The following is a 56,885-nucleotide window of genomic DNA, read 5'->3' as shown; positions in this document are numbered from 1 at the left end:
CAGGGTCACCTTGCGACGGGTATCCACATGCCGCGTCATCGCATAAATGGGAATGCCGGAACTGATCCGCGACATCCACAGGGGAGTGGAACCCGATTCCGTCAGAGAGGCGATGGCCTTCACGTTCAGGTGATTGGCCGTATACATCGAGGCCATGGCAATGGCTTCATCGATATGGGTGAATTCACTGTGAATGCGGTGCGCGGAGGTGGTGGCCTCACGCTGTTTTTCGGCTTCGCGACAAACCCGATCCATGGCGGCGATCGCCTTGTCCGGATACTTGCCCGCCGCCGTTTCGGCCGAAAGCATGACCGCATCGGTACCATCCAGTACCGAGTTCGCCACATCGAAAACCTCGGCCCGCGTGGGGATCTGGTTTTCGATCATCGACTCCATCATCTGAGTCGCAGTGATCACCACACGATTCATATCGCGGGCCCGGGTGATAAGCCGCTTCTGCACCGGCGGCAAGGCTGCATCGCCGATCTCCACCCCCAAATCACCACGGGCAATCATGATGGCATCGGAGGCAGCGATGATTTCGTCCACCACGTCCAACGCCTCGGCGCGTTCAATCTTGGCAACCAGACCACCACGCCCGCCGGCGGCATACAGCAACGCCCGGGCCTGATCGATGTCGTCGGCGGTGCGCGGAAACGAGACCGCCAGATAATCCGCCTGCATGCGCGCTGCAAGCTTGATATCGTGTCGATCCTTTTCGGTCAGCGCCGGCGCAGAAAGGCCGCCGCCCTGGCGGTTGATCCCTTTTCGATCCTTCAGGTCTCCACCTACCACGACCCGGCAAATGATTTGCTGGCCCTCGACCTGGTCCACCCAGAGTACTATCCGCCCATCGTCGAGCAGCAGCGTATCGCCCCGGCTGAGGTCTTCGGGCAACTGCTTGTAGGTAATACCGACGCGTTCCTGGTCGCCATCGTTCGGACCGCAGGCGGCATCGAGAATGAAGGTATCGCCTTCAGTAAGCGAAACCTGGCTATTTTTAAACTGGTCAATGCGGATTTTCGGTCCCTGCAGATCAGCCAGGACACCGACCTGCCGGCCATGAGCACGGGCACGGTTACGGAGCCGCTCGGCCCGTTCCAGATGCTCTTCCGGGGTACCGTGTGAAAAGTTGATTCGGACCACGTCGACGCCCGCCTCGATAATCTTGTCGAGGATCTTGGGGTCGTCCGTCGCCGGACCCAGGGTCGCAACGATCTTGGTACGTCTTTGCATAAATTTTTTGTCTTCGAGCGGCACTGCTCACTGGTCCGGGTGCGCCTGGGCCCGATGCTTTCGCAACCGGGTCTCCTACGCCTGCCTACCCTGGCCTGGTCAGGGCACCACCGCCACTGTTCGCCAATTTTCCATTCCTGTCGACGTTGCGCCGAAGCGCACGTCATGACGGGCCGCACCCGCCACGGCTCTTGGGCCGCTTCCAGGGCCTGTCAGACCCGGCATGCCACGAACTGGCCGCATGCTATGCACCGCTCGCCCCGGCATTCAGAATCTCACGGGTCCTAGTGTACTTGATGGAGCGCGGGCACACCCGCCAGATGCGCCCCATCGTGTCCTTTAATCTACTCGCTCGCCCGCGCCTCGAGCATCGCCACGGCCGGCAGAGCCTTGCCTTCGAGATATTCGAGAAACGCGCCACCGGCAGTTGATATGTAGGACACCTGATCATAAATTCCGTATTTCTGGATGGCCGCGATGGTATCGCCGCCGCCGGCGATGGAAAAGGCATCGGATTCGGCAATGGCCGTGCCCAGTGCCTTGGTTCCCCCACCGAACTGGTCGAACTCGAAAACACCGACCGGGCCGTTCCAGATGACGGTTCCGGCTTGCTTCATCATCTCCGCGTATTGTCTGGCAGTTTCCGGCCCGATATCGAAGATCATGTCGTCGTCGGCAACCTCATCCACCTTCTTGGTGATCGCCTCGGCAGTTTCGGAGAACTCTTTTCCGACCACCACATCCACCGGAACCGGGATCTCGCTACCTTTCGCCTTGGCCGCCTCCATCAGGCGCTTCGCCTCGGCCACCAGGTCTTTCTCGTAGAGAGATTTTCCAACGTTGTGCCCGGCCGCGGCGATAAAGGTATTGGCAATCCCTCCGCCGACGATCAACTGATCGACGATTTTGGAGAGGGACTCGAGAACCGTCAGCTTGGTGGAGACCTTGGAGCCACCCACAATCGCCGACATCGGCCGCTTCGGCTCCTTCAGTGCCTTGCCCAGCGCTTCCAACTCCTTGCTCAGGAGCAGGCCGGCACAGGCAGTCGGGGCGAACTTGCCAACCCCGTGGGTGGAGGCCTGCGCGCGATGTGCGGTACCAAAGGCATCCATCACATAGACATCGCACAGCGCGGCATATTTTTTCGCCAGCGCTTCGTCGTCTTTTTTCTCGCCCCGGTTAAAGCGCACGTTCTCGAGCAGCACGACCGTGCCGTCGGCGATTTCAGGTGCGTTTTCCAGATAATCCTTGATCAGCGCCACCGGCTTGCCGAGCTTCTCCGACAGGTCGTCGGCAATCGGCTGCATGGAGTTCTCCACATCCACCACACCCTCTTCGGGACGGCCGCGGTGAGACATCACCATCACCTTGGCACCGGCGTTGATGCAGTGCTCGATAGTAGGCATGGAGGCGGAAATGCGGGCATCGGAGGTCACCTTACCATTCTTCACCGGGACATTGAGGTCCGCGCGAATCAGCACCCGCTTGCCGGCCAGGTCCAAATCGGTCAGCTTGATAAAAGCCATTATTAGTGCTCCCTGAGGTATTACGGAAAAATCATCGGCCAAGGGGCGCCTTGGTGGATGACTCTCTGTTCAGTTGCTAGTTGCGAGTGACGAGTTGCCAGGAAAGGAGTGCCGGCGGCGATGCCGCCGGCACATCCTCGCTACTAGCCACTAGCCACTAGCTACTAGCCACTCAGCTAGCTGCAACGTGCCTGGCGAAGCGCAGCATGTTGCAGGTGTAGCCGTACTCGTTGTCGTACCACGCGACGACTTTGACGAAGGTGCCGTCGAGGGCGATGCCGGCGCCGGAATCGAATACGGAGGGAGCGCTCATGCCGCGGAAGTCGGTGGAGACGACCTTCTCGTCGGTGTAGCCGAGCACGCCTTTCATTTCGCCTTCGGAGGCGGCCTTCATGGCAGCACAGATGTCGTTATAGTCGGCGTCGCTGTTCAACTCAACCGTCAGATCGACCACGGAGACATCGGAGGTCGGGACGCGGAAGGCCATCCCGGTGAGTTTGCCGTTCAACTCGGGCAGCACCTTGCCGACAGCCTTGGCGGCGCCGGTGGAGGAGGGGATGATATTTTCCAGGATACCGCGGCCGCCGCGCCAATCCTTCATGGAGGGACCGTCGACGGTCTTCTGGGTCGCGGTGGCAGCGTGAACGGTGGTCATCAGGCCGCGCTTGATGCCCCACTTGTCGTTCAGGATCTTGGCGACCGGGGCGAGGCAGTTGGTGGTGCAGGAGGCGGCGGAGACGATTGCCTGACCGGCATACTCCTTGTGATTGACGCCGTAGACGAACATCGGGGTGGCGTCCTTGGAGGGCGCGCTCTGGACCACCTTCTTGGCACCCGCCTGGATGTGTTTCTGGCAGGTTTCTTCGGTCAGGAACAGACCGGTGGACTCGATTACCAGCTCGGCGCCGATTTCATTCCACTTCAGGCTGGCCGGGTCTTTTTCTGCCGTCAGGCGGATTTTTTTGCCATTGACCACGAGGTTGTTGCCATCGACGGCCACATCGCCCTCGAAGCGACCATGCACCGAGTCATACTTGAGCATGTAGGCCAGGTACTCCGGGTCGAGCAGGTCATTGATGCCGACGATCTCGAGGTCGTCACTGAATTCTTTCGCCACAGCGCGGAAAACCATGCGCCCGATACGGCCAAAACCATTGATACCGACTTTAACAGCCATTGTTGTTCTCCCTAAGTACGTTTAAAACAAGACGAGCCACGGGGAGGTGACCTCCCCGAACCGAAAACAGCTTTAGAGCACGTTTTCGACGGCCTTAACCACGTTCTCCGCCGTTACACCGAACTCCTTGAAGAGTTGGTCGGCCGGTGCGGACTCGCCGAAGCGATCGACGCCGATGACATCACCATTCAGGCCCACATACTTGCGCCAGAAGTCGGTGACGCCGGCCTCGACGGCCACGCGGGCGGTGACGGCAGCGGGCAGTACCGACTCGCGATAGGCCGGGTCCTGGGAATCGAAGAGGTTGGTGGAGGGCATGGAGACCACACGCACCTTCTTGCCTTTGCCGGACAACTCGTCAAAGGCCTGCACCGCCAGTTCGACTTCGGAACCGGTCGCGATAATGATGGCCTCCGGTGTCCCTTCGCAATCGCGCAGGACATAGCCGCCCTTGGCGACATCGGCGATTTGCGCGCTGGAGCGTTCCATGTGCGGAAGACCCTGGCGCGAGAAGATCAGGCAGGAGGGGCCATCCATCCGCTCGACCGCCGACTGCCAGGCGATAGCGGTTTCAACCTGATCGCAGGGACGCCACAGGGTCATGTTGGGGATGAGGCGCAGGGTCGCAATCTGCTCCACCGGCTGGTGGGTGGGACCGTCTTCGCCCAGACCGATGGAGTCGTGGGTATAGACAAAGATCGAACGCTGCTTCATCAGCGCCGCCATGCGCAGGGCGTTGCGGGCGTATTCCGAGAACATCAGGAAGGTGCCGCCGAACGCTACAAAGCCGCCGTGCAGGGCGACGCCGTTGAGGATGGCGGACATGCCGAACTCACGCACGCCGTAGGAGATGTAGTTGCCGTCGGCCACGGTGCGGGTAATCGCAGTGGCTTCCGGCCAGGAGGTATTGTTGGACGGCGTCAGGTCGGCGGAGCCGCCGAGCAGTTCCGGCAGTGCCTTGGCGAAGGCGGCAATGGTGTTGCCTGAGGCCTTGCGGGAGGCGACCTTCTCGGCCTTTTCGTTGGCGGTCTGGATCCAGCCGTTGACGGTCTCTTTCCAGTTCGCCGGAAGTTCGCCCTTCATGCGGCGCTCGAATTCGTCCGCCAGCTCAGGGAACTCTTTCTTGTAGGCGTCGAACTTCTCCTGCCAATGAGACTCGGCGGAGGCGCCTTTCTGCTTTGCATCCCAACCGGCGTAGACGTCATCCGGCACCTCGAAAGGCCCGTATTTCCAGCCGAGGTTTTCGCGGGTGGCCTGAATTTCATCATCACCCAATGGGGCGCCGTGACAGTCATGGCTGCCGCAGAGGTTCGGCGCACCGTACCCGATGACGGTCTTGCAGCAGATCAGCGTCGGCTTGTCATTGACCGACTTGGCTTCGTGAATCGCCTTGTCGATGGCAGCGGTATCATGGCCGTCAACGTCACGAACCACATGCCAGCCGTAGGCTTCAAACCGCTTGGGCGTGTCATCGGTAAACCAGTTTTCAACGTGGCCGTCGATGGAGATGCCGTTGTCATCCCAGAACGCTATCAGCTTGCCCAGCCCCCAGGTGCCGGCGAGGGCGCAGGACTCGTGGGAGATCCCCTCCATCATGCAGCCGTCACCCATGAAGGTGTAGGTATAATGGTCGACGATCTTGTGAGTGCCGCGATTGAACTGGGCACCGAGGGTACGTTCGGCCAGCGCCATGCCGACGGCGTTGGTGACGCCCTGCCCCAACGGTCCGGTGGTGGTCTCGATGCCGGGCGCGTAGCCGTACTCGGGATGACCCGGGGTCTTGGAGTGCAGCTGACGGAAGTTTTTCAGATCCTCCATCGACAGGTCATAACCGGTCAGGTGCAGGAGCGAATAGATCAGCATGGAGCCGTGGCCATTAGAGAGAACAAAACGGTCACGGTCGTGCCACTCGGGATTGGTGGGGTTGTGCTTGAGATGGCCGTTCCAGAGGACCTCGGCGATATCCGCCATCCCCATGGGGGCGCCCGGGTGACCGGATTTGGCCTTCTGTACAGCATCCATACTCAATGCACGGATAGCATTCGCTAAGTCTTTGCGGCTTGGCATGTGCGTACTCCTAAAACGTATTGCGAAGCTGAAGTAATCGCGGCACGCCCGGCGCACCACGGATGTTCTTGTTCGTTCGGCAGTTTATCCCGCCTGCGGCAGGCGGTTGCCTTCATTCTTGGCCCGCTGTAGCCGGCGCCTGGAGGGGATAGAAAGCCAAACAGATTCGCGCGGCCCGGACAAGGATGTAAACCGGACCGGCGATTGTCACCGATTCACAGCCCCGGGGCAATAGGCGAGAGAACAAAAGCCTCACACAATGCTTTTAAATCAGTTACTTATATATCCACAAAGGATATTTATGGCACAACAGCGATTTCCCGGCTCCATCGGGAACCTAACCAAACTAACTAAAGAATAGCCAAGGGACCGGAAATGAAAAGCCCTTTCTTGATCGATCGGCGACCGGCAAATACACTCAATCGGAATACCGTTTCGATAAGCCCCGCCGAAGCGGCCCCGGCCATCAGGCGTTTCAGACAACGATAAAAAGGTGGGGAAAACAAATGGGATATTCATCGACCCCCAGGATTGCGGGTGCCGATCCAAGCTTTCGGGCACTGACATTCCTGGCGCTGTTCACAATAGGTCTGCCGGCAAGCGCTGCCAAACTCACCTTTGCGGTACACCCGGTGCTCCCGGCCGAACAGACCCGAACGGCCTATCAGCCGCTCTTGAATTACCTCGAGAGAACCACCGGACGTGACCTGGAACTGGTGGTTAACCGCAATTTCCTCTCCTATTGGCAGATGCTCAAACGCGGGGAGTACGATATTATCCTCGATGGCCCACATTTCACGGATTACCGCGTCCAGAAAATGGGATACCGCATACTGGCCAAGTTTCCGGCTGCGGTAAGCTATACGCTGGTGGCCAACCCGGATTCCTTCATCCTGGAACCTGCCGATTTGGTGGGTAAGCGTATTGCCACCACACCGTCGCCGGCCCTGGGTGCCTTACGCCTGTCCCAACTTTACCCCCATCCCCTTCGTCAACCCCGGATTGTCGAGACAGAAGACTCGTTGACCGCTGCCCGCATGACGGTCGAGGGAAAGACCGCAGGTGCCATTATCCCCGCGGGAATGGTGGGAAGCTTCCCCTCACTGAACACCGTGACCACGACCACCCAGGTGCCCTCACCCGCCGTCTCGGTCGGTCCGGATGTGGATAATGCACTGGCCAATGCACTTCGTCAGGCACTGCTCAGTGCCGGCGACAGTGAAGACGGTCGTGACGCGCTGGAGTCTTTGAATATCGACACCTTCGAACCCGCCGACCCTGCGGATTACCAGGGACAGGCTGAACTCCTCAAAGACACGTGGGGCTACTGACGACGAAAACTTTTGCCGGTTCATTGTCATGCCGGTGATGGGCATTTGCGTTGATGGTCGTGTAAGATCCGCGCATCCATCTGAACTCACCTAATTAGAGCATTGAGGAAAGCCCATGTCGAACCGGCATCTGTTTACCTCCGAATCGGTATCCGAGGGACATCCGGACAAGATTGCGGACCAGATTTCTGACGCCGTACTTGACGCCATCCTGGCGCAAGATCGCCAGGCACGTGTCGCTTGCGAAACATTGGTAAAGACCGGGATGGTGCTTGTGGCCGGTGAGATCACCACCCATGCGGTGGTGGATTTCGAACAAGTGGCACGTAATACGGTTCGGGAAGTGGGCTACAACAGCTCCGAGATGGGTTTCGACTGGGAATCCAGTGCCGTCCTGAATGCGGTAGGCAAACAGTCGCCGGACATCGCCATGGGCGTGGACGAGACTGAGGCTCGTGAACAGGGCGCTGGCGACCAGGGACTGATGTTCGGTTATGCAACCAACGAGACCGACGTACTGATGCCGGCACCCATCACCTTCGCGCACCGGCTGGTCAAACGCCAGTCGGAGATCCGCAAGAACGGCACCCTGCCGTGGCTGCGCCCCGATGCCAAGAGCCAGGTCACCTTCCGCTACGAGGACGGCAAGCCGGTGGGTATCGATGCGGTGGTCCTGTCAACGCAGCACAGCGCGGACATCGCCGAGAAAACCGTCCACGAAGCAGTGATGGACGAAATCATCCTGCCCACGCTCCCAAAGGAGTGGCTCGACAAGAATACCCGCTTCTATATCAACCCCACCGGCCGTTTTGTGGTCGGCGGCCCAATGGGGGACTGCGGCCTCACCGGACGCAAGATCATCGTCGACACCTACGGTGGTATGGCCCGCCATGGCGGCGGTGCCTTTTCGGGCAAGGATCCGTCGAAGGTGGACCGTTCCGCCGCTTATGCCTGCCGCTATGTCGCCAAGAACATGGTAGCCGCCGGTCTGGCCGACCGCTGCGAGGTCCAGGTCTCTTACGCCATCGGCGTGGCGGAGCCCACCTCGATTTCCGTAGAGACCTTCGGCACCGGAAAGGTCACCCATGAACGCCTGGTCAACCTGGTGCGCGAGTTCTTCGATCTGCGTCCACGCGGCATGGTGGCAATGCTCGATCTGCTGCGCCCCATTTACGCCAAGACGGCCGCTTACGGCCACTTCGGCCGTGAAGAAGAGGAGTTCACCTGGGAACGGACCGACAAGGCCGACGCCCTCCGCGAAGCAGCCGGATTCTAAATCAGTAGCTAGTAGCTAGTAGCTAGTGGCTAGTGGCTAGTGGCGAGGCGGCGACTGCCACCTGGGCGTGGAACTGCCTCTCCTGGCTAGCAGCTAGCCACTCGCAACTCGCAACTCGCAACTATTCACCGTAACCCTGAGGAGCGCTGCAGCGGTTTCCCGTCAGGCTCAGGGTTTCGCGGTTTTCCTGGAACAACGGCGCTCAGCGAATCGATGGAGCTTGCTTCATGAACGCTGTTCCTTCCGAGTTCTCGGATTATAGAGTTGCCGATATCTCCCTGGCCGATTGGGGCCGCAAGGAGATCGCCATTGCCGAGACCGAGATGCCGGGTCTGATGGCGCTGCGCGAGGAGTACGGTGCCGCCAAGCCGCTCAAGGGCGCACGCGTCACCGGATCCCTGCACATGACCATCCAGACGGCGGTGCTCATCGAGACCCTGGTGGAGTTGGGAGCCGAGGTCCGCTGGGCCTCCTGCAACATTTTCTCTACCCAGGATCACGCCGCTGCCGCTATCGCTGCCGAGGGCATCCCTGTCTACGCCTGGAAAGGTGAAACCATCGAGGAGTACTGGTGGTGCACGGAACAGGCGCTTGCCTGGCCCGACGGCAAAGGACCCAACATGATCCTCGATGACGGCGGCGATGCCACCCTGCTGCTGCACAAGGGCGTCGAGTTCGAAAAGGCGGGCGCGGTGCCCGAGCCCCAGGCCGGTGACAACGAGGAGTACACCGCCGTTCTGGGCGTCCTCAAGCGCCACTTTGCCAACAGCACCAACAAATGGACCGAGATGGCCGCCGGCATTCGCGGCGTCACCGAGGAGACCACCACCGGAGTGCACCGGCTCTATCACATGGAAAAGGACGGCAGCCTGCTGTTCCCGGCCATGAACGTCAACGACTCGGTCACCAAATCCAAGTTCGACAACCTTTACGGCTGCCGCGAGTCGGTGATGGACGGCATCAAGCGCGCCACCGACGTCATGATCGCCGGCAAGACCTGCGTGGTGCTCGGTTACGGCGATGTCGGCAAGGGCTGTGCGCAGGCCTTCCGGGGGCTGGGGGCCACGGTTTGGGTCACGGAGATCGATCCCATCTGTGCGCTGCAGGCGGCGATGGAAGGTTTTCGGGTGATGACCATGGATGAAGCGGCGCCACACGGCGACATCTTCGTGACCGCCACCGGCAACGAGGCCGTGATCACCCACGATCACATGGCGGCCATGAAAAACGAGGCCATCGTCTGCAACATCGGCCATTTCGATTCGGAAATCGACATTGCCGGAGTGCGCAAGTACGAGTGGGAGAACATCAAGCCGCAGGTCGACCACATCATCTTCCCCCCTACCGCGGACGAGCCGGACGGCAAGAAGGTCACCATCCTGGCTGAAGGACGTCTGGTGAATCTCGGCTGCGCCACGGGTCACCCGAGCTTCGTCATGTCCGCCTCCTTTACCAATCAGGTGCTGGCGCAAATGGAGCTGTTTGGCCGGGGCGACCACTACGAGAAAAAGGTCTACGTGCTACCGAAGATCCTGGATGAAAAGGTGGCTCGCCTGCACCTGAACCGGATCGGCGTACACCTGACCGAACTCAGTAAGGTACAGGCGGACTACATCGGCGTGCCGACCGAAGGTCCCTACAAACCGGATCACTACCGGTATTGAAGTGGCGAGTAGCAAGTAGCGAGTAGCGAGTGGCCAGGGAGGTGGAGCGGCTTCCACTCTCCTTGCCCTACTTGCAACTGCTGACGTATCACTTGAGGGTTTGGAGCCATGGAATCCCAGAAAAAGTATCCCAGGCAGTTTTCGTTTGAATTTTTTCCGCCCAAGACCGATCAGGGCAAGGCGAAGCTTTCCGATGCGGTCGACGAACTGAAGGTGCTCGAGCCTCGTTATGTATCGGTCACCTTCGGGGCGGGCGGCAGTACCCAACAGGGCACCATTGAAACGGTGCGCGACCTGATGGGGCGTGGTCTGGATGCGGCTCCCCACCTCTCCTGCATCGGGGCGACTCGCGAAAGCATACGCGAACTGCTTCAGGGTTATGTCGATATGGGAGTCAAGCGCATCGTGGCGCTGCGAGGGGATATGCCTTCGGGAATGCGCGAGCCGGGCGACTTTCAGTACGCCAATGAACTGGTGGAATTTATTCGCGAGGAGACCGGCGACCGCTTTCACCTGGAAGTTGCCGCCTACCCCGAATTTCATCCCCAGGCACAGAGCGCCGATGATGATCTCGCCAACTTCAAGCGCAAGTGCGAGGCCGGCGCCAATGCGGCGATTACCCAATACTTCTACAACATAGATGCCTACCTGCGATTCGTGGAGGATTGCCAGAAGAGGGGACTCGAACTGCCGATCGTCCCGGGCATAATGCCCATTATCAATTTCAAGCAGTTGGCTCGCTTTTCCGATGCCTGCGGGGCCGAAATACCGCGCTGGTTGCGATGGCGGCTGGGAAGCATGGGCGAAGACAAGGAGGCGATCCGGGCCTATGGGCACGACGTCAACACTGAACTGTGCCGACGCCTGCTGGAAGCCGGAGCACCGGGCCTGCACTTCTACACCATGAACCAGGCCGGCCCCACGACCGCCATCTGGAAAGCCCTGGGGCTTTCCTGACAGTAACCAACTCACTGCAGAGGCGCAGAGTTTACTGCGTCCTGAAGTGCACAACGTGATTAGAGGAACGATGCGAATTCCCCGCATCTATCAACCGATCCCTCTTGCCACCGGCCAGCAGCTGGAGCTGGATGGGAATGGGGTGAACCACGCGGTTCGCGTCCTGCGCCTCAAACCCGGGGCACCGCTCACCCTTTTCAATGGTGCAGGCGGAGCCTTCGATGCCGTTTTGATCAAGGCCGAGCGCCGGCGAGCAGTCGTGGAAGTAGGGGCCTTTCGGGACGAGAGAACCGAATCTCCGCTCGCCATCACCCTGGTCCAGGGGATCTCGCGTGGCGACCGTATGGATTATACGATTCAGAAGGCCGTGGAGCTGGGCGTCACCCTCATCGTCCCGGTAGTGACCGCGCGCACCGTGGTCGACCTGAAGGGGGAGCGTCGGGAAAAACGCCGGGAGCGCTGGCAGTCCCAGGCGGTCGCCGCCTGTGAGCAGTGTGGCCGCAATCGGGTCCCGGACGTCGAGCCGATCATGTCGCTGGACGAGTGGCTGGCGCAACCGACAGAGAGCGATTGCTGGATCCTGGACCACCGCGCCGAAACTGGCCTTGACGTTGACTTGGCCGGGGCCGCGGCCATGCTGCTCATTGGGCCGGAGGGCGGTTTGACCGAAAGCGAGCGGGACCTCGCCCTTTCCAGAGGCTACCGGAGACTCCGGCTAGGCCCCAGGGTACTGCGCACCGAAACGGCTTCGGTCGTCGCCCTCACCATCATGCAACATCGGTGGGGCGATCTCCGGTAATAGCAAGGGTCATTCGATAGAAGCGATATAATTGGCCAGCGCCTCTATTTCCTGATCGGTTAGATGTTGCGTCACCCGCTCCATACGCACATCGGTGCGTCGCACTTCCTGGGGGCGGAGCTCTGCTTTGGAGTTATCCCGATAACGCTTCAGGGCGATGATCATGAACTCCTTCTGCTGCCCGGCCAGGCGCGCGTAACCGGCCTCGCCTTTGCCGTCCGCACCGTGGCAGAACTGGCAAACGCTCTCAAAGAGCTCTTTCCCATGCCGCGCCTTGAGGAGATCGATCTCCTGATCCGGCATAACGTCCTGATTAGAGAAGTAGATGGAGATGTTGATCTTGTCTTCCATCGTGAACTCTTTCGCCAGGGTCTGCATCACGAAATCCTTGCGCCGACCGTCGGCAAACAGATCGAACTGCTCCAACAGGTAGGCCGGATTCTGGCCGGCCAGATTGGGGATTTTTGGCCGCTTACTATTTCCGTCGTCACCGTGGCAATTACTGCAAAAGCTGACGCGCTGATGTCCTTCGCGGATCGCAATCCGACGCTTCTCCGGGTCCCCGTTAACCTCTTCGATAAGCGAAAGCAGGCGTTCCCGCTCCTGCAGATGCGCCTGGTCCTGGGCGTTCACCGACGCACCGAAGAGAAGAGCTGTCACCAAACCCCCGGAGATGACAGTAGTTATCGTTTTGGCCATGAAGTAATGTCTCTTTTTCCTGAAAAAACTGTAAAAGCTGACGGTTTCAAAGACCCAACCGAAGCAGCATCTGCTCCAGCACATCGAAATCGGGGATGATGATGTCGCCATTCGGCATGCGCATGTGACCGAGAGCTGCCGGTCGCTCACGGTTCCCGGACTTTTCCATGGTGGCAAGGGCGTCGCGTCGCGCCCAGGTAAGGCGAGGAACACCGGAAGCCGCCACCGCGAGAAATGGCAGCTTGGGATTGCCGTTCAGTGTATTGCACACCACCACTTTCTCGGGCGGACCGCTCAAGGATGTGGATGCAGTACCTACCAGACTTTCCAGGGTCAGTACCGGAACCGTAACTCCCCGCCATTGCCGCAGGCCCAGGAGCCAGCCGGGTCCGTTGGCGAGCGGTGTCGGATGGCCAAGCTCTATCACTTCCGCTACGGCGGTATAGGGCAGGAGCAGTGCGCTTCCTTCAATGGGAATGGAGAGGCAACGAATGGCGTCCGCACTCTGCTGCTCTTCCCGTCCCACTGCGGTATCGGGTCCTGTCATCCTGCCGGCTTCCATGATTCGGCGTCACCAATCAGCGATTCGATATTTTCCATGAGGTCACCTTCCGAATAGGGCTTGCCCATGTAGCGATTGACGCCGATATCCGTGGCACGTTGGCGGTGTTTCTCTCCGGTACGCGAGGTAATCATGATAATAGGAATATCTTTCAAGGCTTCCGAATTTCGGATGTGCGTGGCCAGTTCAAAGCCGTCCATTCGCGGCATCTCGATATCCAAGAGCATGACGTCCGGAGTGATTTCTTCCAGGATCGTCAAGGCATCGACACCATCCTTTGCGGCCACAGCATTCATACCATGGCGTTTCAACAACCGCTTGGTGACCGCCCGTACGGTGATAGAGTCGTCCACGATCATCACGGTCGGGACCGAGGGGGCAGGCGTCGCACCCGACGCCAGCTGCTTCCCGACTCGATGTCGATGAGCAATACCCCTGCGGATCAGCGCCGACAGCTCCAGCACCAGGGCGATACTGCCATCAGCCAGAATGGTCGCCCCGGAGAGCGACTGAAGCATACTCAGCTGTGGCCCCAGGGACTTGATGACGACTTCCCGGCTTCCCTCGATGCGATCGACGATCAGCGCGATACGGTGCTCGCCACTTTGCGCCAGAAGGAGGGGCTGCTTTTTCACCTCGGACGGCGCCGCCACTTCATCAATACCGATCGCCTGACGCGGGTGCATCAACTCATAGCTCTCTCCAAGCCATGAATAGGTCGGATGCTCCTGCTGCAGGAGTTCCTCCACTTCCGCAGGGTCCGCACGCGCTATGCCTTGCACGGACAGCAATGGAATGGCGAAGGTCTGTTCACCGACATGTACAATCAATGCCCGGCTTACCGACAGGGAAAAGGGGAGGCGCACGGTAAATCGCGTACCCTGGCCTTTCACTGAATCGATGTCCATCGAGCCACTCAACTGTCGTACTTCGCTGCTGACCACATCCATGCCGATACCGCGCCCGGCAACCTGGCTCAGCGCGGCGGCTGTCGAGAAACCCGACTCGAATATGAACTGCATCACCTCCTGCTCCCCGAGATTGGCATCGGCTTCCATCAGACCCCGTTCGATGGCCTTGTCACGAACGGCATCGGCATCGATACCCCGCCCGTCATCGGAGACGCGGACTACGACTTCTGCGCCCTCCCGGGACAGGGCGATGGTAATTGAACCGGTCTCACTTTTGCCGGCGGCGAGGCGCTCTTCGGGTGATTCAATACCGTGTGCGACAGCATTTCGCAGCATATGCTCGAGGGGTGCAATCAGACGCTCAACCACACGTCGATCCATTTCCACTTCAGCGCCCTGAAAGCCGAGGCTGGCTTTGCGGCCGATTTCCGATGCCGTCTGGCGAACGATGCGGCGCAGCCGCGGCGCATTGTCCACCAGCGGGACCATCCGCGTCTGCATCAGGTTCTCCTGCAGCTCGGTATTGACCCGGGCCTGCTGCAGGAGCAGGGTCTCCGATTCACGCTCGATCTCTGTCATCATCCCTTTGATCGAGCCGATATCGCTCAAACTCTCCATCATGGCCCGGGAGAGCTGCTGCATATTGGTAAAGCGATCGAACTCCAACGGATCGAAGTCGTCGTACTCCTCGCTGGCGTCCTGATACCGGGCAGAGATCTGTGCCTCGGTTTCGATATCGAACTGACGTAGCTGATGGCGAAGGCGGTCTACGGTCTCATCCAGCTCACCAATACTGAAACCGAAAGAGTTCAGTCGCTGTTCGATGCGCGAACGATAGATACTCACTTCGCCGGCATAGTTGACCAGGTTATCCATCAAGTCGCGACGGACACGAACCATTTCATGCTGAATGCGGGTCGACTGGCGATTATCTTCCGCATCCTCCTTCTCTCCACGCTTTTCAAGATGCCGAGCGATCAACTCCTTGATGCTGTCGATGAGGTCCTGCACACCGCCAAGCGGCAGCCCGTGATAATGCTGCTCGACAAGGAGCGACAGGCGTTCATGCACCAGATGCATTAACCCGAACAGGTCATCGGATACCGGAACATGCCCGTCACGGACTTCGGAAAGCAACATCCCGGTAACCATGACAAGGTCGACCATATTTTGGACATCGGCTTCCCGAGCCAACTGCTCCAGACTAACGCCGGTACCTGTCAGGGCGGCATGCAATTCGATGTCGCTCGGAGCACCCTGCCAGTGTTGGAGTTCGGCACCAAAGTGTTCGACCAGTCGCATTGCTTCCGGGTAAAAGTCGTGCGCGGCGGCTTGTAACCGTTCTGTTGATTCTGCGGTGGCGCTCCTGTGGTACGCCGCCGGCTCCCCAAGTGAGGGATCCGGCAGTGCGGCTTCCGGTTCGCTGGGCGCTTCGGGAGTCCGGAGCAGTTCCATGATGCGCCGGGTCAGCTCTTCGGCCGCTGGGACCGGTTGGTGTTCCCAGACCTGTTCCAGCATGGTGGAGAGTCGATCGTGGGCCTGCTGTATCGCTTCGAGCAGCTCCGGAAGGACCTGCGCGCGCCGCTCCAGCAGCGCTTCAAAGGTGGATTCGAGAGCGTGACTGAGATCGCCGATAGCCGCCACACCCGCCATGCGGGCACTGCCTTTCAGGGTGTGCAGTTGACGCTGAAGTGACTGGACCAGCGAATGGTCATTGGGAGTCTCGAGCCACGACTGCAGAATTTGCTCGCTGCTGTCGAGTATCTCGCGTCCCTCTTCCAGAAACAGCTCGAGAAGTTCGGGATCCTCTTCGTCCTCATTCCCGGTTTCGGCCGCTGCCCGGGAGCCCGGCTCCGGAGCCTGCTCTCCGCTTAGTGCCGACGTTACGCCCTGAGCCGCAGCCTTGAGGCGTGCAATATCGTTTGCATCACCCTCCACCTGTTCGCCATGGCGAACCTGTTCCAGCATCGACACCAGCCGATCGTGATCGAGTTGCAGTTCACTCAGCAGGGCCGGGGTGGGCGACAGCCGCCCCTCGATAATCGCTTCGTAGACGGATTCGAGCTGGTGGGAGAGATCGCCCACTGCCACTATACCCGCCAGGCGAGCGCTCCCTTTGAGCGTATGCAGCTGATGCTGGAGCCCCTGGACAGCCTTTCGATCATCAGGCTGCGCTGTCCAGGCCTCGAGGAGCCGTTCGCTCTCGTCGAGGATTTCGCCCCCCTCTTCCAGGAAAAGACGAACCAGCTCCGATGCCTCTTCCCCCTCGCAGTCAGCCGTCTCCGTCCAACCTCGGGGCGCCGTCGGAACATCCACCGCCTGCAGGCTGTCGCTCCCCGGGAGCGGGCAATCGTCGGGTCCGTGCAGGTCGTTCAATTCCGGGGCGGTTTGCCCGCCCGAAAACATCGAGGTCGGCGGGTTTTCGGCCTCTCCGGGTTCTGCGAAAAATGTGTCGTCCGGCGAGACCCGCTTTTCCAGGTGGCGGACGGAGGCGTAGAAGGCTTCGGCGCGGGTTTGCAGGTCCCCGCCCGGCGGCAATGGAATCGAGGGGTTATTCAGATGTACCAGCACCCCTTCAACGAGGTCGCGACTCTCTTGGAGGACGGCAATCCAGTCGTTGCTAAGGGGTTGGTGGACGGTCTGAAGTGCCTTGCTGTATTTCTCCAACGCTTCGGCGATCCGGGCTGCTTCGGCGACACCGGCGATCTGCGAGCTGCCTTTCAACGTGTGCAGCGCCCGGACCAGCGGTTCGCTGGCGTAGCGCACCCCTTCAGAGCGGCACTCGAACAGGAACCGATCAATTGCAGCAAGGTGTTCCGCCGTTTCCTTGGCGTAGATGTCGAGCAGCTCGGGATCCGTGTCGATGGCCGGTTTCGGGGACTCCGCAGGCTCGACAGGTGTTCCCTCTTCGGGGAGCACCGGCCGATCGCCACGAGTGAGCGCGTCAGCGGCATCCGCCAAGGCCTTTACCTCGATGTCGGGCCGTGTACCGGTTCGAAATTGCTCTACAAGTTGGGGAATCACCCTCTCGGCGCGATGCAGCACCTCAAACAGGAGCGGATCGGGCTCGACTCCCCGATCGATTACCCGATTGAGCATCTTCTCGAAGGACCAGGCAAACTCACCCAGCTCATGGGCACCGACCAGTCGACCACTGCCTTTCAGGGTGTGAAAGGAGCGTCGATACTCAGCGAGCACACTGTGATCCGAAGGGTTGGCTTCCCAGACAGGAAGGAGTCTGGTGATTCTCTCCAGCTCCTCCTGGGCCTCTTCGAGAAAGACTGCGGCAATCTCGTCATCGATTTCGTCCCCGTGCTCTGCCGCATCGGTGATCGACCCGCCAGTGTTCGCCTCGGCGCCGGCGGCAGTTCCCGTCCCCTCGACGCTTTCCTTTCCGGCAACCGAAGGGGTCGACTCGCCGGCCTTCGAGTTCCAGGGCTCGCCGGCATCCATCCCCTCCAGTAAATCTCCAACCGGGAATCCGAGCCCGGCCAAGGCATTTTCGGCAACGTCGAGCACGGAAGCGGGATGAACGCGGCTCTGGACGAATGCCTCGAGATAATACTCGACACTCATCACGGCATCGGCCAACTGGTCGAGTCGGCTGGTATCCGGAACCATATTGCCGTTCAGGATCTCGCCACGCACGTAGGCAGCGGAGGCCTGCAGGATCCTGGCGACCCGTGAGTAGGAGAGAAGGTCGAGGCTCGCCACCAGACGGTGAAAATCAGCGGGGAGGGAACTCAGCCTTTCGACATCGCCGGGGTTATCCAGATAGGCCGAGAGCGATTCACGAATCCGGATCAGATCGCTCAGGCTCTCTTTCATCACCTGCCGGACACCACGCAGGTGTTCGGCTTCGGGGGATTCTCCGGCTCGCTCTCCGGAATCGTCGGCCTTTTCCATCGGAGCGCTCGAGCCCCAATCCTGGAGGGTGGATTCCACCAGCAGTAACGCGCCGGCCACGCCCATCAAGACCTCGTCTTCCGGCTCAAGCTCACCCAGGCGAATACGGCCAAGTACCCCCACCTGCTCCTTTAGCGCCTGCTGCAGGGGCACCTGCCGCAAAAGATCCAGCGTATCAACCAGACGGTGCAGGCCATCGCCGATCGGCTGAAGACTCTCCAGGTCACCTCTCTGGCCACGCACAAAGACGTCAAGCTGATCCTTGACGTGCGATAGCTCTTCCATGATATCGGCCGCAACCGTTCTCTTGAGCTCCGCGGTCAATCCTGCCGACCCCTCTTCCAGGAAGAAGCGGTCGAGGCCGAAGGCATCCTTGATGCCCGCCACCAGCACACCACCGGCGGTCGCACGACCAACGTGATACAGGAGCACTCGAGTCAACGCCTGGACATGCTCGGCGTTAGCCGCCGTCTCCTCCTTCTGGGCCAAATACTTGACCAGCTGTTCTATCTTGCCGAGCAGGTGCTTTACCTCAATGGAGGGTTCAAGCCCCTTCTCGGACAATGCCTCAACAAGCGCCGAGGCAGCCCAAAGTGCCTGCCGGATGGAACTCTCATCGGCAATTTTGAACAGGGCATCGAGAACCTTCTGAAGCGTCTGCAGGCTGGACGCGGCTTCGCGGTCCCGCAACAGGTTGGCAAGAGCGGTTTGGTAGTGGGGCCGGGCTTTACGGGCAACCGCTTGCAGATTACCGGCCGATTCCCGACTGGGTGGCCGGATGCTCAAGTCGGGATGAAAAACCGACAATTGAGACCATTCGGCTTCGCCTCGCAACCGACGCATTTCGTTTACCAGCGGTAACAACGGCAGGAGAGAATCGGGCCGGCCGCTTTGCAACGCATCAAGATAGTCGGGCAACTCCAGAATGGCGCGCATCAGCGCCTCTTCGGCCTCTCCCCGCTCCCCATCAGCCGGCGTCAGTTCGCCACGCTGTAGGGCCCGCGCAAAAATTTCGACCTCCGCCAAAAATTGTGCGGCAGCAGACAGCTCCACCATTTGCAGGGTGCGGTGCACCTGGTGCAGGGCATCGATGCAGGGATCCAGCTGGCCGACATCCTCAGGCGCTTCGGCGAACGATTCCAGCGCCTGGCGGGCGTCTTCGAGCGTTTCGTCCAATTCACCCTTGATCCAGGCAAGGGTGCTGACGTCAAATGTCTCCGCTGTCTGCATGCTACGGTCCGTCAGACCGGCAACTTGAAGCCGGAAACCGATTTCTTCATGTCGTCCGCCAGTTCCGCGAGATTACCGATGGAGGCAGCGGTCTGGTTTGTCCCGTCCGATGTCTGGGTGGTGATCTCCTGGATGACATTCATGGTATCCGTGATATTGACCGCCGCACCCGCCTGTTCGCTGGTGGCCTCGGTAATATTACGGATAAGGCCAGCCAGGCGATTCGATACTTGCTCGATCTCTCCAAGAGCCGAACCGGCATCCTCGGCCAATTTGGCACCGGAAACCACACCGGAGGTGCTTTGCTCCATGGAAATGACGGCCTCGTTGGTGTCGGTCTGGATGGTCTTTACCAACGCCTCGATCTGCTTGGTTGCATCGGCCGAACGCTCTGCAAGCCGCTGCACCTCGTCCGCCACCACGGCAAAGCCGCGGCCGGCTTCGCCGGCCATCGCCGCCTGAATGGCCGCATTCAGAGCGAGGATGTTGGTCTGCTCGGCGATGTCGTTGATCAATCCCACGGTATCGCCGATCTCTTGCGAACTCTCACCCAAGCGTTTGATACGTTTCGAGGTTTCCTGGATCTGCTCGCGAATCGAACCCATGCCATCGATGGTGTTCTGTACCGCGACGGTTCCTTTCTTGGCGATCGCCACCGAGCGCTGTGACTCCTCGGCAAGCTGGTCGGCATTGACCGATACACCTTCGATCGATATCGCCATCTCCTTGATCTTGGACGAAGCCGAGGTGATCTCGTGTGCCTGTCGCTCGGAGGCTTCGGTCAGGTGGGTGGCCGTCGCACGCGACTGATCCGCCGCCTGACTGACCTGGGTAGCCGTATCGTTGATGGCGGTAACCAGCGTACGCAGTGCTTCGATGGCGTAGTTGACCGAGTCGGCGATGGCCCCGGTGATGTCTTCGGTCACCGTGGCGTCGACCGTAAGGTCACCATCTGCAAGGTCGCCCATCTCGTCGAGCAGCCGCATGATTGCCTGCTGGTTACGCTGATTGTGTCCCTCGGTGGTGCGCCGTTCGGCTTCGGTTTTCGCGAGGCGGATTTCGCCCTCACGCTTTAGCCTGTAGCCGAGCATGAACAGCAGCAGCAGCGCGATGATGCCGAAGATATTGCCGAGCATCGAACTGATGGTGCGACTGTCAATCTGATTGAGGTAGGCATCCTCGAGCGCGCCTAGCGCCTGCAGGAGAGGTTCACTGGTGTTGAGAATGACCTGGGACGCCTCGGAGACCTCGAACATCTCGGGACTGGATTCGAGAATGGCACCCATCTGATCGCTGAATTCGGAAAACAGGCCCGCAACCTCTTTCAACTTGCTGCGCACCGCCTCATCTTCAACGCGGTCGATGTTCGAGTCGGCGTCCCCGTCGAGCATGCCCTGAATGACACTCCCGAACAGATTGGCATCACGACCAAAACGATCGGCGGCCGTTACCGCACCGGTATCGCCTTCCAGAATCCGGTTGACGTTATTGACGATGCGTTGACTGAGCATCAATTGCCGGCTGGCCAGGTAGATTTGCGTGCCGGAGACATCCTTTTCAGTCATCAGGGTCGCGACTTCATCAGTGACGACGAGCATCTGCGACGAACTGTCATTGATCTCCTGCACGATACCGCGCAACTCCGTTACCACCGGCCCGCTCTTTTCGATGGTATCGATGTTGGCATCGAAGCGCTGCCACAGGAGCGTCACCCGCTCGAGTTCCTCGCTGATGCTCTCCGGTGACGGAGGCAAACTGCTTTGCGGATCACCCGACTGCAGGATTTGAAGTGAATCGGCAAAGCGATCACGGTAATTCGTCAGCTGGGAATAGGTATCCGCTTTACCCTGTGTCGCCTGGCCGGCGAATTTCGTGATCTGCTGCGAAAGCACCCTCTGTTCACCCAGCAGACCGATATACTGCTTATCGTTGGTGTCCTGGATACCAACGCGCCAGGAGACGGCGCCCATCAGCCCCACGAAAACGAGCAGCAAGACGATAAGGGCTGCAAGGCCCTTTCCCCCAGCGCTATTCGAGCCCTTATCGTTACCCTTCAAACCCATTGCTCCCGCTCCTAAAGATATTCCGAAAAACGAAACAGCGTGACCCCCGGTACCCGTACCGTCAGGCGGCGACGTGCATGAATTCGTCGCTCTCTATCAAGGCATGCAGGTTCGCATTACCCCAGACTTCCTGATTCTGGCGATAGACGCCGTTGGTAAAGCGGCGGAAAAACTCCGGAACCGCATCGGCACTGTCGCTAAAATTCTCATCGCGAAAGTGCCGCAGACCATATACCTCGTCCACCAGCAGTCCCGCGCTTACCGTACCGTTGTTGACCGCCAACACCCGCGCACTCTGCCGCAGGGGTGTCGACTCGCCCACAAGCAGGCCTTTCAGATCCGTGACCGGGAGCAGATTACCGCGAACGTTGGCAATCCCTTTCATCCACACCCGGGCCCCCGGGACTCGGGTGAGAACAGGAGAGATCAGGATTTCCCGAACGGCTCCCAGGGACGCCACCAAATGCGCATCACCGACCCGGAACCCGATACCTGCCCAGGTAGTCTGAATCTCGACCTGCTCAGGGAGGCCATGGGCATTATCCCGGCTGCGCCGTTCGATATCCCTCAGCAGGTCGAAGGGCGTCTTTTCGGTATCCGCTGCCATGTCGCTCTCAGGCGCCCAGCACCGAGTTGACCTTTTCCACCAGTTCGTCTTCGGCTACCGGTTTGGTGAGGTAAGCCTTTGCGCCCTGGCGAAGCCCCCAGACACGATCGGTCTCCTGATCCTTGCTGGTAATCATGATGATCGGGATCTCGGCGACCTCAGGGTCTTTGCTGATCTTTCGCGTTGCCTGAAAACCGTTCATGCCCGGCATTACTACGTCCATGAGGATCAGGTCCGGCTTGAGCTCCTTGGCTTTGCTGATGCCATCTTCACCGTTTTCGGCGATCTCGATAATATGCCCGAGCTTCTCAAGAACAGAACGCACTGCGTAAATCTCCGTCGGCGAGTCGTCGACAATCAGGATCTGCGCCATAACTGGTCTCCCGTTTTTAAAGTTAGGCAATTCGGCAAATGCCGCTTTTTTGTTGTATCTGTTGAACGTTTAATTCAAGTTTACTACGTGCTTTTTGATGGCACCGATGAGCTCATCCCTGGTGAAGGGCTTGGTCAGGTACTGTTCCGAACCCACGATACGGCCGCGTGCGCGATCGAACAGTCCATCCTTACTGGAGAGCATGATCACCGGTACTTTGCTGAATTTTTTATTGTGCTTGATAAGCGCACAGGTCTGATACCCGTCAAGCCGCGGCATCATGATATCGACGAAGATGATATCGGGCTCATGATCGGCGATCTTGGCGAGCGCTTCAAAGCCGTCATTTGCCGTAAAGACGATACAGCCCTCCTTTTTAAGAAGGCTCTCAGCGGTACGTCGAATGGTCTTGCTGTCATCGATGACCATCACCTTGATCTGGTCCGCTGTTCCACTCCGAGCTGCTGCTTCCCCTGACACGGCCCCTCCCGGGTCAACCACTATTCGCTTTGCGGGCTTCATCCTATCGGAACACGCCCACCTTGAACAGATTCAAAAAACGCCCGTGGTGCTTGGCTTTTGCCGCATAAGGCCCACATAATTCGTATACCTTACGAGGCAGCCCATACCGGCGAATTGCCCCATGCAGGTCCGTTGCTGCTAAAATCCGACCAATTCATTCAACAACTTTAAGAGCTCACCTGCCAAGAATGATTGTAAATCAATTGGATGCCGTTCCGCACCTGACAACCGCCCCGACCGGTCCTCTTCTTCTGCTCGAATCGCACCTTTTGGAGAATCAGCCGCGGATCGAGTCCTGGTTTCGCAGTCAGTTTCTGAAAACGCCGGCCCCCTTCTACGCCTCGGTGGACTTGCGTAATGCAGGTTTCAAGCTGGCGCCGGTAGACACCAATCTTTTCCCCGCGGGCTTCAACAATCTCAGCTCCGCCTTCGAGGGTCTGTGCATTCAGGCAATCCAGTCGGCCATGGAGCGTATCTACCCCTCGGCGACCAGAATGTTGCTGGTTCCCGAGAGCCATACCCGTAATCTCTACTATCTGGAGAGCCTGGCCACCCTGCAGGACCTGATTGGCAAGGCGGGATTTGAGGTGCGACTCGGCTCACTGCTCCCCGACCTCGAGGCTCCCCAGACCATTGAGCTGTCATCGGGCCGCAAAATACATCTCGAGCCGTTGCGCCGCGAAGGCGACAAGGTCGGTGTAGGCGACTTTTTCCCCTGTGTGGTGCTGCTGAACAATGACCTGTCCGGGGGGCGCCCGCCCATGCTGGAAGATATCGAGCAGCCTCTGATACCACCGCTGGAACTCGGTTGGTCCAATCGCATGAAATCGGAACACTTCGGCCATTACCGCGAGGTGACCGGTGAGTTTGCCGATCTGGTGGACATCGATCCGTGGCTCATCGATCCGCTTTTCCGCAACTGCGGCGAGATCGATTTCATGAAGCGCGAGGGCGAGGACTGCGTGGCGAGAAATGCCGGGGCCCTGCTCAATGCCATTCAGAAAAAGTACGACGAATACGGGATTGCTCAGAAACCCTACGTGGTCGTGAAGGCGGAATCGGGGACCTATGGCATGGGCATTACCACCCTGCACTCCCCCGAAGAGGCCCATGAACTCAACCGCAAACAACGCACCCGCATGTCCAGGACGAAGGAGGGACAGGCAGTCTCCCGTGTCATCGTCCAGGAGGGGGTCTATACGTTCGAGACCTGGGGCAATCCGGAAGCCGTGGCTGAGCCGGTGGTCTACATGATCGACCATTTTGTGGTCGGCGGTTTCTATCGTGTCCACACCGGCCGTGGCCGCAATGAAAACCTCAACGCCCCCGGTATGCATTTCGAACCGCTGGCATTCGCCGAGGTGTGCAACAATCCCGATTCCCGCGAGGATCCCGACGCCGGCAAGAACCGTTTCTACGCCTACGGCGTCATCGCCCGCCTGGCACTGCTCGCCGCGGCCCGCGAACTCGCGGAACACATGGGAGATGAGGTTCAATGACCATCATGGTCGGCGTGGTGATGGACCCCATCGCAGCAATCAGCTACAAAAAGGACAGCACGCTGGCGATGCTGCTGGCGGCTCAGCGCCGTGGCTGGGAGTTGCGCTACATGGAACAGCGGGATCTGTTCCTGCGCGATGGCGAGTCGTCAGCGCGCATGCGCCCACTCCGGGTTCACGCTGATCCGGACCACTGGTTCGACCTGGATGAGGCGGAAGTGCACCCGTTGGGTTCGTTGGATGTGATTCTGATGCGCAAGGATCCACCCTTCGATATGGAATTCATCTACACCACCTATCTGCTGGAGCGCGCCGAGGAAGCTGGCACGCTGGTGGTGAACCGGGCCGTATCCCTGCGGGATGCCAACGAGAAGCTCTTCACCGCCTGGTTCCCGCAATGCACCCCACCGACGCTGGTCAGCCGTGATGCCGACGCACTGCGCGCATTCCATGCCGAACAGGGTGCCACCGTCTTCAAGCCATTGGGCGCCATGGGCGGGGCCTCCATCTTCAAGGTGGAGGGGCCCGACACCAACCTCAACGTCATCATCGAAACCCTCACCGGCAATGGCACCGGGTTTATCATGGCGCAGCGCTTCGTGCCGGAGATCCGTGCCGGGGACAAGCGCATCCTGCTCATCGACGGCGAACCGGCGCCCTACGCCCTGGCGCGCATTCCTGCCCAGGGCGATATTCGCGGCAACCTGGCAGCAGGCGGTCGCGGCGAGACCGTACCCCTGAGTGCCCGCGACCGCTGGATCTGTGAACAGGTGGCGCCGAAGCTGCGGGAAATGGGATTGATCTTTGTCGGACTCGACGTCATTGGCGATTTTCTTACCGAAATCAACGTCACCAGCCCCACCTGTATCCGCGAACTGGATGCCGCCTACGACCTGGACATCGGGGGACAGTTGATGGAAGCCATCGACCGTAAACTCGATGAGCGGATAGCTGGCTCGGCAGCGGGAAAAGAGGGTAACCACCGAGAACACCAACGGTAGGTGAGTGTTCTATGGCCTCAGCGGCAAGAACAAAGCTCCCCGTACTCATCAACGACGTTCAGGTCCCTCGGTTAGTGGTCGAAAAATCCGCGCGGCACCCCACGACCCGGGGGCTTCGGCCCTGTATAATCACCTCATGGCCGACACGCTTCCCTCGCCACGCCAGTTCGAGCCCGGCAACGCCGACCGCTTCGGACTGACCCTGTTTTTTGCCGTGGCGTTTCACGCCCTGGTAATCCTGGGCGTGACCTTTGATCTCGAGGACTTCACCAATCCGGAGCCCCGGCCGCTTGCGCTCGATATCACTTTGGTCCACAGCAAGAGCGACAAGGCACCGGAAGAGGCCGACTACCTGGCACAGGCGGATCAGGAGGGCGGGGGCAACGTCAACGAAAAGGTCAAGCCCTCGAGCCCCGTCTCCAACAGCAGACCCACGCCTGAGAAAGGGGATGCCCAAAATACCCGCGCGCCCAGTTCACCCCCGCCCGAGCCGGAGCGCTCCCGGGTGATGACCACCCCGGAGAGCCGGATCCAGATGGAATCCGCCGACAAGATTCCACCCAAGGCCCGACCCGATACCCCTACGGCGGCGGAGCTAATGGCGCTGAGCCGGGAAGTCGCACGGCTCTCCGCCGATATTCAGCAGCGCCAGCAGACCTATGCGCAGAGGCCGAGGCACACCTACATCTCCGCCAGCACCAGGAAGTACGAACATGCGGCCTATGAAGACGCCTGGCGGCTCAAGGTGGAGCGGATCGGGAATCTGAATTACCCGGAAGAGGCCCGGCGCAAGGGACTTACCGGCAGTCTGATGCTGGATGTGGGCATCAAACCGGATGGCAGTCTGCACAAGGTCGTGGTGCGGCAGTCCTCGGGACAAAAAGCGCTCGACGACGCCGCCGTTCGCATCGTCGAAATGGCGGCGCCGTTCGCCCCATTTAGCGACGCCATGCGCGAGGAAATGGATGTGCTGCATATCATCCGGGTGTGGCGGTTCGAGTCGGGCAACCAGTTCGACACCCGGTGACCGGTCCCGGCCTGACAGCAGTACCTGAAAAAGATTCGACGGTAAAGCACGGGGAGATCGTCGAGCCAATGCGAAACAACGCAAGGATACAAAGCCTTCCATACTCTCCCTGGTTGGAGATCCCCCGTGCTCTCCAGGAACAACGCCTTTCGGCCTCGACACAGCACCGGTGCTTCCCGATACTATGGCTATGAGCGAAACCTCCGATCTCACCAACCACTTTCTGATCGCCATGCCCGGCCTGGCGGACCCGAATTTCTCACACACGGTCACCTATATCTGCGAGCACAACGAGAAAGGCGCCATGGGGATCGTAATCAATCGCCCCTCCGAGCTGACACTCGGCGAGGTATTCGATCATATGGGCATCGAAGCCAGTCCCCGCGTGGATGTAGAGGTGCCGGTTTACGAGGGCGGACCGGTCGAACCGGAGCATGGATTCGTGATCCACGCGTCGGTGGGAGCGTGGGACTCCAGTCTCAAGGTCACCGACGATATCGCCGTCACCACCTCCCGTGACGTGCTCTCCGCCATCGCCTATGGAGAGGGCCCCAAAAGGTACCTGTTCGCTCTTGGTTACGCCGGCTGGGGAGCGGGCCAGCTGGAGGACGAAATTGCCAGCAATGCCTGGCTGAGCGGCCCGGCCGATTCGTCCATCCTGTTCGAGTCCGGACCCGGGCAGCGCTGGACGGCGGCAGCGGCCCTGCTCGGCGTGGATGTCAACCTGCTCTCCAGCCAGATCGGGCACGCGTGATCGCCAAAGCCGATCGCACCGAGAGCGGCACTGTACTCGGCTTCGATTATGGTTTGCGGTTCATCGGCGTTGCTGTGGGTCAGACGCTAACCGGCGGTGCCCGTGAACTGATCACCCTGAGAAGCCGTGATCAACGACCCGACTGGGAGGGCATCTCGCAGCTGATTAGCGAGTGGTGCCCGGTCGCGCTGGTGGTCGGCCTCCCCCTCGATCGGGAAGGCGGGGAGCAGGAGTTGACCCATCGCGCCCGCCGCTTTGGTAATCAATTACGGGGCAGGTACAATCTGCCGGTATACATGGAGGACGAGCGCTTCACGTCGCTGGAGGCATCGGGTCTCCTCATGGAGACGCACGGCAGCCGTTACCGGAAAGAGGACGTGGACCGGCTTGCCGCCCGAATCATCCTGCAGGCCTGGCTGGACCGATACACCCAATGACGACACCACTACAACACGATCTCGACCGGGTGCTGGCCGGCATGGCGGCCCGCTTGCGCGCGACCCTGGAGGAGCGCGGAATCACTGCACCGCTGATGATCGGTATTCACACCGGGGGGGTCTGGGTGGCCCGGTGCCTGCACCAACTACTGGGCATCGAGGAGCCGCTTGGGACCCTGGATATCAGTTTTTATCGCGATGACTTCGAGCGCATCGGGGTCCATCCGCAGGTCAAACCCTCGAATCTTCCGTTCGAGGTGGAGGACCGTCACATCATCCTGGTCGACGATGTCCTGCAGACCGGTCGTACCATCCGTGCCGCCCTGAATGAAATCTTCGATTACGGGCGTCCCGCCTCGGTGCTGCTCGGTATTCTGGTCGAGCGCAGCGGCCGCGAACTGCCCATTTGCGCCGATGTGGCGGGCCTCTCCATGGACCTGAGCCCGAGCGAGCAGGTCAAACTCACCGGACCGGATAAACTGACCCTCAGCCTGAAGCGGGTGAAATGAACACGCTGAAGAATCTGCAACTGGATGCCACCGGCAACCTTCGGCACTTCCTCACCATCGAGGGGCTGAAACGTCAGACCCTGGTCGACATCCTCGACCTCGCCGAATCCTTCGCCAACATCAAGGCGCAGGCAGTAAAAAAGGTGCCACTGCTGCGCGGCAAGACGGTGGTCAACCTCTTCTTTGAAAACAGCACGCGCACGCGCACCACCTTCGAATTGGCCGCCAAGCGTCTCTCCGCCGATGTACTCAACATCAACATCACCACCTCCGCAGCTTCCAAGGGCGAGAGCCTGCTGGACATGCTCCACAACCTGGAGGCGATGCACTGCGATATGTTCGTCGTACGCCACGCCGACAGCGGCGCGGCCCACTTCATCGCACAGAATGTGGCCCCCCATATCTCGGTCATCAACGCCGGCGACGGTCAGCACGCCCATCCGACCCAGGCAATGCTCGACACCTTCACGATTCGTCGTCACAAAGGGGATTTCGGTGACCTGCGGGTGGCGATCGTCGGTGACATACTGCACTCACGAGTGGCCCGTTCCCAGATCCACGCATTGAACACGCTGGGGGTCGGCGAAGTGCGGGTTATCGGGCCCAAGACCCTGCTGCCGATGGACCACCGCAGCCTGGGCGTCCACGTCTTCCACGACATGGAGTCAGGCCTGGCGGGCGTCGATGTGGTAATCATGCTGCGCCTGCAACGCGAACGCATGGAGGGTGGCCTGCTCCCCAGCGAACACGAATTCTTTCAGCGCTACGGTCTCACCGGGGACAAACTGAAGTTGGCCAAGCCGGACGCCATCGTCATGCACCCGGGCCCAATCAACCGCGGCGTCGAGATCAGCTCCGAGGTGGCCGACGGCCCGCAGTCAGTCATTCTGGAACAGGTCAGCAACGGCATCGCCGTACGCATGGCCGTCATGGCGATGGCCCTGGGCAGGCAACCGGGGGCGGAAACAGGGAGAGAGACGTGACGGGACCGATCCACATCCGCGGCGGGCGTCTTGTCGACCCTTCGCAGAACCTCGACCGTGAGGCGGATCTCTTCATTCGCGACGGCCGGATTGCCGGCATCGGCACAGCGCCGTCGGGGTTCGAGGCGCAGCGCACCATCGATGCCGCGGGCCGAGTCGTCTGTCCCGGTCTGATCGACCTGCAGTCGCGACTGCGCGAGCCCGGACAGGAGCACAAAGGCACGATCGCCAGTGAAACCGCCGCCGCGGCAGCCGGCGGGATTACCACCCTCTGCTGTCCTCCGGACACCGATCCGGTCATCGACAACCCGGCGGTAGCGGAACAGATCCTCTACCGCGCCGGCAAGGCCGGCAACAGCCGCGTCCTGCCTTTGGGAGCGCTCACCTCCCGGCTCGCCGGAGAGCACCTGGCGGAAATGCTGGCGCTGCAGGAGAGTGGCTGTGTCGCTGTCACCAACGCCTCACAACCCGTTCACAACACCCTGGTAATGCGCAGAGCCCTCGAGTATGCCGCCACCCTCGGGCTCACAGTGTTTATCAGTAGCGAGGATCCCTGGCTCGCCGGCAACGGCTGCCTTCACGAGGGACAAATGAGTACACGGCTCGGGCTGCCGGGCATCCCCGAGTGCGCCGAAGTCATCGGTATCTCCCGCGACCTGATCCTGGTGGAAAGAACCGGCGTGCGGGCGCACTTCAGCCGTCTGTCGACGGCACGAGCCGTCGAGATGGTAGCCGACGCCCGCGCCCGGGGCCTGCCAGTGACCTGCGATGTCACCGCCCACCAGCTGTTCCTCACCGAGATGGACGTCGGCGTATTCGACTCTCTCTGCCATGTGCGACCGCCGCTGCGCACCTTCCGCGATCGCGACGGTCTGCGCGCCGCCCTTGCCGATGGTGTCATCACCGCCGTCTGCTCCGACCATCAGCCCCACGACCCCGATGCCAAACTGGCTCCGTTTGCCGACACCGAACCCGGAATATCGGCGCTTGAAACTCTGCTGCCCTTGCTGTTGCGTCTGGCCGACGAGAAAGTACTCCCGCGTAATAAAGCCCTCGCCCGGCTGACGACCGGCCCGGCCGAGGTTCTGGGAAATGGCCTCGGGACGCTGGCCCTCGATGCTACCGCCGATGTCTGCATTTTCGATCCGGATGCCTGGTGGCAGGTGAGTGAAGAGACACTGGTCAGCTACGGAAAGAACACGCCGCTCCTCGGCTGGGAGTTGAAGGGCCGTGTGACCCATACCCTACTCGAAGGCCGTGTCGTCTTCGAACGCAATGACAGTTGTTACTAGCCACTAACCATGACCAAACCACATCGCAATACCATCTTCCTCGAAGAGGCCAAGATACTGGCCCACGAGCATTACGCGGGTGACCAGCACGTTCTACGTCTGGCGGCACCCGGGATCGCCGCCAAGGCCGGGCCGGGGAGTTTCGTACACCTGACCTGTGATGCCAGTCGCCCGCTACGTCGCCCCATTTCCATCATGCGCAGCGATCGGGAGAGCGGAGAGGTCCAACTGCTCTACAAGGCCTTCGGAAAAGGCACGCACCTTCTCGCCGAACGGCGGGTGGGCGAGCGAATCAGTACCCTCGGCCCGATCGGGAACGGTTTTACGGTCGACCGGGAGCGGAAGCGTCCACTGCTTATCGGCGGCGGCGTGGGGATCCCGCCGATGATCTTCCTGGCCGAGGAAATGCGACGCACGGGAGGCTATGAGCCGCTCGTGCTCATGGGCTCGGAAGTGCCCTTCCCGTTTCGCGTACGCCCATCGCAGATTCTGGTACCCGGCATTCCCGATGGGGTAACCGGCGCCATGCCGCTGTTGGATGACTGGGATATTGCCAGCCGACTCTGCAGCCTACAGGGCTATGCAGGCTGCCACGAGGGCTTCGTCACCGATCTGGCGCGGCACTGGCTGGACGCGATGGATGCCGCACAACGTAAGCAGGTGGCCATCTATGCCTGCGGACCGCACCCCATGCTGGAGGCGATCGCCGGCGTGGCGAAGAATTTCGGGGTCACCTGCCAGGTCTCCATGGAGGAATTCATGGCCTGCGGCGTCGGCGGATGTGCCGGCTGCACCATTCAGGTAACCACCGAGAGTGGCCCGGCCATGAAGCGGGTCTGCGTCGACGGCCCGGTATTCGATGCCGAATCGGTATTTTAGGGAAAGTTCACAGCAAACAACTGCAGATTGCACCGCAGAAGCGCGGAGTTCGCAGGGTTTTTTAAGGCCAGTGAGATCGCTGCCTGAAGGAGCAGCACATCTATGACCCGGTGTTCTCCCCGTACTCTGCGCCTGGAAAATAGGTTCCAGACATTTTCAACCGACTACATCCATGTAGTCGTCTGCGGTGAGGGGTTTTTTTCTCCACCCACGACCAGGATCAGCGGATCAACCCGCCCGGACCGTTTTCATCCGCGGTCTCCTCCAGGGTCAGCCCTTCGAGGCCTTTGGTGAGGTCATCGGATGATTCGGCGGCACCGAGTTTCGCCATGATACGAACCTCGTTGGGCGAGTCGGCGTTGCGGGTGGCCTCTTCGAAGTTGATCGATCCCTCCGTATAAAGGTCGTACAGCGCCTGATCAAAGGTCTGCATACCCTGTTCGCCGGACTTCTTCATCAGCTCCTTCATCTGATGGACTTCGCCCTTGTGGATCAGGTCGGCCATCAGTGGTGTGTTGATCATCACCTCGACCGCGGCCCGACGGCCTATGCCATCCTTTTTCGGGATCAGGCGCTGCGCGATGACCGCTTTCATATTCAGCGAAAGGTCCATCAACAGCTGCGGCCGGCGATCCTCCGGGAAGAAGTTGATCACACGGTCCATCGCCTGGTTGGCATTATTGGCGTGAAGGGTCGCCAGGCAGAGGTGACCGGTCTCGGCGAAGGCAATGGCGTGCTCCATGGTCTCGCGGTGACGGATTTCACCGATCAGAATGACATCAGGCGCCTGGCGCAAGGTGTTCACGAGTGCATCCTCGAAGGTGTCGGTATCGATACCCACTTCCCGCTGGGTCACGATGCACCCCTTGTGCTGGTGGATGTATTCGATAGGGTCTTCGATGGTGATGATGTGACCCGTACTGTGGGTGTTGCGATGATCCACCATGGCCGCCAGCGAGGTGGATTTACCGGAACCGGTGCCGCCAACGAACAGGACGATGCCGCGTTTGGTCATGGTCAGCTCGCGCAGGACGTCCGGCAAATCGAGATCATCAAAGGTCGGAATCTTGGTCTCGATCTTGCGCAGCACCATGCCTACCTGATTGCGCTGCTGAAAGACATTGACACGGAACCGCCCGATACCGGAGCGGCTCAGGGCGAAGTTGCTTTCGCGCCTGGCTTCGAATTCCGCTCTCTGCTCGGCATTCATGATGCTGTAGCAAATCTGCCGGGCCTGGTCGGGCGTCAGACTCCCCTTGGCGACCGGCCCAATCTTACCCGAGATCTTCATGCTCGGCGCAATGCCGGCGGTGATGAAGAGATCGGAGGCGTTCTTGTGCACCATCAATTTTAAAAGCGAGTCGAATTCCATGGCTATGTTCGTAGTGGCTAGTGGCTAGTGGCTAGTGGCGAGTAGCGAGTCACGATGGCTGGCGGCCGGCGGAGAGGTCTCCTCGCCACTAGCCACTCGCAACTCGCAACTATTTGAAGGCGTCCTTGTTCGAGGCCTTGGCGCGGGCGTCCTGCTTGTTGATCATGCCTTTATTGAGCAGTTCGGCAAGGTTCTGATCGAGGGTTTGCATGCCCAGTTGCTGTCCGGTCTGGATGGCTGAATACATCTGGGCCACCTTGCCCTCGCGAATCAGGTTACGGATGGCCGGGGTGCCGATCATGATCTCATGCGCCGCGATACGGCCGCCGCCCGCCTTCTTTAGCAGGGTCTGGGAGATGACCGCCCGCAGGGACTCGGACAGCATGGCGCGGACCATGTCCTTTTCCGCCGCCGGAAACACGTCGATGATACGGTCAATGGTCTTGGCCGCGGAACTGGTATGCAGAGTACCAAACACCAGGTGGCCGGTTTCGGCCGCGGTGAGTGCCAGGCGAATGGTCTCCAGGTCACGCATCTCACCGACCAGGATGGTGTCGGGATCTTCACGCAGTGCGGAGCGCAGGGCCTCATTGAAACCCAGCGTGTCACGGTGCACCTCGCGCTGGTTAATGAGGCACTTTTTCGACTCGTGCACAAACTCGATGGGATCTTCGACGGTGAGTATGTGCCCGTAATCACTGTCATTCTTGTAATCGACCATCGCCGCCAGCGTGGTCGATTTACCCGACCCGGTGGGTCCGGTCACCAGCACCATACCGCGCGGGGTATCGGTAATGTCCTTGAAGATAGGGGGACAGTGCAGTTGCTCCATCGTCAGGATCTTGGAGGGAATGGTGCGGAACACTGCGCCGGCGCCGCGGTTCTGATTGAAGGCGTTGACGCGAAAGCGCGCAAGACCTTTGATTTCAAAGGAGAAGTCGGTCTCGAGATACTCCTCGAAATCCTTGCGCTGCTTATCGTTCATGATATCGTACACGAGTCCGTGCACGGCCTTGTGTTCCATCGGCGGTACATTGATACGGCGGATATCGCCGTCAACGCGGATCATCGGCGGGAGCCCAGCGGAGAGATGCAAGTCGGAAGCGCCGTTCTTGACGCTAAAGGCAAGCAGTTCCGTAATATCCATTACAATTCCCCTGAGGAGTTTCTGGGTCCGCGACAACCGGACATGAATGCGAGCCGATACCTTATAACGTACCCGCATGACGTACAACAACGACAACCTAACCACCCGACTGGCAGCCGTCCGTGACCGCCTCCGCAAGGCCGAACGACGTTTCGGCCGCGAAGAAGACGCGGTGGCGCTGGTGGCAGTCAGCAAGACCCGCCCCGCCGAAGCTATCCGCGCTTGCGCCGAGGCGGGTCAGCGTCTATTTGGCGAAAGCTATTTGCAGGAGGCAACCGACAAAGTGGCAGCCCTGTCCGGGTTGAACTTGCAATGGCATTTCATCGGCCCCATTCAGTCCAACAAGACGAGGCCGATTGCTGAACACTTCCAGTGGGTACACAGTGTCGATCGGTTCAAGATCGCCCGCCGCCTTAGCGAGCAACGTCCCGAGGGACTACCGCCGCTCAACATCTGCCTGCAGGTGAACGTCGGCGGGGAGACTGGCAAATCCGGGGCCGGGCTTGATGAACTGCCAAATCTCGCGCAGGAGGTGGCGGCGTTGCCTAACCTTCACTTGCGCGGTCTGATGTGTATCCCGGCACCCACGGAGAACTTCGAGAAACAGCGGGAACCCTTCCACAGGCTTCACGAGGCGAAAGCGGCTTTGCAGCGGGATGGGCTGGATCTCGATACCCTGTCCATGGGCATGTCCCACGATCTGGAAGCGGCCGTGGCCGAAGGAGCAACGATGGTGCGCATCGGCACAGCCATTTTCGGGCCAAGAAACTATCGTTAGTAAACACCAAGAGATTTACTTACCGCAAAGGCGCAAAGTGCGCGAAGACCTGAATGGCCTATCAAGACGAGAGCAGGATGAGTGTATATTTTGTGCCGCTCGCTTCAGAATGCGGTTGCCCTGTAGAGAGGCAAGTGCCGTAATCTCAAGTGCCGTAATCTATGGTAGTCATGGCACCCCAAGTTTTCGTAACTCAGGTTGTTTATGGGCTTTGCGATACAGAATCCAGACAATCGTCGATCTTTGCGCGCTTTGCGCCTTTGCGGTTAGAAATCAAAGCAAGACGGAACAATAGAAGCAGGAGTCTATGGAAAACAAGACCATTGGTTTCATTGGCGGGGGCAATATGGCTTCCAGCCTCATTGGCGGCCTGATCGCCGACGGCTTTCCGGCCGCACGGTTGTGGGTGGCCGATCCGGATGCCGAACGGCGCGAGACACTGGCACGGCGTTTCGGCGTCCACACCACGGCAGACAACCGCGAACTGACCGAAAAGGCAGAAGTGGTGGTGATGGCGGTCAAGCCCCAGATCATGCATGAGGCCTGCCAGGCGATCGGGAACAACATCCTCGAGAAGCAGCGACTGGTGATCTCGATTGCGGCCGGAGTCCGTGTCGAAGCCATCGAGCGATGGCTGGGTGGCCCCTCCGCCATCGTGCGCACCATGCCCAATACGCCCTCGCTAGTTGGCAGCGGAGCGACGGCACTGTTTGCCAATGCCCGTGTACAGCCGGCCCAGCGGGAACTGGCGGAGGCCATCCTGCGGGCGGTTGGGCTCACACTGTGGCTTGATGACGAGTCGCAAATGGACGCGGTCACGGCGGTCTCCGGAAGCGGTCCGGCGTATTTCTTTTTGATAATGGAGCTGCTCGAAAACGCCGGCACCAAGCTGGGGCTACCGCCGGAGACCGCCCGACTACTTTCGCTACAGACCGCTTTCGGCGCCGCCAAGCTGGCATTGGAGAGCCCTGATGACAGCGCCACGCTGCGGGCCCGGGTCACCTCGCCCGGCGGCACCACCGAACGTGCCCTGGCCTTGTTCGAAGTGGGCGGCCTGCGCGAACTGTTTGAAAAGGCGGTCGCCGGCGCAAGGGACCGCTCGGTCGAACTGGCCGATAAGCTGGGGACCGACAAACCATGAACGGCTACCTGACTACACCGCTGCAATTCCTCATTGGCACACTGTTCTCCCTCTATGTCCTGGCGATCATGCTGCGCTTTCTGCTGCAGCAGACGCGCGCGGATTTCTACAACCCGGTCTCACAGTTTCTGGTCAAGATCACCAATCCGCCGTTGCGACCGCTGAGGCGGCTAATCCCCGGCGTCGGGGGGATCGATGTGGCTTCACTGGTACTGATGTTTCTCGTGCAGCTGCTTGCGGTCACCTTGGTCGGGGCACGGGTGGGAGCGGGCTATCTCCCCGGGCTGATTTCGACCGGCGCCATTCAGCCAGTGGGTACACTCCTCGGTCTGACCATCGTTGAACTGGTGGACCTGGCGTTCAATGTGTTTATCTTTGCGGTAATCATCCAGGCCGTTTTAAGCTGGGTGAATCCGGGTGCCTACAGTCCGGTCTCTTCGATCCTCCACAGTCTGACCGAACCGGTACTGCGGCCGGTGCGCCGGTTTATCCCACCGATGTCCGGTCTGGACTTGTCGCCGCTGGTGGCGATCCTCGCACTGCAGGTGCTGAAAATGCTGGTCCTGCCGCCGATCCGGCAGCTGGCATTGGGCAGCTGACCATGCCTGGATGGTTTGAGTGGAGGGGGGAAGAGCTTTTGCTATCCCTGCGAATTCAGCCGCGGGCCAGCCGCGATGAAATCGCCGGACCGCACGGCAATACTCTGAAAGTACGGATTACCGCTCCTCCGGTCGACGGCAGAGCCAATGCTCATCTACTCAAATATCTGGCCAAGGTATTCGGGGTCAGCCGTAGCCAAATTGAGATAGTGAACGGCCAGACCGGTCGTGATAAGCGGGTCCGAATCCGGTCGCCCAGTCAGCTACCGGAAAGTGCTGCGATTCAAAGGGACCCGAGCGATTAGGACCTGATTCACTTGTTATCGGTGACAATTTACCTATAGTGGATTCCCCTGGTCCGGTGCGACTACGGATCGAACATGAGGCGAGCGGTGGAACACATGCGTTTCAATGAACAAATTCAGGCATTCGACCACTGGAAGCACGAGGTCATTGCCGGCATCGAAAAATATCAGCGCTGGCTGGACAAGGCCGGGGTGGGGGACCCCGAGGACGAGTTGCGGATCTACGAGATCCTGCAGTCCTTACGCTCCGACCGGCTGACGATCGCCTTCGTCGCCGAGTTTGCGCGTGGCAAGACAGAACTCATCAACGCCATCTTCTTTTCGGAATATGATCGGCGGTTGCTGCCTTCCGAAGCGGGCCGCACAACCATGTGTCCAACCGAACTGTTCTACGATACCGACGCGGAGCAGGCTTACGTGCGCCTGCTGCCCATCGAAACGCGCCTGAACGAGACCAGCCTCAACGAGTATAAGGCGGAGCCAATTCATTGGGCCCAGATCGAATTGGATCTGTCGAGCCCCGAGAGTATGGCCGAGGCCTTCCAGGAGGTGATCCGGACCAAAAAGGTACCCAGGGGCGAGGCTCAGAAGCTGGGTCTGTTTAGCGAACAGGACGACTACTTCAGGTTAAATGATGGCACTTTTCCGGATGATATCGACATCCCCATGTGGCGCCACGCGCTCATCAGCTTCCCGCACCCGCTGCTTAAAAGAGGTCTGGTCATTCTCGACACGCCGGGAATGAACGCACTCGGTTCGGAGCCGGAACTGACGGTGAGCATGCTGCCGAGTGCCCAGGCGGTCATGTTCATCCTCGCCGCCGACACCGGTGTCACCAAGTCCGACCTGGACATGTGGAGACACAACGTCATGCCCCTGCGCAAGGAAAAGGGCAAGGGGCTGATTGTGGTGCTGAACAAGGTGGACACACTGTGGGACGAACTCAAGGGTGAATCGGCTATCACCCGCACGATCACGGAGCAGCGGGGAAAAGCGGCCGAAGTCCTCGGCATCGACGGTGACAGCGTGTTCCCGGTCTCGGCCCAGAAGGGGCTTCTGGCCAAGATTCGCCACGATCGCGAGCTGCTGGAGCGCAGCAATGTCCTGGCGCTTGAAGCCGTGCTTGCAGAAGAAATCCTTCCCTACAAACAGCGCCTGGTGCGCGAACATGTCGCCGCCGAAATCGGCGGCATGATCAAAGAGACACGCGATCTGCTCTCACAACGCCTGAACGCCACCACATCGCAACTCGAGGAGTTGCGCGGCCTGTCGGGCAAAAACAACGATGTAATTACTCACCTGATGAAAAAGACCCGCGAGGAGCAGGTCGCCTATCATCAGAACGTGGAAAGTTTTCAGGCCAACAAGCGCATTCTCTCCGAACGGAACGAAGAGCTTAAGAAGCTGCTCGATTTGAAGCAGCTCGACGACCTGGTCACCAAAACCCGAAAACAGATGACCGGCAGCTGGACCACTCATGGCCTCAAGGACGGCATGAAGAGCTTTTTCGACTCCGCTCAGGGCATGCTGCGGGAGGTCGATGATTACAACAAGCAGCTGAGCCGGCTGGTGGTCACGATCTATCGCAAGTTCCAGAAAGAACACGGCATCGATAATGTCAAACCAGTGCTCTATGTAACTACCGAATATATGAAGGATCTCGAGCGGCTATACGCCGATGCCGAAGAGTTCCGAAAGAGCCCCTTCACGACGATGACCGAGCAGTCCTTCGTCGTAAAGAAGTTCTTCATCAGCCTGGTCAGCCATGCCCGCAACGTGTTCTACCGGGCCCATCGCGATGCGGACAAATGGAACAAGGCGGTGATGACGCCACTGGTGCGTCAGATAAAAGAGCACAAGGCGCAAATGGAAAGACGTCTTGAGAATCTGCGCAAAATCAATGATTCTCGCGAAACACTGGAGTCCCGCATCGAGGAGCTGGAGAAAAACGCTTTGCAGCTCAAGTCCCAGTTCACTGAGGTGCAGACCATTTTGCGCGTTATCGGTCAACCGCTGGAGCGAGGGCCGGACGAGAAAGCGGCACTGGAACAGTCGGTCGAAATCGTCGAGTGACCGTCTCGGGTCCCGTCTTCCGGGCCGAGCCCCGGTGAGTCTATAGTTATAACTAAACCATCGTACGGGAGGCTCCAATGGCAATCCTGCGCACATTGACGACGATCATTGCCGCCACGGCCCTAGTCCTGCCGGCAATTGCTCACGCGGGAAAATTTCGTGATTTCGACGATTACCGGGTGCATTTCAGCGCCTTCAACTCCACCGTTATCGCCCCTGAAGTTGCCCGCGCCTACGATCTGCCGCGCAGCGATTATCGGGGCATGCTGAATATCACCGTGCAACGCAAGGAAAGCGATACACCACCCTATCCCGCCACCAATGCCGACCTGCGGGCCCAGGCCACCAACCTGGCGGGTCAGACCAAGCAGATCTCCATGCAGCGAATCGAAGAGGGCGACGCCATCTACTACATCGGTGGATTCCCCGTTAGCCATCGAGAGGTCCTGGACTTCCGGGTGGATATTCAGCCCGAAGACAGTGACCAGACCTACAACCTGCAATTTCGGCAGCAGTTCTTTACGTCGGACAGGGATTGACGGCGGAGCCCAGAGCGCCTGCCGGGCTTGGACATCGGAGCGAGCATGCTCCTCGACAAGATGCGCCATGTGATCTCTACCCCGCCCTCCGTGGCGGTGTGCGCCCATGCTGTCGTACGCCCCCCGGAATCGAAATTTTACCTCCCTCTTTCACCATGCTGCCGGATAGATCATCCCCAAATCCAGGGGCCTGCTAACGTTGCCACGCCGAAGGCCATGATGGTGGCCCCGGCAATCCGACGCACCCAGACTTGTCGGGTCCAGGCGGCCAACCGGGCGGCAAAGAGCCCCATCGCGAGCAGGTTGGGTAGCGTGCCAAGCCCGAAGGCCAACAGCAGCAGCGCGCCTTCGACCGCACTACCCGCCGCGATGGCCCAGATGAGGATGCTGTAGACCAGACCGCAAGGCAGCCAGCCCCAAACCAGTCCCAGCGCCAGGGCCTGGGGGAGGGTGCGGACGGGAAGCAGCTTCCGGCCGAGCGGCTCCAGACGCCGCCATATGCCACCGCCAGCCCGTTCCAGGCGAGCGATCCCGAACCACCAACCGCCCAGATAGAGACCCAGCGCCACCATGAATATCCCGGCCACGAACTGCAGAACCTGTTGCGCCTGATTGACGGCCAACAGATTGGCGGCGACGACTCCCACGCCCCCGAACAGCGCACCGGCCAACGTATAACTGATGAGTCGTCCGGCGTTATAACCAAGCAGATAAGGCAGGACACCGTACCGCTGTTGTCTCACGCTGGCGGGAAGGCCCAGGCCGAGCGCCCCGACGATCCCGCCACACATCCCGATACAGTGAACTCCACCAAGCAGCCCCGCAAGAAATGCCGCGGCCAGACTGAACTCAATCACGGACGCTCTCCTCCGCCGGCACAAAGCGCCCGGCGAGCCATACCAGAAGCAGTACCGGAAGCCCCATCAGTGCTGTGGCCACGAAGAATTCCGGATAGCTGAAGGCATCGACCGCCGTACCGGAAAAGCCACCGACAAACTTTGGCAACAGCATCATCAGTGAACTGAACAGCGCGTACTGCGTGGCCGAATAGGAGATATTGGTCAAGCCCGACAGGTAAGCGACGAAGGCCGCCGAAGCGAGGCCACCGCTCAGATTGTCCATTCCCACGACCACAATCAACATTGGCAGGTCATGCCCCACCGTAGCAAGCAACGCGAAGAGCAGATTGGTCGCGGCGGCAAGCAGCGCGCCGATAAAGAGGATGCGCATCACACCAAAGCGCCCCACCAGGACACCACCGAGTACCGCACCCAGCAGGGTCATGGCAATCCCGAAGACCTTGGTCACATTGGCGACTTCCGCTTTCGTGAAGCCCATATCGACATAGAAAATGTTGGCCACGACCCCGAGGACGATATCGGAAATGCGATAGGTGGCAATCAGTGCAAGCAGCAGGAGCGCATGCCAGCGGTAGCGACGCAGGAAATCGGCAAGGGGACTGATCACGGCGCGCCACAGCCACTCGATAGCGCGCTCCAGCCGTTGCGGTAGCGAGCGCCACCCGCGCAACGTCAATGCACCCTCCTCCTCCCTGGCCATCGTGGCCGCATCGACCGCCACATCGGGTTCGCGAACGATAAGGGTGGTGAGAATCCCGATCCCCATCAATCCGGCCATGGCGCTGTAGGCGAGCAGCCAGGGCAGGTGGTGGTAACTCGCCTCATCCGGGTCGAACCAGGCCGCCACCCAGAGCACGCCCGCCGACGCGCTGATCATCGCCAGCCGGTAGCCAATCATGTAGGTCGAGGCCATGGCAGCCTGAACTCGCTGTGGTGCGCTCTCGATTCGGAAGGCGTCAACGGCGATATCCTGGGTCGCCGAAGCAAAGGCGGTCAATACGGCCAGCATCACCAACTGTGCAAGGTTGCTGGAGGGGTCTGAAAAGGCCATTCCGAGCAGCGCCATGACCACTGTGACCTGGGAAGCCAGCAACCAGGCCCGTCTTCGGCCGAGTACGCGGGTCAGCAGCGGTAACGGTAGTCGGTCAACCAGCGGCGCCCATGCCCATTTGAACCCGTAGGCCAAGGCCGCCCAACTGATGAAACCGATGGTCCCGCGTTCGACTCCCGCCTCCCGCAACCAGAAAGAGAGCGTGCCAAACACGAGCAGGAGCGGCAATCCGGAGGAAAAGCCGAGGAAAAGCATCGTCACTACCCGCGGATGGCGGTAGAGCCGAAAGCCTTCACGAAATCCGGTAGTGGTATTGCTCATGCAGCTGCGCTGAGGAGTTCCGGGTCGATGTGGGGAAGAAAAAACCTCTCCGCATGCTACCCCTCCCGCACTCAACACGCCACTTGAGCGATGCGATATGAGATGCGACTCCCCTCCGTTGCCTGGATTGCATGCCCAAGCCGTGGCTCCGGGGATCCGCGTCGCCGGGTTCAGCGCTCCAGCTGCTCCACGGCAGCTCTCGCCGAGTCCCGCAGGCGCTGCACGCTGGTTCTAACCGGTCCGGAAATCGCCGTCGAGAGTGTACGATCCGCCTGTTCGGCAATCGCTCGTTCCAGACGTGCCACCTCCCCTCTCAGGGTTTCGGAGAGGACATGGGAGTCGTCGGAAAACGAACGCTTCAACAGCGCAGCCATACGGCTGAAGGACTCCCGGTCCGTATCCAGGGCATCGGGAAGGTCACCCAGGGCGCGAATGTGGGCACTCAACTCGCGTCCGGCGGCCTGCCGCTGTTCGGCCAAATCTTCGAGAAAGGTCGTGAGAGCTGCATCCTGCGCCCACTCGGCTGCATCACGGTCGTGCAGGCTGGCGTCATTACAGCGGACCAGCAGTTCGTTCAACTCCACAAGCCTCTCATCGCGCACCACGCTCATGAATCGCCCTCCGGCACAAAAACCTCAATGGCTTCGGTCACCACCCGGAACCGCGTCGGCGTATGCGTGATCAATTCTCCATCAGCCGCAACCGGCAGAGGCGGTGATGTACTGATGCGGATCTCCCGCCCGTCATCGCGCAAGGCGGCACCGCCCGGCTGCGTACCGCGCCATATACCGGAAGCGGTTCGGGGGAGCCGCCACCACGGCTGCGGGCGGATACCGTAGAGATGAAAAACGCCATCAGCCACATCGGCTTCCGCGTGAATCAATATGCCCCCGCCGTGACGTCTGCCGTTACCCACCACCAGGTGCATCAGGTACTCTTGCCGCTGCCGCCCGTCGCAGACAATTTCAGCCAGGAAAGGCTGGTTGTGTTTCCAGGCGCGACGCAGTGCACGCAGGTAACCGACTACCCCCCAGCGCCGCTTTTCCTTGGGCGTCAGTTCCAAATCCACGGAAGTTCCGAGGCCGATGTTGGCGGCGTTGAAAAACGCAACGCCGTTGGCCTCGCCGTAATCGATGCGCTTGGTTACCCCCCGCGCGATCACCTCGGCGGCTTCGACAAGGTCGTTGGGGATATTCAGCGAGTGGGCCAGATCATTGGCCGTTCCCAGCGGCAGGATTCCAACCGGGCGCCCGCAACGCGCCAATGCCGCGCCCAATTGGTTGAACGTGCCGTCACCGCCGCCCACCACGATCACATCGGCCATTGCGCAATACCGACGCAGGAGCAGTACGCCCTCGGCCGGCGTAACGGGAGCTACCTCCCGCACGGTAAAGCCGCGAGACGAAAGCCGTTCGGCGACGGCATCCAGGCCGGCGCCCCCGTAACGACTGTGGCGATTGACCAGTAGCAGAAGAGAAGGCACTGAGGTTTCCAGGCTGTGTCCACAGGTGAGTCCAGGGGCTTCCGATCAGCTTAGCAGCCTGTCCGGGATCCGCTTTTCCGTACTTGAGCGTGACTCCTACCGGCCACCGCAGGCGCTCCCCAGCGAAAAAACCGACTCTCCCCTGTTACAATACGGTACCGTTTTGCACCGAGGTGGGTCATGCAGGATTACAAGCGCGAATTCATCGAATTCGCTTTGGCGAGCGATGTGCTCCGTTTTGGCGAATTCACCCTGAAGTCGGGTCGGCTGAGCCCGTATTTCTTTAATGCCGGCCTATTCAACAGCGGCGCCAAACTGGCCCAGCTGGGTCGCTTCTATGCCGCGGCGATCCAGGATGCCGGCATCGATTTCGACGTCCTCTTCGGCCCGGCCTATAAGGGCATTCCGCTGGCCGGGGCGGCTGCGATTGCCTTGGCGGACCATCATGGTCGCGATGTGCCCTTCAGCTTCAACCGTAAAGAGGTAAAGGAGCACGGCGAGGGGGGGAATATCGTCGGAGCCCCACTTGCCGGCGGCGTGCTGATCGTTGATGACGTGATCACTGCCGGGACTGCGGTGGGCGAATCCATGGCACTCATCGAAGCGGCGGGGGCGAAAGCCGCCGGCGTGGTGATCGCGCTGGATCGCCAGGAGCGGGGCAAAGGGGAGCGCTCCGCCATCCAGGAGGTGAAAGCGAAATACCGGATCCCGGTCGTTAGCATCATCACCCTCGATGATCTGGCCCGGTTCCTCCAACACAATGATCAGTTCAAGCCGCACCTCGAAAAGATGCGGGCATACCGTGACCGCTACGGTACTACCTGACGCCAGGAGACCACCACCCCGGGCTCTTGAAACGTTTGCGAAACAGCAAACCCAGGGTAAACGCATACTTCCATTTTTGATGCCGGCGAGCGAACCAAGTCCTTGATAGCAGGTACGCTGTGAATACGACCTGCAGGGATGTAGGAAGTGTACGCTCGACGGCGGCATCCCTCGGCAAGTGTGCTCCTGCATTGTCTAACACCGCCATCCCCGGCGGCGTGCTGCCGACGACCTGCTATCAAGGACTTACACCCTCGCTTCAAACTAGCAGCCTGTCGGACTCAGGATGCTAGGCGGTTGCCCTGACAGCAAAACCATGGCTGCAGGCAACGGAAGCCTTGCGGCGGTATAATGGCCCTGATCGCCTAACAGGAAGGAGAGTACCCGTGATCCCGAAAAGCCTTACCCTCCTCGCCGTCGGGCTGCTCCTGGCGGTAGTTCAGCCGGCAGCGGCCATCGAATGCTGGACCAACAGCGATGGCTTCCGCGAATGCGGCAATACGGTGCCGCCGGAATATGCCCAGGGCCGGGTAAATACGTTAAACAACCGCGGCCTGACGGTGGAGGTGAAGGAGCGCGCCAGGACCCGGGAGGAGTTGTCCGAAGAGCGTCAGCGAAACGCCGAAGAGGAGCGCCTCCGCGCCAGCGAAGAGGTGCGTCGAAAAACGCAGGAAAACCACGATCGCGTATTACTGTCGACCTTTACCACCGAGGAGGAGCTGATGGCTTCGGGGGAACGCAAGGCGTCGGCAATCGAAGCCACGATCGAGGTGACCGAGCGCTCCATCGACAGCATACGGAAATCCTTGCAGAAACACGAAGAACGCGCCACCCGCCTCGGACAAGCGGACCGGCCGGTCCCGGATGATCTGCAAAAGGACATCGCCAGCCTGAAAAGACAGATCGTCGATAAACAGGTGTACGTGAACAGCAAAAAAGAGGAAAAGACGGCTCTCAAGAAGCAGAACCGGGAAGACCTGGAGCGGTTCCGTTATCTGAAAAGCCGGAGGCGGTAAGGGAAAACATGATTTTCATCGCAGAGGCGCGGCGTTCGCAGAGGTACACCCGGGCTTTTACAACCTGAGTCACTCAGCAAATCCTGCCCTCTGCGGTGAAGTCATCGTCTTTGGCTCAACAGCCGTCACCGATCCAGGGCCATGGCCGGCTCGAGCAGGGCCGCGCGCAACAGTTCCCACTGCTGATCCCAGTGTTCCAGGGGCGAACGGGTAAAGCCCGAACGCACGAACTGATTCATGCGCCCCTCCGCCGTGGCGAGGAGCAGGTTGGCGACCGCCGGAACCGGCAGGTCCGTGGCGGTATCCCCAGTCGCCTGACCTTCGCGTAGTGCCTGTTTGAACTGGGTCTCGATCCGATCGAAAAACTGACCGACACGGGTGCGCAGCCGCTCCGTTTCGCCGGTCAGCGCGTCACCCATGAGAATGCGGGTGATGCCGGGATTGCGATCGGAAAATCCCAACAGCACGAGCAGGATCTTTTCGCAGCGGTTCGTGACCTGACGCTCGTCAGCCACGATACGGTTGATCAGCCCGAACACCGACTCTTCGATAAACTCGATCAGTCCCTCGTAGATCTTGGCCTTGCTGGGAAAATGCCGATACAGGGCCGCCTCGGATACTCCCACGGCGCGGGCGAGCGCCGCCGTGGTGATGCGTGCGCCGGGACTGGTCTCCAGCTCCAGGGCGAGCGCCTCGAGGATCTGCTGCCGCCGTGGCGGTTTGTTGTTCTCGTTGTTCATACGCCCACTCCCCTTTAACCGTTTTCAATCAACGTACCAACACCGGCATCCGTGAATATCTCCAGAAGCAGGGCGTGGGGCACGCGCCCGTCGATGATATGGGCCGTCCGTACACCGGACTGTACCGCCTCCAGTGCACAGCGGATCTTGGGTAGCATGCCGCCATGGACCGTGCCATCGGCGATCAATTCGTCGACGCGAGTGGATGAAAGGCCGGTGAGCACCTCGCCCTCCTTGTCCAGCAGTCCGGCGATATTGGTCAGCAGTATCAGCTTTTCGGCATCCAGACCCTCGGCCAACTTGCCGGCAACCACGTCGGCATTGATGTTATAGGACTGTCCATCACGGCCCACGCCGATCGGTGCCACCACGGGAATAAAGTCGCCGTGAATCAGCATGTCGACCACTTCGGCATTGATATGCTCCACCTCTCCCACATGGCCGATATCGATGATTTCGGGCGTATTCATCTCCGGCGCGCTGCGCGTGAAGGTCATCTTGCGGGCATGTATCAGGTCCCCGTCCTTGCCGGTTAGCCCCACGGCACGGCCGCCGTTGCGGTTAATCAGCGAGACAATCTCCTTGTTGACCAGACCACCGAGAACCATCTCCACTACATCCATGGTCTCCGAATCGGTTACGCGCATGCCTTCGACAAACCGGCTCTCCTTGCCGATACGATCCAGCAGCTCGCCAATCTGCGGACCTCCGCCATGCACGACGACTGGATTCATGCCCACCAGCTTCATCAATACCACGTCCCGGGCGAAGCCGGTCTTCAGGGCGTCATCCACCATGGCATTGCCGCCATATTTGATTACCAGGGTTTTTCCCGAGAAGCGGCGAATGTAGGGTAGCGCTTCGCTTAGTACCTTGGCGCTATTAAGGGCTGCGTCACGATCTTGAGTCATGGCCTAACACTATGGTTTGTTGTCAAAACGGTAGTTTGATGTCGGGTTGCACATCCCGCATCACCCGCCGGAATCGGGCCTGGATGCGTTTCAGCCCCGAAACGTCATCCGCTTCGAAGCGCAACACCAGACTCGGGGTGGTATTGGAGCGGCGAACCAGCCCCCAACCATCGGTAAAGTCGGCCCGCACACCGTCAATCGTGGTCAGATACGCATCACCTAACATTCCGCTTCGCTCCGAGAAGGCGTCCATAAAGCGTTGCGGCTCGCCCTCCGCCATCTCCACCCGCAATTCCGGCGTATTAATGGCATCGGGCAGTGCGGCAAACACCTCCGAGGGCGATCGGATATCGGCAGTCAGGATCTCCGCCAGCCGGGCTGCGCTATAAAGGGCATCGTCAAAACCGTACCAGCGCTCGGCGAAAAAGAAGTGTCCGCTCATCTCTCCCGCAAGGGGGGCGGCGGTTGCTTTCAGGCGCGCCTTCAGCAACGAGTGCCCGGTGAGCCACATCTCCGGCGTGCCGCCGGCGGTCCTGATTGCCTCGCCCAACCGGCCGCTGCATTTCACGTCGTAGATAATCTTCGCACCCGGACGGCGCGAGAGCACATCGCGGGCAAAGAGAATCATCAACCTATCGGGCCAGACCGGTTTGCCTTCCCGGGTCACCACGCCCAAACGGTCGCCATCCCCATCGAAGGCGAAGCCCACATGGGCACCGGACCGGGCCACCGTTCGGGCGAGATCTACAAGGTTCTCCGGCTGGCTGGGGTCGGGGTGGTGGTTGGGAAAGCGGCCGTCCACCTCACAGAACAGCTCCACCACCTCGCAACCGAGACGCCTCAGCAACTCCGGAGCCAACAGCCCGGCCGCCCCATTACCGCAATCGACCACCACCTTCAGGCGCCGCTTGAGTCGGACATCGGAGACGATCCGCTGCAGATATGCTTCGGACACCGCGACGACGCGGCGCCCGCCGCGCCCCTTGGCCAGGCGGTTTTCTCTGAAACGCCGGCGCAGACCGGTTATGGCGTCACCCGAGAGGGTCTCTCCCCCGACCATCATTTTCAGCCCGTTGTAGTCGGGCGGATTGTGGCTACCCGTCACCATCACACCATTTCCGTCGGTGCGGGTATGGGCTGCGAAATAGAGCACGGGCGTCGGTATACAGCCGAGGTCCAGCACTTCGAGACCGGTCGCCTGCAGCCCGGCGGCCATGGCCTCCATCAGCCTCGGCCCGGAGAGACGACCGTCACGTCCGAGTGTAATGCGCGTTGCACCGCGTTCGCGGGCTTCGCTGCCCAGGGCACGGCCTATGGCCTCGACCTGCGGCGCATCGAATCCTTCGCCCACCAACCCGCGAACGTCATAGGTGCGGAAAATCGTCTCCGGAAGTACAAGGGTCATAATTGAGTGTTTCCCATCCTGGAACGATGACCTTGCCGAGATCGCCTGAACGCCGACCCACTGACACTCGCCGCAGAGGGCACGGTGGTTCGCAGGAAAGACTTCAGGGTTGAGATCGCTCTCTTTTCACCTGTTTCCATAGAAGGAACTCCGCGAAACTCGGCGCACTCAGCGCCTCTGCCGTGCAATGTGGTAATCCATGCGCGGAGACGACACCCGGAGCCATGCACACCAGTCCGGACGAGGTCTCGTTACCGGGTCCCGGTGTGACCGAAACCGCCGACCCCGCGGGCGCTTTCGTGAAACTCGTCCACGACCGAAAACTGCACCTGGGCAACGGGGACAAAGACCATTTGCGCGATCCGTTCACCGATTTGGATGGTAAAAGATTGATTTCCCCGATTCCAACACGACACATAGACCTGTCCCTGGTAATCGGAATCGATGAGTCCGACCAGGTTGCCCAGTACGATGCCATGCTTGTGACCAAGCCCGGAACGCGGCAGTAATACGGCCGCGAGCGTCGGGTCCCCGATATGGATCGCAAGGCCCGTCGGAATCAGGTGCGTCTCTCCGGGCGCAAGACTCAGCGGCTCTTCCAAACAGGCACGCAGATCCAGGCCCGCCGAACCGTCGGTCGCATAGTGAGGCATGGGGATGGCATCCCCCAACCGCTCGTCCAGAATCTTGAATTCGATGTTTCTCATACCTTCTCCCCATTCGGCATACGCGCCCTCACCCGGTCCAGCAGCCGGTGTGCCAGCTCCGATTTGCGCATGGGAGGAAGCGCGTCGTCGCCCCCCTCCCAAAAGACGTGAAGCGCATTATAGTCACTGTTGAAACCACCCCCTTCGGCCCGTTCGCCCACCCGGTTGGCGGCGATCAGGTCGAGGCGCTTGTTGCGCAGCTTATTACGGGCATTGACCGCCAGATCTTCCGTTTCCGCCGCAAATCCCACCGTAAACGGTCGTTCGGCGAGCCTGGCGACGGCGACCAGGATATCGGGGTTCCGCTCCAGTTCCAGGACGAACCGCGCCTCGTTTTTTTTGATCTTTTCCGCGGCCGGCAACCTGGGCCGGTAGTCGGCCACCGCCGCACAGCCGATGAAGAGCTCACCGGGGGCGGCCAGCACGGCCTTCAGCATCTGCTCGGCGCTCTCCACGTCGATGCGCTCCACCCCCACGGGTGTGGCCAGTGCCACCGGGCCGGCCACCAGCCGTACCCGGGCACCGCGTGTGCTTGCAGCGGCGGCCAGGGCGAATCCCATTTTCCCCGAACTGTGGTTCGACAGGAACCGCACCGGGTCCAGCGCTTCCCGGGTGGGACCGGCAGTGATGGTCACCGCGACCCCGTCGAAATCCCGGGGACGAAGGAGGCCCGCCAGCTCCTCGACCAGCGACTCCGGCTCCAGCATGCGCCCCGGTCCGGTCTCGCCACAGGCCTGTTCGCCCTGCGCCGGTCCCAACCGATGGATACCGCGTGAGGCCAGGCGGGCCATGTTGTCCACCGTTGCAGGCGCCGCCCACATCTGCCGGTTCATTGCCGGGGCCACCACTAGCGGAGCTTCGGTGGCCAGGCAGAGGGTAGCCAGCAGGTCGTCCGCCATCCCGGTCGCCAGCCGGGCGAGAAAATCGGCGCTGGCGGGGGCCACCAGGACCAGATCGGCCCAGCGCGCCAGCTCGATATGCCCCATCGCCGCCTCATGGGCCGGGTCGAAGAGCTCGCTTCGAACCGGATGGCCGGAAAGCGCCTGGAGGGTCATGGGGGCAATGAACTGACCCGCAGCAGGCGTCATCACCACCTGTACATCGGCCCCGGCGCGGCGCAGCTCCCGTACCAGTTCGGCACTCTTGTAGGCAGCGATACCACCCGTCACGCCGAGCAAAACCCGTTTGTCAGTAAGCGCTTGCATATCCTCGATAGTCTATCACCAGTAGCGAGTGGCTAGTAGCGAGTAGCGAGTGGCGAGTGGCGAGTGGCGAGTGGCGAGTGGCGAGTGGCTAGCAGCGAGTGGCTAGTAGCGAGTAGCGAGTGGCGAGTGGCGAGTAGCGAGTAGCGAGTAGCGAGTGGCTAGGGACGAGGGATGAGCGAATGGCGAGATTCGAGATTCGAGAGGCGAGAGGCGAGAGACGAGAGACGAGAGACGAGAGACGAGAGACGAGAGACGAGAGACGAGACGTATAGCCTAGTCACTTGTCACTTGTCACTTGTCACTTGTCACTTGTCACTTGTCACTTGTCACTAGCCACTAGCCACTCGCTACTAGCCACTAGCCACTGAACAGCGATAGAATCGAGATGATTTTCGACACGGAGGTTTGCAGATGGCGATCACGGACTGGCCGGCTACCGAGCGGCCGCGAGAGAAGCTTCTGGAACGAGGCGCCGATAGCCTGTCGGATGCCGAACTGCTAGCGATTTTCCTGCGCACGGGCGTGCCGGGCAAGACTGCCGTGGACCTGGCCCGCGATTTATTGAGCCGCTTCGGCGGCCTGCGCCCGTTGCTGGAGGCGGATCGGGAAGGCTTCTGCGAGGCCCGGGGGTTGGGCGAAGCGAAATTCGTGCAACTTCAGGCGACGCTCGAGATCAGCCGTCGCCATTTGATGACGGCGCTTCGACGCGGGGATGCCCTCACCAGCCCCGATGCCACCCGACGCTACCTGGCGGCGCGGCTGCGAGGTGAAGGCCGGGAAGTCTTTGCCTGCCTGTTCCTCGATAATCGTCATCGGGTATTGGCCTATGAAGAGCTCTTCTTCGGTACCGTGGATGGTGCAACGGTACATCCCCGCGAGGTCGTCAAACGCACCCTTAGCCACAACGCCGCCGCCCTCATACTCGCTCACAACCACCCCTCGGGGGTTGCCGAACCCAGCCGTGCGGACGAACACATCACCGGCCGCCTCAAGGAGGCCCTGGCCCTCATCGATGTCCGGGTACTCGATCACCTGATCATCGGCGATGGCCAGATCACCTCCCTCGCGGAACGGGGGATGCTTTAGCGAAAGACCCCGGAGCGCACAGGATTCAAAGGGCGTAGAAACGGGATCAATGACCGGGAGGCGCGGTGTGACCCCATTCCAACGGCCTCCATGGCAACCGGCCCGCCATCGATATAACCCGTTGAACTTACGAACGTTTCCAATCTCTGTGGCCACCGAGGTTGGAAATTCCCTTTCAGCTTTCACTTGTGACTCGAAACGCTTTCTGCTATAAAGTCCGGCTTTCTGCCTTCGGGCAGACGAATTTGGAAATTGGAGGCGGAATCATGTCCAGGGTATGCCAGGTAACGGGCAAACGTCCGATCACCGGTAATAATGTTTCGCACGCCAACAACAAGACCAAGCGCCGTTTCCTGCCGAACCTGCATTCCCACCGGTTCTGGGTGGAGGGCGAGAAGCGCTGGGTCAAGCTGCGGGTCAGCAGCAATGGCATGCGTATTATCGATAAGAAAGGCATCGACACCGTTCTCGCGGAGATTCGTGCCCGCGGCGAAAAGGTGTAAGGAGGATCGGTCATGGCTAAGGGTATACGCGAAAAGATCCGGTTGGTCTCCAGTGCCGGAACCGGTCACTTTTATACGACAGACAAAAATAAGCGCAACATGCCGGAGAAGATGCAGATCAAGAAATTTGATCCGGTGGTTCGCAAGCACGTGATGTACAAGGAAGCGAAGATCAAGTAACTGACGCCTCCTTGGTACCACATGTTCAAAAACCCGGTCCCGGCCGGGTTTTTTATTGCCCGCCGTTCGACGCCGGGGCTCCCGGACGGCCAATAACCAAGGGGCGCGGGGCAAAAACCGATCGTTCCTTTCCCCGAGCCCCCGTGGTCGCTTAGCTCAGTCGCCGGTGGTCAGCCGCGCAATCCGAAGGGATCGTTCGGGTCGATCCCTTCCTTGAACGGCCGCTTGCGGTCATGGTGCGTCAGCTGATACACCCGTCCGATCCACTTGTTGATGATTGCCTCGGCAGTATCATGCCAGGTGTTGTCCAGATAGCCGGCGATCAGTTTCTCCGGAAACTCGGGGGTCGGCTCGCCCCGTTCACGAGCGCGGCACACCCGCAAGCGGTGCTCATCGAGAATGGCCTCTGCCTGGGGCGTGAAATAGTTATCGATGGATGATGGGTAGTCATTGCACTTCCCGGCGCCAAACAGCGTCACCTCCCGTTTGTACTCCTTCAGCAGGCTGATGACGTCGTACTCCGGATGGCCCTGGAAAAACACCAGCCGGAAGAGATCTTCACTGGTCGCCAAATGCACTCCGGCCTCCTTACTCTCGGCCAGCACCCGACAGCCCGCCGATTCGAACTGCTCCCGTTCGATTCCGTTAAAACGGGAGTGAGGCACATCGAAGCGGGTGTTAACGCCCGCAACGAGCGGATGCGGTCCGGACACCCGATGTGAGTAGACACCCCAGCGCTTGAAGCCCAGCGGCCGGCGCTTCTGACCATAGCGGAACTCCATGACAGCGTGAGTCGTCAGGCATGAGCAGAGGGTCGAGGTGACATTGTCATAGGCCCAGTCGATGACCTCGATGAGCGGCTTCCAGAAGGGCTGTTTCGACAGCTCCGGTCCCTGCACGTTGGCGCCGGTGATAATCAGGGCATCAAGCCCCTCGCTCATCAGGTCCTCGAATCGCTCGTAGTAACGCTCGATGTGTCCGGCCGCATCAGGCCCCCGCTCGAGCTCCTTCAGAGTGAAGGGGTGCATATAGAACTGGGCGATCTGGTTCGCCTCGCCGACCAGCCGGAAGAACTGGCGCTCGGTGGCGGCAAGGGCCGCATCGGGCATCATGTTGAGCAGTCCCACATGCAGTTCGCGAATATCCTGATGCACGGCCACCTCGCGCTCGAGGACGTTCTGTCCCTCCTGGCGGAGGCGGCTGAAGGCAGGGAGTTCGGTATTGGCGACCAGCGGCATCGGTTCGGTTACCTCGAAAACAAAGGGTTACGACTGACGGGCAATGGCGGTCTCGATGAGCGCCAGGAAATCCGCCTCACTCTTCACCTGCCACAGTTCGTTGGTAGTCACGGTATAACCGTAGCTGTCGGCCATCGCCCGATAACGTGGGATACGGGAGTAGAACAGGCGCGGAAACACCCAGCGGACGAAATCATCCGGGTCGATCTGCGCCACATACTCCAACCTGCGCTCACTCCTATAGATGGCGAGTTGTTCATCCAGAAAGGCCTCACGATAGTAGAGCGGCTTCGGATCCGAGGCGGCCCGTCCGATGAGCTCCTGTTCATCTTTTTCCGTAGCCTGGATGTAGAGCAGCAGGGTTTCCCGCTCCAGTACCTTCGTCACCTCGGGATCATCCAACTCGCAAACGCTGCCACCGGCATCGTTGACGAAATGACGATAACCATAAATACTCTGAGCCTTCTCGATGAAGGCGGGCACATCCTTGAGAGCCGCCACCTCGGCCTGGTGGTGCAATCCCTGACGGCGTTTAAACTCCTGCAGGGATAATCCGCCTTTCTCAGGATTACCGATTTTGCCCATGAAACTGGCGACCGGCTTCAGATGGTCGACGGTAATATTGTTGCGGATATAGATGGAATCCGACCGCAGCAGATCACGAAGAAACGGCACCTGCATCGCCTGCTGCTTGATGTTGTCCAGGATTGGCTCGTCCAGGTAGCGGGTACCGATACGGTAATCGGCGGAATAGTGAAACCAGCTGCCCTGCAGCAGAATGTTTGAGAGGCGGGTTTTGCCCACGCCCGACATTCCCAGCAGGGTGATACGCTTGGTTTCCCAGTTTCGAAATTGCTCGGCACTCAGCTTCACGACAGATGCTCCAGCAGAAGACCCGGGGAATTGTAAAGCAAGGACTTCACACCTGTCAGGCAAGCGAATGCCCCGGCTTGATTTCTTGGCCCATTTACCCGACTTATCCGCCATTATGTCTGTGTTTGTCCCTGCATGCGATAAGGATGCAGGGCTCCTGGACGCCACCCGGTTATCGGTTTGGTACATCTTCGCGCAGGGTGAATGGAAAGCAGTCATCGCGTCCGGCACCGAATGACGGCAGTCGTTGGCGCAATTCTGGCGCACTCCCCGGCACCGATCACGGCTGGCGAACGTCGCGGGTCAGCCGATCGGAACCACAGATCGAGAAGGTCGACCTGTCGGCCGTGGCGCGGGAAACCGGGACACTGCTGCAGCCGATGAATCCGGACAGGAGTGTCGATTTCGTCGTCGAAAAGGGGCCCACTGCCGCGGCCGATGCCAACCTGCTGAGGGTGGTCATGGAAAGTCTGCTCGGTAACGCCTGGAAGTTCACCTCAGGACGTGGCCTCGCACACTTCCGGTTCGGCGTAACGGAGTTCGCGGGCGAATCCGCCTTACTATGTCCGTGACAATGGGGCGAGTTTCAGAATGGCCCAGGCCGGCCGCCTCTTTGTTGCCTTCGAGCGGCGGCATGCGCAGCGCGAATTCTCGGTCACGGTATCGGCCTGGCCACCATCTCCCGCGTCATCCAGCGGCGCGGCGGACGTAGCTGGGCGGAAGCGCACCCGACCGGGGCGCCACCTTTTATTTTACCTTTCCACCTTGGGCGAGTGAACGGAGCTACTCCGCATCAGGATAGCCACAGGGTTCCACAGGAGAGTTCTCCTGCCAGTAGGTCGGTCTTCAGACCGACCGCCTGGCGGAGGAAGGATGCACGACGGGCTTTAGCCCGACCTACACCGCCGTCACAAGACATCAACCGCTCCTAGCCGGGCGTCCAGCCCTTCCCTTGAACGATGAGCACGTCGCACGGGGCGCTTGCCGCCACATGGTCCACCGTAGTGCCCAACCGGCCGGGATTGCCCAGAGCGCCCAGCACCACGACGTCGGCCTGCTGTTCGTCGAGGTATTCGATAATACCCCGTCGTGCCGAGTAGCTGGTGAGCGTCACATGGCGTTCTGCATCACTCAGGTGTACCCGTTCAGCCCAATCCGCCAGCCGTTTTTCGGCCTTTTTCCTGATGTAGGACTCGGGGTCGTCCCGCTCCTCCATGAGGCCGGCCACTTCTCCCGGCAGATACTCGACCACATGCAGCAGCGTCACACGCCCACCAGAGCAGCGTGCCTGGTCTGCGACGCGCTCCGCTGCCGTATCGGCTGCTTCGGTCAGGTCGGTGGCGAAAACGATATGACGATATCCCGCCATGGCTGGTCTCCGTTTTATGGTGTCCTTAAGAGACAAGATTAGGCCATTGGCGGGGCAGGGAGCTTCCGTTGTTGAGAAATATGCGATGCGGAGCCTTCGCGGGTCGCTGCTCCTGCCTCCAACCGGGCTCCGCGACCTGTAGGAGCGGCGGAAGCCGCGAGAACCACATCAGTGATTCGGGATTGCCAGCGGGTCGTGTTCATAGCGATGGCCTATTGTTTATCGGGAGGGCTAATGTTTTTTCTGGCGTTCTGTTGCGCCTTTGCTACCGGGACCCCATGGGACGCATCGAACGTTTTTCTCCCAATACAATCGGCCGGGATTTCGTTGCCGGCGACGTTCATGGCCAGTTTCATCTGCTGTCAGAGCAGCTCGATCGGTTCGCTTTCGATAGTCGGAACGATCGGCTGTTCTGTGTCGGCGACCTTATTGATCGCGGGAGGGATTCCCAGGCAGCCGTACGGTGGCTGGAGTATTCCTGGTTTCACTGCGTACGCGGCAATCATGAACAGATGGCGCTGGACGCCCAGTCGGACAGTAACGTCCGTTTCACCTGGATGTTGAACGGTGGTGAATGGTGGGACGACACCCCGTCACCGATCCGCCGGAAACTGCTGTCTCTGCTGGATGCACTCCCGATCGCCATCGTGATCGAGACAGCGCATGCCCCTGTCGGGATCGTTCACGCCGATCTGCCTCCCGAAACGCGCTGGAGTGATTTCCTGGACCAGGTGGAAAGAGGCGACCGCAATGCCATCAACACCGCTCTCTGGAGCCGCCGTCGTGTCTACAACCGTAACAATACCGGTGTTCCGGGCGCAGCCGAAATCTATTGCGGCCACACCATCGTTGATGTGCCGCTCACCCTCGGCAATGTCCACTTTATCGACACCGGAGCGTATACCACCGGGAGGCTGACCGTGGTTCGCCTGTGAGGCAGGCGCGATACAAGTAGGGCCGAAAGACCCCTTTTGCTGCCGGGATACAGGTAGCGCCCGGATACCATGCGCCTCTCCCGCGTCGGGTCGAGATGCGGCCGTTATCTCGACGATTTTATGGTCCTATATCGCTGTTCAACCCATGTTTGGGGCGTAGACTGACCGGCGTGTTACCATCTCGATCCGTTTTTCCAGCCGAAAGAACCATGTCCGATACACCCTGTTCCGGCCCCGTGCGACTGCACTTTCCCCAAGCCGAAAGCCGCCAGGACTGGCTGGCGCCCCTGCTTGACGCCTATCATGCGACCGACCGGGGCGTAGATGAGGCCATCCGCCGGGAGCAGCGTCAGGGACGGACCCTGGCCTGCGGCAAGGGTTGCGGCAGCTGCTGCGAGACCCACACCACCATCCCGGTCTACCCCCTGGAGCTGGTCGGGCTGTACTGGTATGCCACCGAGCAAATGGAACGTGAGATCCGGGAGCGGTTGCGTGTTTCACTGCGCGCCTTTGAGACGGAAGCTTCGTGTCCGTTCCTGCTGGACGGACAGTGTGCCGTGCACCCCATGCGGCCCATGGCGTGCCGCCAGTTCAACGTATTCGGGCAATCGTGCGCAAAAGGCGAAGATGCCTATCACACGCGACGGGGGGATGTGCTCACCCCGATCCGCCGCTATCAGGATGAAGCCTTCTTCCATCTGCTGCCGTTTCACGGCGTGAAATCCAAGGCCGAACGACGCCGGGCGATCAAAAAGGGAACCGTTCACGCCCTGGCAAAGGTGCTGCAGGAACTCGACTGGGGCCGGCTGGCCGATCGCATGGATGCCTTTGATCAAGGATGAGGGTCAGCAGTCGAACAGGGTGCTAGTGTACTGTTGCATGCTTGGCGGTGCTTTCAGCGAGCCGCTGGCCGGCCAGATGCAAGGCGCGCTTGCG

The 56,885-nt window shown here is 60.2% G+C and carries 53 protein-coding genes and 1 riboswitch (1 of these 54 running past the window's edge); of the genes, 28 read left to right on the top strand and 25 right to left on the bottom strand.

Annotated elements, in window-relative coordinates; all coding sequences use genetic code 11:
* The 4 genes from pyk to tkt form a co-directional block, all read right to left on the bottom strand.
* Window positions 1-1,236, bottom strand: the 5' portion of a protein-coding gene (gene pyk / locus Q7L05_RS02950; RefSeq protein WP_303901684.1) for a pyruvate kinase. 198 nt of this gene lie to the left of the window's left edge; only the first 1,236 of its 1,434 coding nucleotides appear in the window; the start codon lies at window positions 1,234-1,236; the stop codon falls past the left edge of the window.
* Window positions 1,237-1,580: 344 nt separating this feature from the next.
* Window positions 1,581-2,762, bottom strand: coding sequence for a phosphoglycerate kinase (locus Q7L05_RS02945; protein ID WP_303901681.1), 1,182 nt, complete (start codon window positions 2,760-2,762; stop codon window positions 1,581-1,583).
* A gap of 172 nt (window positions 2,763-2,934) precedes the next feature.
* On the bottom strand, window positions 2,935-3,939 hold the full coding sequence (gap, locus tag Q7L05_RS02940) for a type I glyceraldehyde-3-phosphate dehydrogenase (RefSeq protein WP_303901678.1): 1,005 nt from the start codon (window positions 3,937-3,939) through the stop codon (window positions 2,935-2,937).
* 72 nt (window positions 3,940-4,011) lie between these two features.
* Complete coding sequence (gene tkt, locus Q7L05_RS02935) at window positions 4,012-6,006, bottom strand: transketolase (protein WP_303901676.1); 1,995 nt, start codon at window positions 6,004-6,006, stop codon at window positions 4,012-4,014.
* A gap of 506 nt (window positions 6,007-6,512) precedes the next feature.
* On the opposite strand from tkt, the gene Q7L05_RS02930 reads away from it, so the two are divergent.
* The 5 genes from Q7L05_RS02930 to Q7L05_RS02910 all read left to right on the top strand — a co-directional run bounded on the left by Q7L05_RS02930 (window position 6,513) and on the right by Q7L05_RS02910 (window position 12,033).
* Window positions 6,513-7,337 (top strand): phosphate/phosphite/phosphonate ABC transporter substrate-binding protein, encoded by an 825-nt coding sequence (locus Q7L05_RS02930; RefSeq protein WP_303901673.1) that lies wholly within the window; start codon window positions 6,513-6,515, stop codon window positions 7,335-7,337.
* Between the two features lie 115 nt (window positions 7,338-7,452).
* Window positions 7,453-8,613, top strand: a complete 1,161-nt coding sequence (gene metK, locus Q7L05_RS02925; RefSeq protein ID WP_303901669.1) for a methionine adenosyltransferase — start codon at window positions 7,453-7,455, stop codon at window positions 8,611-8,613.
* Window positions 8,614-8,745: 132 nt separating this feature from the next.
* Window positions 8,746-8,824, top strand: a riboswitch (S-adenosyl-L-homocysteine riboswitch).
* Window positions 8,825-8,840: 16 nt separating this feature from the next.
* Entirely contained in the window at window positions 8,841-10,277 is a 1,437-nt protein-coding gene (gene ahcY, locus Q7L05_RS02920; protein ID WP_303901666.1) for an adenosylhomocysteinase, read from the top strand.
* Between the two features lie 108 nt (window positions 10,278-10,385).
* Complete coding sequence (gene metF / locus Q7L05_RS02915; protein ID WP_303901663.1) at window positions 10,386-11,234, top strand: methylenetetrahydrofolate reductase [NAD(P)H]; 849 nt, start codon at window positions 10,386-10,388, stop codon at window positions 11,232-11,234.
* A gap of 70 nt (window positions 11,235-11,304) precedes the next feature.
* Window positions 11,305-12,033, top strand: a complete 729-nt coding sequence (locus tag Q7L05_RS02910) for a 16S rRNA (uracil(1498)-N(3))-methyltransferase (RefSeq protein ID WP_303901660.1) — start codon at window positions 11,305-11,307, stop codon at window positions 12,031-12,033.
* Between the two features lie 9 nt (window positions 12,034-12,042).
* Here the strand turns inward: Q7L05_RS02910 and Q7L05_RS02905 are convergent, their stop codons facing one another.
* The 7 genes from Q7L05_RS02905 to Q7L05_RS02875 form a co-directional block, all read right to left on the bottom strand.
* Complete coding sequence (locus tag Q7L05_RS02905; protein ID WP_303901658.1) at window positions 12,043-12,732, bottom strand: c-type cytochrome; 690 nt, start codon at window positions 12,730-12,732, stop codon at window positions 12,043-12,045.
* Window positions 12,733-12,778: 46 nt separating this feature from the next.
* Window positions 12,779-13,279: a chemotaxis protein CheW gene (locus Q7L05_RS02900; protein WP_303901655.1), complete on the bottom strand. Its 501-nt coding sequence runs from the start codon at window positions 13,277-13,279 to the stop codon at window positions 12,779-12,781.
* Window positions 13,276-19,341, bottom strand: coding sequence for a hybrid sensor histidine kinase/response regulator (locus Q7L05_RS02895; RefSeq protein ID WP_303901651.1), 6,066 nt, complete (start codon window positions 19,339-19,341; stop codon window positions 13,276-13,278). Before Q7L05_RS02895 ends, Q7L05_RS02900 begins: the two co-directional genes overlap by 4 nt.
* 11 nt (window positions 19,342-19,352) lie before the next feature.
* Window positions 19,353-21,404 (bottom strand): methyl-accepting chemotaxis protein, encoded by a 2,052-nt coding sequence (locus Q7L05_RS02890; RefSeq protein ID WP_303901648.1) that lies wholly within the window; start codon window positions 21,402-21,404, stop codon window positions 19,353-19,355.
* Between the two features lie 61 nt (window positions 21,405-21,465).
* On the bottom strand, window positions 21,466-22,011 hold the full coding sequence (locus Q7L05_RS02885) for a chemotaxis protein CheW (RefSeq protein ID WP_303901645.1): 546 nt from the start codon (window positions 22,009-22,011) through the stop codon (window positions 21,466-21,468).
* A gap of 7 nt (window positions 22,012-22,018) precedes the next feature.
* Window positions 22,019-22,384, bottom strand: coding sequence for a response regulator transcription factor (locus Q7L05_RS02880; protein ID WP_303901642.1), 366 nt, complete (start codon window positions 22,382-22,384; stop codon window positions 22,019-22,021).
* A gap of 69 nt (window positions 22,385-22,453) precedes the next feature.
* Entirely contained in the window at window positions 22,454-22,813 is a 360-nt protein-coding gene (locus Q7L05_RS02875) for a response regulator (RefSeq protein ID WP_303901733.1), read from the bottom strand.
* 281 nt (window positions 22,814-23,094) lie between these two features.
* Between Q7L05_RS02875 and gshA the strand changes: the two genes are divergently transcribed.
* The 9 genes from gshA to Q7L05_RS02830 all read left to right on the top strand — a co-directional run bounded on the left by gshA (window position 23,095) and on the right by Q7L05_RS02830 (window position 31,287).
* Window positions 23,095-24,405 carry a glutamate--cysteine ligase gene (gshA, locus tag Q7L05_RS02870; RefSeq protein WP_303901639.1) on the top strand — a complete coding sequence of 437 codons (1,311 nt, stop codon included), beginning with the start codon at window positions 23,095-23,097 and terminating at the stop codon, window positions 24,403-24,405.
* The gene (gene gshB, locus Q7L05_RS02865; protein ID WP_303901637.1) at window positions 24,402-25,406 is read left to right on the top strand and encodes a glutathione synthase; all 1,005 of its coding nucleotides are present in this window, start codon (window positions 24,402-24,404) and stop codon (window positions 25,404-25,406) included. Before gshA ends, gshB begins: the two co-directional genes overlap by 4 nt.
* Before the next feature lie 136 nt (window positions 25,407-25,542).
* Entirely contained in the window at window positions 25,543-26,433 is an 891-nt protein-coding gene (locus Q7L05_RS02860; RefSeq protein ID WP_303901634.1) for an energy transducer TonB, read from the top strand.
* Between the two features lie 190 nt (window positions 26,434-26,623).
* A complete protein-coding gene (locus tag Q7L05_RS02855) occupies window positions 26,624-27,187 on the top strand; it encodes a YqgE/AlgH family protein (protein WP_303901730.1) in 564 nt (187 codons plus the stop codon).
* Window positions 27,184-27,624, top strand: coding sequence for a Holliday junction resolvase RuvX (ruvX, locus tag Q7L05_RS02850; RefSeq protein WP_303901631.1), 441 nt, complete (start codon window positions 27,184-27,186; stop codon window positions 27,622-27,624). Before Q7L05_RS02855 ends, ruvX begins: the two co-directional genes overlap by 4 nt.
* Window positions 27,621-28,133 (top strand): bifunctional pyr operon transcriptional regulator/uracil phosphoribosyltransferase PyrR, encoded by a 513-nt coding sequence (gene pyrR, locus Q7L05_RS02845; protein WP_303901628.1) that lies wholly within the window; start codon window positions 27,621-27,623, stop codon window positions 28,131-28,133. Before ruvX ends, pyrR begins: the two co-directional genes overlap by 4 nt.
* Window positions 28,134-28,138: 5 nt before the next feature.
* A complete protein-coding gene (locus Q7L05_RS02840) occupies window positions 28,139-29,116 on the top strand; it encodes an aspartate carbamoyltransferase catalytic subunit (protein WP_303901728.1) in 978 nt (325 codons plus the stop codon).
* On the top strand, window positions 29,113-30,408 hold the full coding sequence (locus Q7L05_RS02835; protein ID WP_303901625.1) for a dihydroorotase: 1,296 nt from the start codon (window positions 29,113-29,115) through the stop codon (window positions 30,406-30,408). The genes Q7L05_RS02840 and Q7L05_RS02835 overlap by 4 nt, the downstream gene beginning before the upstream one ends.
* Window positions 30,409-30,417: 9 nt before the next feature.
* Complete coding sequence (locus Q7L05_RS02830) at window positions 30,418-31,287, top strand: dihydroorotate dehydrogenase electron transfer subunit (protein ID WP_303901623.1); 870 nt, start codon at window positions 30,418-30,420, stop codon at window positions 31,285-31,287.
* 220 nt (window positions 31,288-31,507) lie between these two features.
* Here the strand turns inward: Q7L05_RS02830 and Q7L05_RS02825 are convergent, their stop codons facing one another.
* Both Q7L05_RS02825 and Q7L05_RS02820 read right to left on the bottom strand, forming a co-directional pair.
* A complete protein-coding gene (locus Q7L05_RS02825; RefSeq protein WP_303901621.1) occupies window positions 31,508-32,659 on the bottom strand; it encodes a PilT/PilU family type 4a pilus ATPase in 1,152 nt (383 codons plus the stop codon).
* A gap of 109 nt (window positions 32,660-32,768) precedes the next feature.
* A complete protein-coding gene (locus Q7L05_RS02820; protein ID WP_303901618.1) occupies window positions 32,769-33,806 on the bottom strand; it encodes a type IV pilus twitching motility protein PilT in 1,038 nt (345 codons plus the stop codon).
* A gap of 76 nt (window positions 33,807-33,882) precedes the next feature.
* Between Q7L05_RS02820 and Q7L05_RS02815 the strand changes: the two genes are divergently transcribed.
* The 6 genes from Q7L05_RS02815 (at window position 33,883) to Q7L05_RS02790 (ending at window position 39,241) form a co-directional block, all read left to right on the top strand.
* Window positions 33,883-34,584 carry a YggS family pyridoxal phosphate-dependent enzyme gene (locus Q7L05_RS02815; RefSeq protein ID WP_303901615.1) on the top strand — a complete coding sequence of 234 codons (702 nt, stop codon included), beginning with the start codon at window positions 33,883-33,885 and terminating at the stop codon, window positions 34,582-34,584.
* A gap of 307 nt (window positions 34,585-34,891) precedes the next feature.
* Complete coding sequence (gene proC / locus Q7L05_RS02810) at window positions 34,892-35,725, top strand: pyrroline-5-carboxylate reductase (RefSeq protein ID WP_303901612.1); 834 nt, start codon at window positions 34,892-34,894, stop codon at window positions 35,723-35,725.
* Window positions 35,722-36,324: a YggT family protein gene (locus Q7L05_RS02805; protein WP_303901609.1), complete on the top strand. Its 603-nt coding sequence runs from the start codon at window positions 35,722-35,724 to the stop codon at window positions 36,322-36,324. Before proC ends, Q7L05_RS02805 begins: the two co-directional genes overlap by 4 nt.
* 2 nt (window positions 36,325-36,326) lie before the next feature.
* The gene (locus Q7L05_RS02800; RefSeq protein ID WP_303901604.1) at window positions 36,327-36,629 is read left to right on the top strand and encodes a DUF167 family protein; all 303 of its coding nucleotides are present in this window, start codon (window positions 36,327-36,329) and stop codon (window positions 36,627-36,629) included.
* Window positions 36,630-36,704: 75 nt separating this feature from the next.
* A complete protein-coding gene (locus Q7L05_RS02795) occupies window positions 36,705-38,702 on the top strand; it encodes a dynamin family protein (protein WP_303901601.1) in 1,998 nt (665 codons plus the stop codon).
* 77 nt (window positions 38,703-38,779) lie between these two features.
* Window positions 38,780-39,241 (top strand): DUF4426 domain-containing protein, encoded by a 462-nt coding sequence (locus Q7L05_RS02790; protein ID WP_303901598.1) that lies wholly within the window; start codon window positions 38,780-38,782, stop codon window positions 39,239-39,241.
* Between the two features lie 170 nt (window positions 39,242-39,411).
* Here Q7L05_RS02790 and Q7L05_RS02785 read toward each other — a convergent pair whose 3' ends face one another.
* From Q7L05_RS02785 to Q7L05_RS02770, 4 genes are all read right to left on the bottom strand, one after another.
* Window positions 39,412-40,098, bottom strand: a complete 687-nt coding sequence (locus Q7L05_RS02785; protein ID WP_303901595.1) for a sulfite exporter TauE/SafE family protein — start codon at window positions 40,096-40,098, stop codon at window positions 39,412-39,414.
* Window positions 40,091-41,473: an AmpG family muropeptide MFS transporter gene (locus Q7L05_RS02780; protein ID WP_303901592.1), complete on the bottom strand. Its 1,383-nt coding sequence runs from the start codon at window positions 41,471-41,473 to the stop codon at window positions 40,091-40,093. The genes Q7L05_RS02785 and Q7L05_RS02780 overlap by 8 nt, the downstream gene beginning before the upstream one ends.
* A 170-nt stretch (window positions 41,474-41,643) precedes the next feature.
* A complete protein-coding gene (locus Q7L05_RS02775; protein WP_303901589.1) occupies window positions 41,644-42,084 on the bottom strand; it encodes a DUF2383 domain-containing protein in 441 nt (146 codons plus the stop codon).
* The gene (locus Q7L05_RS02770; RefSeq protein WP_303901586.1) at window positions 42,081-42,956 is read right to left on the bottom strand and encodes a lipid kinase; all 876 of its coding nucleotides are present in this window, start codon (window positions 42,954-42,956) and stop codon (window positions 42,081-42,083) included. The genes Q7L05_RS02775 and Q7L05_RS02770 overlap by 4 nt, the downstream gene beginning before the upstream one ends.
* 180 nt (window positions 42,957-43,136) lie before the next feature.
* On the opposite strand from Q7L05_RS02770, the gene pyrE reads away from it, so the two are divergent.
* Together pyrE and Q7L05_RS02760 are read left to right on the top strand one after the other, a co-directional pair.
* Window positions 43,137-43,781, top strand: a complete 645-nt coding sequence (gene pyrE, locus Q7L05_RS02765) for an orotate phosphoribosyltransferase (RefSeq protein WP_303901582.1) — start codon at window positions 43,137-43,139, stop codon at window positions 43,779-43,781.
* Between the two features lie 386 nt (window positions 43,782-44,167).
* A complete protein-coding gene (locus Q7L05_RS02760) occupies window positions 44,168-44,797 on the top strand; it encodes a hypothetical protein (protein WP_303901579.1) in 630 nt (209 codons plus the stop codon).
* A gap of 125 nt (window positions 44,798-44,922) precedes the next feature.
* Here Q7L05_RS02760 and slmA read toward each other — a convergent pair whose 3' ends face one another.
* The 5 genes from slmA to coaBC all read right to left on the bottom strand — a co-directional run bounded on the left by slmA (window position 44,923) and on the right by coaBC (window position 49,765).
* Window positions 44,923-45,537 (bottom strand): nucleoid occlusion factor SlmA, encoded by a 615-nt coding sequence (slmA, locus tag Q7L05_RS02755; RefSeq protein ID WP_303901576.1) that lies wholly within the window; start codon window positions 45,535-45,537, stop codon window positions 44,923-44,925.
* Between the two features lie 14 nt (window positions 45,538-45,551).
* Window positions 45,552-46,448, bottom strand: coding sequence for an acetylglutamate kinase (argB, locus tag Q7L05_RS02750; RefSeq protein ID WP_303901573.1), 897 nt, complete (start codon window positions 46,446-46,448; stop codon window positions 45,552-45,554).
* A gap of 22 nt (window positions 46,449-46,470) precedes the next feature.
* Entirely contained in the window at window positions 46,471-47,853 is a 1,383-nt protein-coding gene (locus Q7L05_RS02745) for a phosphomannomutase/phosphoglucomutase (protein WP_303901570.1), read from the bottom strand.
* Between the two features lie 251 nt (window positions 47,854-48,104).
* Window positions 48,105-48,560: a dUTP diphosphatase gene (gene dut / locus Q7L05_RS02740; protein WP_303901568.1), complete on the bottom strand. Its 456-nt coding sequence runs from the start codon at window positions 48,558-48,560 to the stop codon at window positions 48,105-48,107.
* Window positions 48,557-49,765, bottom strand: a complete 1,209-nt coding sequence (gene coaBC / locus Q7L05_RS02735; RefSeq protein ID WP_303901565.1) for a bifunctional phosphopantothenoylcysteine decarboxylase/phosphopantothenate--cysteine ligase CoaBC — start codon at window positions 49,763-49,765, stop codon at window positions 48,557-48,559. Before coaBC ends, dut begins: the two co-directional genes overlap by 4 nt.
* A gap of 411 nt (window positions 49,766-50,176) precedes the next feature.
* Between coaBC and radC the strand changes: the two genes are divergently transcribed.
* The 3 genes from radC to rpmG all read left to right on the top strand — a co-directional run bounded on the left by radC (window position 50,177) and on the right by rpmG (window position 51,534).
* Entirely contained in the window at window positions 50,177-50,851 is a 675-nt protein-coding gene (radC, locus tag Q7L05_RS02730) for a RadC family protein (RefSeq protein ID WP_303901562.1), read from the top strand.
* Between the two features lie 266 nt (window positions 50,852-51,117).
* A complete protein-coding gene (gene rpmB / locus Q7L05_RS02725; RefSeq protein WP_092996896.1) occupies window positions 51,118-51,354 on the top strand; it encodes a 50S ribosomal protein L28 in 237 nt (78 codons plus the stop codon).
* A gap of 12 nt (window positions 51,355-51,366) precedes the next feature.
* Complete coding sequence (rpmG, locus tag Q7L05_RS02720) at window positions 51,367-51,534, top strand: 50S ribosomal protein L33 (protein WP_092996899.1); 168 nt, start codon at window positions 51,367-51,369, stop codon at window positions 51,532-51,534.
* A 170-nt stretch (window positions 51,535-51,704) separates the two neighbouring features.
* On the opposite strand, the gene metA is transcribed toward rpmG, so the two are convergent.
* Window positions 51,705-52,772, bottom strand: a complete 1,068-nt coding sequence (metA, locus tag Q7L05_RS02715) for a homoserine O-succinyltransferase MetA (RefSeq protein WP_303901557.1) — start codon at window positions 52,770-52,772, stop codon at window positions 51,705-51,707.
* 27 nt (window positions 52,773-52,799) lie between these two features.
* On the bottom strand, window positions 52,800-53,585 hold the full coding sequence (locus tag Q7L05_RS02710) for an ATPase (protein WP_411293310.1): 786 nt from the start codon (window positions 53,583-53,585) through the stop codon (window positions 52,800-52,802).
* Between the two features lie 260 nt (window positions 53,586-53,845).
* On the opposite strand from Q7L05_RS02710, the gene Q7L05_RS02705 reads away from it, so the two are divergent.
* Window positions 53,846-54,217, top strand: a complete 372-nt coding sequence (locus Q7L05_RS02705; RefSeq protein ID WP_303901552.1) for a hypothetical protein — start codon at window positions 53,846-53,848, stop codon at window positions 54,215-54,217.
* Window positions 54,218-54,573: 356 nt separating this feature from the next.
* Here Q7L05_RS02705 and Q7L05_RS02700 read toward each other — a convergent pair whose 3' ends face one another.
* The gene (locus tag Q7L05_RS02700; protein ID WP_303901549.1) at window positions 54,574-55,014 is read right to left on the bottom strand and encodes a universal stress protein; all 441 of its coding nucleotides are present in this window, start codon (window positions 55,012-55,014) and stop codon (window positions 54,574-54,576) included.
* A 278-nt stretch (window positions 55,015-55,292) separates the two neighbouring features.
* Here Q7L05_RS02700 and Q7L05_RS02695 point away from each other — a divergent pair, with 278 nt between their 5' ends.
* The gene (locus Q7L05_RS02695) at window positions 55,293-55,949 is read left to right on the top strand and encodes a metallophosphoesterase (RefSeq protein ID WP_303901546.1); all 657 of its coding nucleotides are present in this window, start codon (window positions 55,293-55,295) and stop codon (window positions 55,947-55,949) included.
* Window positions 55,950-56,158: 209 nt separating this feature from the next.
* On the top strand, window positions 56,159-56,791 hold the full coding sequence (locus tag Q7L05_RS02690) for a YkgJ family cysteine cluster protein (protein WP_303901543.1): 633 nt from the start codon (window positions 56,159-56,161) through the stop codon (window positions 56,789-56,791).
* The last annotated feature ends 94 nt before the right edge of the window (window positions 56,792-56,885 follow it).

Source organism: Thiohalomonas denitrificans (assembly GCF_016841685.1).
GTDB lineage: Bacteria > Pseudomonadota > Gammaproteobacteria > Thiohalomonadales > Thiohalomonadaceae > Thiohalomonas > Thiohalomonas denitrificans_A.
Note: the sequence above shows the minus strand (reverse complement) of the source record. Positions and strands in the feature narration are given on the sequence as shown.

Excerpts from the sequence above, each read along its gene's own strand:
- Q7L05_RS02945 (WP_303901681.1), bottom strand. The coding sequence starts at position 2,762 with ATGGCTTTTATCAAGCTGACCGATTTGGACCTGGCCGGCAAGCGGGTG.
- gap (WP_303901678.1), bottom strand. The coding sequence starts at position 3,939 with ATGGCTGTTAAAGTCGGTATCAATGGTTTTGGCCGTATCGGGCGCATG.
- tkt (WP_303901676.1), bottom strand. The coding sequence starts at position 6,006 with ATGCCAAGCCGCAAAGACTTAGCGAATGCTATCCGTGCATTGAGTATG.
- Q7L05_RS02930 (WP_303901673.1), top strand. The coding sequence starts at position 6,513 with ATGGGATATTCATCGACCCCCAGGATTGCGGGTGCCGATCCAAGCTTT.
- metK (WP_303901669.1), top strand. The coding sequence starts at position 7,453 with ATGTCGAACCGGCATCTGTTTACCTCCGAATCGGTATCCGAGGGACAT.
- ahcY (WP_303901666.1), top strand. The coding sequence starts at position 8,841 with ATGAACGCTGTTCCTTCCGAGTTCTCGGATTATAGAGTTGCCGATATC.
- metF (WP_303901663.1), top strand. The coding sequence starts at position 10,386 with ATGGAATCCCAGAAAAAGTATCCCAGGCAGTTTTCGTTTGAATTTTTT.
- Q7L05_RS02910 (WP_303901660.1), top strand. The coding sequence starts at position 11,305 with ATGCGAATTCCCCGCATCTATCAACCGATCCCTCTTGCCACCGGCCAG.
- Q7L05_RS02905 (WP_303901658.1), bottom strand. The coding sequence starts at position 12,732 with ATGGCCAAAACGATAACTACTGTCATCTCCGGGGGTTTGGTGACAGCT.
- Q7L05_RS02900 (WP_303901655.1), bottom strand. The coding sequence starts at position 13,279 with ATGACAGGACCCGATACCGCAGTGGGACGGGAAGAGCAGCAGAGTGCG.
- Q7L05_RS02895 (WP_303901651.1), bottom strand. The coding sequence starts at position 19,341 with ATGCAGACAGCGGAGACATTTGACGTCAGCACCCTTGCCTGGATCAAG.
- Q7L05_RS02890 (WP_303901648.1), bottom strand. The coding sequence starts at position 21,404 with ATGGGTTTGAAGGGTAACGATAAGGGCTCGAATAGCGCTGGGGGAAAG.
- Q7L05_RS02885 (WP_303901645.1), bottom strand. The coding sequence starts at position 22,011 with ATGGCAGCGGATACCGAAAAGACGCCCTTCGACCTGCTGAGGGATATC.
- Q7L05_RS02880 (WP_303901642.1), bottom strand. The coding sequence starts at position 22,384 with ATGGCGCAGATCCTGATTGTCGACGACTCGCCGACGGAGATTTACGCA.
- Q7L05_RS02875 (WP_303901733.1), bottom strand. The coding sequence starts at position 22,813 with ATGGTCATCGATGACAGCAAGACCATTCGACGTACCGCTGAGAGCCTT.
- gshA (WP_303901639.1), top strand. The coding sequence starts at position 23,095 with ATGATTGTAAATCAATTGGATGCCGTTCCGCACCTGACAACCGCCCCG.
- gshB (WP_303901637.1), top strand. The coding sequence starts at position 24,402 with ATGACCATCATGGTCGGCGTGGTGATGGACCCCATCGCAGCAATCAGC.
- Q7L05_RS02860 (WP_303901634.1), top strand. The coding sequence starts at position 25,543 with ATGGCCGACACGCTTCCCTCGCCACGCCAGTTCGAGCCCGGCAACGCC.
- Q7L05_RS02855 (WP_303901730.1), top strand. The coding sequence starts at position 26,624 with ATGAGCGAAACCTCCGATCTCACCAACCACTTTCTGATCGCCATGCCC.
- pyrR (WP_303901628.1), top strand. The coding sequence starts at position 27,621 with ATGACGACACCACTACAACACGATCTCGACCGGGTGCTGGCCGGCATG.
- Q7L05_RS02830 (WP_303901623.1), top strand. The coding sequence starts at position 30,418 with ATGACCAAACCACATCGCAATACCATCTTCCTCGAAGAGGCCAAGATA.
- Q7L05_RS02825 (WP_303901621.1), bottom strand. The coding sequence starts at position 32,659 with ATGGAATTCGACTCGCTTTTAAAATTGATGGTGCACAAGAACGCCTCC.
- Q7L05_RS02820 (WP_303901618.1), bottom strand. The coding sequence starts at position 33,806 with ATGGATATTACGGAACTGCTTGCCTTTAGCGTCAAGAACGGCGCTTCC.
- Q7L05_RS02815 (WP_303901615.1), top strand. The coding sequence starts at position 33,883 with ATGACGTACAACAACGACAACCTAACCACCCGACTGGCAGCCGTCCGT.
- proC (WP_303901612.1), top strand. The coding sequence starts at position 34,892 with ATGGAAAACAAGACCATTGGTTTCATTGGCGGGGGCAATATGGCTTCC.
- Q7L05_RS02805 (WP_303901609.1), top strand. The coding sequence starts at position 35,722 with ATGAACGGCTACCTGACTACACCGCTGCAATTCCTCATTGGCACACTG.
- Q7L05_RS02800 (WP_303901604.1), top strand. The coding sequence starts at position 36,327 with ATGCCTGGATGGTTTGAGTGGAGGGGGGAAGAGCTTTTGCTATCCCTG.
- Q7L05_RS02795 (WP_303901601.1), top strand. The coding sequence starts at position 36,705 with ATGAGGCGAGCGGTGGAACACATGCGTTTCAATGAACAAATTCAGGCA.
- Q7L05_RS02790 (WP_303901598.1), top strand. The coding sequence starts at position 38,780 with ATGGCAATCCTGCGCACATTGACGACGATCATTGCCGCCACGGCCCTA.
- Q7L05_RS02780 (WP_303901592.1), bottom strand. The coding sequence starts at position 41,473 with ATGAGCAATACCACTACCGGATTTCGTGAAGGCTTTCGGCTCTACCGC.
- Q7L05_RS02775 (WP_303901589.1), bottom strand. The coding sequence starts at position 42,084 with ATGAGCGTGGTGCGCGATGAGAGGCTTGTGGAGTTGAACGAACTGCTG.
- pyrE (WP_303901582.1), top strand. The coding sequence starts at position 43,137 with ATGCAGGATTACAAGCGCGAATTCATCGAATTCGCTTTGGCGAGCGAT.
- slmA (WP_303901576.1), bottom strand. The coding sequence starts at position 45,537 with ATGAACAACGAGAACAACAAACCGCCACGGCGGCAGCAGATCCTCGAG.
- argB (WP_303901573.1), bottom strand. The coding sequence starts at position 46,448 with ATGACTCAAGATCGTGACGCAGCCCTTAATAGCGCCAAGGTACTAAGC.
- Q7L05_RS02745 (WP_303901570.1), bottom strand. The coding sequence starts at position 47,853 with ATGACCCTTGTACTTCCGGAGACGATTTTCCGCACCTATGACGTTCGC.
- dut (WP_303901568.1), bottom strand. The coding sequence starts at position 48,560 with ATGAGAAACATCGAATTCAAGATTCTGGACGAGCGGTTGGGGGATGCC.
- coaBC (WP_303901565.1), bottom strand. The coding sequence starts at position 49,765 with ATGCAAGCGCTTACTGACAAACGGGTTTTGCTCGGCGTGACGGGTGGT.
- radC (WP_303901562.1), top strand. The coding sequence starts at position 50,177 with ATGGCGATCACGGACTGGCCGGCTACCGAGCGGCCGCGAGAGAAGCTT.
- rpmB (WP_092996896.1), top strand. The coding sequence starts at position 51,118 with ATGTCCAGGGTATGCCAGGTAACGGGCAAACGTCCGATCACCGGTAAT.
- rpmG (WP_092996899.1), top strand. The coding sequence starts at position 51,367 with ATGGCTAAGGGTATACGCGAAAAGATCCGGTTGGTCTCCAGTGCCGGA.
- metA (WP_303901557.1), bottom strand. The coding sequence starts at position 52,772 with ATGCCGCTGGTCGCCAATACCGAACTCCCTGCCTTCAGCCGCCTCCGC.
- Q7L05_RS02710 (WP_411293310.1), bottom strand. The coding sequence starts at position 53,585 with ATGTCGGGCGTGGGCAAAACCCGCCTCTCAAACATTCTGCTGCAGGGC.
- Q7L05_RS02700 (WP_303901549.1), bottom strand. The coding sequence starts at position 55,014 with ATGGCGGGATATCGTCATATCGTTTTCGCCACCGACCTGACCGAAGCA.
- Q7L05_RS02695 (WP_303901546.1), top strand. The coding sequence starts at position 55,293 with ATGGGACGCATCGAACGTTTTTCTCCCAATACAATCGGCCGGGATTTC.
- Q7L05_RS02690 (WP_303901543.1), top strand. The coding sequence starts at position 56,159 with ATGTCCGATACACCCTGTTCCGGCCCCGTGCGACTGCACTTTCCCCAA.